The 55,491-nt window shown below is 65.7% G+C and carries 51 protein-coding genes and 4 pseudogenes (1 of these 55 cut by a window edge); 25 read left to right on the top strand and 30 right to left on the bottom strand.

Going from position 1 to position 55,491, the window contains the following annotated elements:
• Nucleotides 1-387: 387 nt before the first annotated feature.
• From UNPF46_RS23660 to UNPF46_RS23645, 4 genes are read right to left on the bottom strand one after another with little or no spacing between them, the layout of a single operon-like run.
• On the bottom strand, nucleotides 388-2,451 hold the full coding sequence (locus UNPF46_RS23660) for a hypothetical protein (RefSeq protein ID WP_100176327.1): 2,064 nt from the start codon (nucleotides 2,449-2,451) through the stop codon (nucleotides 388-390).
• Between the two features lie 7 nt (nucleotides 2,452-2,458).
• Nucleotides 2,459-5,275, bottom strand: a complete 2,817-nt coding sequence (locus UNPF46_RS23655; protein WP_142251616.1) for a DUF4159 domain-containing protein — start codon at nucleotides 5,273-5,275, stop codon at nucleotides 2,459-2,461.
• Nucleotides 5,272-6,216: a DUF58 domain-containing protein gene (locus UNPF46_RS23650; protein ID WP_142251615.1), complete on the bottom strand. Its 945-nt coding sequence runs from the start codon at nucleotides 6,214-6,216 to the stop codon at nucleotides 5,272-5,274. The genes UNPF46_RS23655 and UNPF46_RS23650 overlap by 4 nt, the downstream gene beginning before the upstream one ends.
• Nucleotides 6,216-7,214: an AAA family ATPase gene (locus tag UNPF46_RS23645; RefSeq protein ID WP_100176324.1), complete on the bottom strand. Its 999-nt coding sequence runs from the start codon at nucleotides 7,212-7,214 to the stop codon at nucleotides 6,216-6,218. Before UNPF46_RS23645 ends, UNPF46_RS23650 begins: the two co-directional genes overlap by 1 nt.
• Nucleotides 7,215-7,482: 268 nt before the next feature.
• Between UNPF46_RS23645 and UNPF46_RS23640 the strand changes: the two genes are divergently transcribed.
• From UNPF46_RS23640 to UNPF46_RS23625, 4 genes are read left to right on the top strand one after another with little or no spacing between them, the layout of a single operon-like run.
• Nucleotides 7,483-8,094 (top strand): DUF1285 domain-containing protein, encoded by a 612-nt coding sequence (locus UNPF46_RS23640; RefSeq protein ID WP_142251614.1) that lies wholly within the window; start codon nucleotides 7,483-7,485, stop codon nucleotides 8,092-8,094.
• Nucleotides 8,091-8,762: a CoA pyrophosphatase gene (locus tag UNPF46_RS23635; protein WP_097666124.1), complete on the top strand. Its 672-nt coding sequence runs from the start codon at nucleotides 8,091-8,093 to the stop codon at nucleotides 8,760-8,762. The genes UNPF46_RS23640 and UNPF46_RS23635 overlap by 4 nt, the downstream gene beginning before the upstream one ends.
• The gene (locus tag UNPF46_RS23630) at nucleotides 8,759-9,022 is read left to right on the top strand and encodes a DUF6111 family protein (RefSeq protein WP_097666125.1); all 264 of its coding nucleotides are present in this window, start codon (nucleotides 8,759-8,761) and stop codon (nucleotides 9,020-9,022) included. Before UNPF46_RS23635 ends, UNPF46_RS23630 begins: the two co-directional genes overlap by 4 nt.
• A gap of 10 nt (nucleotides 9,023-9,032) precedes the next feature.
• Nucleotides 9,033-10,301 (top strand): CCA tRNA nucleotidyltransferase, encoded by a 1,269-nt coding sequence (locus UNPF46_RS23625; RefSeq protein WP_142251613.1) that lies wholly within the window; start codon nucleotides 9,033-9,035, stop codon nucleotides 10,299-10,301.
• Between the two features lie 55 nt (nucleotides 10,302-10,356).
• Here the strand turns inward: UNPF46_RS23625 and UNPF46_RS23620 are convergent, their stop codons facing one another.
• A complete protein-coding gene (locus tag UNPF46_RS23620) occupies nucleotides 10,357-11,340 on the bottom strand; it encodes an AraC family transcriptional regulator (protein ID WP_181770080.1) in 984 nt (327 codons plus the stop codon).
• A gap of 290 nt (nucleotides 11,341-11,630) precedes the next feature.
• On the opposite strand from UNPF46_RS23620, the gene UNPF46_RS23615 reads away from it, so the two are divergent.
• From UNPF46_RS23615 to UNPF46_RS23610, 3 genes and pseudogenes are all read left to right on the top strand, one after another.
• Nucleotides 11,631-12,479, top strand: a complete 849-nt coding sequence (locus UNPF46_RS23615) for an outer membrane protein (protein WP_181770079.1) — start codon at nucleotides 11,631-11,633, stop codon at nucleotides 12,477-12,479.
• Between the two features lie 95 nt (nucleotides 12,480-12,574).
• A pseudogene (locus UNPF46_RS38750) lies at nucleotides 12,575-12,706 on the top strand (CCA tRNA nucleotidyltransferase); the annotation flags it as partial.
• Nucleotides 12,703-13,473 carry a sulfite exporter TauE/SafE family protein gene (locus tag UNPF46_RS23610; protein WP_100176321.1) on the top strand — a complete coding sequence of 257 codons (771 nt, stop codon included), beginning with the start codon at nucleotides 12,703-12,705 and terminating at the stop codon, nucleotides 13,471-13,473. The pseudogene UNPF46_RS38750 and the gene UNPF46_RS23610, both read left to right, overlap by 4 nt.
• An 11-nt stretch (nucleotides 13,474-13,484) precedes the next feature.
• Here the strand turns inward: UNPF46_RS23610 and UNPF46_RS23605 are convergent.
• The 8 genes and pseudogenes from UNPF46_RS23605 to UNPF46_RS23570 all read right to left on the bottom strand — a co-directional run.
• A pseudogene (locus UNPF46_RS23605) lies at nucleotides 13,485-13,643 on the bottom strand (winged helix-turn-helix transcriptional regulator); the annotation flags it as partial.
• Nucleotides 13,644-13,684: 41 nt separating this feature from the next.
• The gene (locus UNPF46_RS23600) at nucleotides 13,685-13,897 is read right to left on the bottom strand and encodes a YodC family protein (protein ID WP_142251609.1); all 213 of its coding nucleotides are present in this window, start codon (nucleotides 13,895-13,897) and stop codon (nucleotides 13,685-13,687) included.
• Between the two features lie 104 nt (nucleotides 13,898-14,001).
• Entirely contained in the window at nucleotides 14,002-14,454 is a 453-nt protein-coding gene (locus tag UNPF46_RS23595) for a GNAT family N-acetyltransferase (RefSeq protein WP_181770078.1), read from the bottom strand.
• Nucleotides 14,455-14,673: 219 nt separating this feature from the next.
• Complete coding sequence (locus UNPF46_RS23590) at nucleotides 14,674-15,720, bottom strand: hypothetical protein (RefSeq protein WP_142251607.1); 1,047 nt, start codon at nucleotides 15,718-15,720, stop codon at nucleotides 14,674-14,676.
• Between the two features lie 301 nt (nucleotides 15,721-16,021).
• A complete protein-coding gene (locus UNPF46_RS23585) occupies nucleotides 16,022-16,780 on the bottom strand; it encodes an HAD family hydrolase (RefSeq protein ID WP_142251606.1) in 759 nt (252 codons plus the stop codon).
• Nucleotides 16,771-17,568: pseudogene (gene hemF, locus UNPF46_RS23580) on the bottom strand (oxygen-dependent coproporphyrinogen oxidase); the annotation flags it as partial. The gene UNPF46_RS23585 and the pseudogene hemF, both read right to left, overlap by 10 nt.
• A gap of 110 nt (nucleotides 17,569-17,678) precedes the next feature.
• Complete coding sequence (queE, locus tag UNPF46_RS23575) at nucleotides 17,679-18,311, bottom strand: 7-carboxy-7-deazaguanine synthase (RefSeq protein ID WP_142251605.1); 633 nt, start codon at nucleotides 18,309-18,311, stop codon at nucleotides 17,679-17,681.
• A gap of 33 nt (nucleotides 18,312-18,344) precedes the next feature.
• Nucleotides 18,345-18,803, bottom strand: a complete 459-nt coding sequence (locus tag UNPF46_RS23570; RefSeq protein ID WP_100176310.1) for a tRNA (cytidine(34)-2'-O)-methyltransferase — start codon at nucleotides 18,801-18,803, stop codon at nucleotides 18,345-18,347.
• A 276-nt stretch (nucleotides 18,804-19,079) separates the two neighbouring features.
• Here UNPF46_RS23570 and petA point away from each other — a divergent pair, with 276 nt between their 5' ends.
• The 6 genes from petA to UNPF46_RS23540 all read left to right on the top strand — a co-directional run bounded on the left by petA (nucleotide 19,080) and on the right by UNPF46_RS23540 (nucleotide 26,275).
• Complete coding sequence (gene petA, locus UNPF46_RS23565; protein ID WP_100176309.1) at nucleotides 19,080-19,610, top strand: ubiquinol-cytochrome c reductase iron-sulfur subunit; 531 nt, start codon at nucleotides 19,080-19,082, stop codon at nucleotides 19,608-19,610.
• 62 nt (nucleotides 19,611-19,672) lie between these two features.
• The gene (gene fbcH / locus UNPF46_RS23560) at nucleotides 19,673-21,736 is read left to right on the top strand and encodes a cytochrome b/c1 (RefSeq protein ID WP_100176308.1); all 2,064 of its coding nucleotides are present in this window, start codon (nucleotides 19,673-19,675) and stop codon (nucleotides 21,734-21,736) included.
• A gap of 240 nt (nucleotides 21,737-21,976) precedes the next feature.
• Nucleotides 21,977-22,651 (top strand): dienelactone hydrolase family protein, encoded by a 675-nt coding sequence (locus UNPF46_RS23555; protein WP_100176307.1) that lies wholly within the window; start codon nucleotides 21,977-21,979, stop codon nucleotides 22,649-22,651.
• A 31-nt stretch (nucleotides 22,652-22,682) separates the two neighbouring features.
• The gene (locus tag UNPF46_RS23550) at nucleotides 22,683-23,297 is read left to right on the top strand and encodes a hypothetical protein (RefSeq protein ID WP_245448200.1); all 615 of its coding nucleotides are present in this window, start codon (nucleotides 22,683-22,685) and stop codon (nucleotides 23,295-23,297) included.
• A gap of 263 nt (nucleotides 23,298-23,560) precedes the next feature.
• Nucleotides 23,561-25,726, top strand: a complete 2,166-nt coding sequence (locus tag UNPF46_RS23545) for an anthranilate synthase component I (RefSeq protein ID WP_142251604.1) — start codon at nucleotides 23,561-23,563, stop codon at nucleotides 25,724-25,726.
• Nucleotides 25,727-25,735: 9 nt separating this feature from the next.
• Nucleotides 25,736-26,275 (top strand): adenine phosphoribosyltransferase, encoded by a 540-nt coding sequence (locus UNPF46_RS23540; RefSeq protein ID WP_142251603.1) that lies wholly within the window; start codon nucleotides 25,736-25,738, stop codon nucleotides 26,273-26,275.
• Between the two features lie 13 nt (nucleotides 26,276-26,288).
• Here the strand turns inward: UNPF46_RS23540 and UNPF46_RS23535 are convergent, their stop codons facing one another.
• From UNPF46_RS23535 to UNPF46_RS23495, 9 genes are all read right to left on the bottom strand, one after another.
• Nucleotides 26,289-26,621 carry a GIY-YIG nuclease family protein gene (locus UNPF46_RS23535; protein ID WP_142251602.1) on the bottom strand — a complete coding sequence of 111 codons (333 nt, stop codon included), beginning with the start codon at nucleotides 26,619-26,621 and terminating at the stop codon, nucleotides 26,289-26,291.
• 85 nt (nucleotides 26,622-26,706) lie between these two features.
• Complete coding sequence (locus UNPF46_RS23530; RefSeq protein WP_100176304.1) at nucleotides 26,707-27,375, bottom strand: hypothetical protein; 669 nt, start codon at nucleotides 27,373-27,375, stop codon at nucleotides 26,707-26,709.
• Nucleotides 27,376-27,435: 60 nt separating this feature from the next.
• Nucleotides 27,436-28,188, bottom strand: coding sequence for a P-loop NTPase family protein (locus tag UNPF46_RS23525; RefSeq protein WP_100176303.1), 753 nt, complete (start codon nucleotides 28,186-28,188; stop codon nucleotides 27,436-27,438).
• A gap of 207 nt (nucleotides 28,189-28,395) precedes the next feature.
• A complete protein-coding gene (locus tag UNPF46_RS23520) occupies nucleotides 28,396-29,658 on the bottom strand; it encodes a M48 family metallopeptidase (RefSeq protein ID WP_142251601.1) in 1,263 nt (420 codons plus the stop codon).
• 142 nt (nucleotides 29,659-29,800) lie between these two features.
• Complete coding sequence (locus UNPF46_RS23515; protein ID WP_142251600.1) at nucleotides 29,801-30,361, bottom strand: LemA family protein; 561 nt, start codon at nucleotides 30,359-30,361, stop codon at nucleotides 29,801-29,803.
• Nucleotides 30,362-30,499: 138 nt separating this feature from the next.
• Complete coding sequence (locus UNPF46_RS23510) at nucleotides 30,500-31,477, bottom strand: small ribosomal subunit Rsm22 family protein (RefSeq protein ID WP_142251599.1); 978 nt, start codon at nucleotides 31,475-31,477, stop codon at nucleotides 30,500-30,502.
• A gap of 32 nt (nucleotides 31,478-31,509) precedes the next feature.
• On the bottom strand, nucleotides 31,510-34,974 hold the full coding sequence (gene smc / locus UNPF46_RS23505; protein ID WP_142251598.1) for a chromosome segregation protein SMC: 3,465 nt from the start codon (nucleotides 34,972-34,974) through the stop codon (nucleotides 31,510-31,512).
• Between the two features lie 217 nt (nucleotides 34,975-35,191).
• Nucleotides 35,192-35,848 (bottom strand): DsbA family protein, encoded by a 657-nt coding sequence (locus UNPF46_RS23500; RefSeq protein WP_142251597.1) that lies wholly within the window; start codon nucleotides 35,846-35,848, stop codon nucleotides 35,192-35,194.
• A gap of 139 nt (nucleotides 35,849-35,987) precedes the next feature.
• A complete protein-coding gene (locus UNPF46_RS23495) occupies nucleotides 35,988-36,485 on the bottom strand; it encodes a DUF721 domain-containing protein (protein ID WP_100176296.1) in 498 nt (165 codons plus the stop codon).
• A 111-nt stretch (nucleotides 36,486-36,596) separates the two neighbouring features.
• Between UNPF46_RS23495 and mutY the strand changes: the two genes are divergently transcribed.
• The gene (gene mutY / locus UNPF46_RS23490; protein WP_142251596.1) at nucleotides 36,597-37,715 is read left to right on the top strand and encodes an A/G-specific adenine glycosylase; all 1,119 of its coding nucleotides are present in this window, start codon (nucleotides 36,597-36,599) and stop codon (nucleotides 37,713-37,715) included.
• Between the two features lie 53 nt (nucleotides 37,716-37,768).
• Nucleotides 37,769-38,191, top strand: a pseudogene (locus tag UNPF46_RS23485) (PaaI family thioesterase).
• Nucleotides 38,192-38,400: 209 nt separating this feature from the next.
• On the opposite strand, the gene UNPF46_RS23475 reads toward UNPF46_RS23485, so the two are convergent.
• Complete coding sequence (locus UNPF46_RS23475) at nucleotides 38,401-39,678, bottom strand: flavin-dependent oxidoreductase (RefSeq protein ID WP_142251594.1); 1,278 nt, start codon at nucleotides 39,676-39,678, stop codon at nucleotides 38,401-38,403.
• 126 nt (nucleotides 39,679-39,804) lie between these two features.
• On the opposite strand from UNPF46_RS23475, the gene UNPF46_RS23470 reads away from it, so the two are divergent.
• Entirely contained in the window at nucleotides 39,805-40,425 is a 621-nt protein-coding gene (locus tag UNPF46_RS23470; RefSeq protein ID WP_100176292.1) for a glutathione S-transferase family protein, read from the top strand.
• Nucleotides 40,426-40,517: 92 nt separating this feature from the next.
• Here the strand turns inward: UNPF46_RS23470 and UNPF46_RS23465 are convergent, their stop codons facing one another.
• Entirely contained in the window at nucleotides 40,518-41,441 is a 924-nt protein-coding gene (locus UNPF46_RS23465) for a LysR family transcriptional regulator (RefSeq protein ID WP_142251593.1), read from the bottom strand.
• Between the two features lie 91 nt (nucleotides 41,442-41,532).
• Here UNPF46_RS23465 and UNPF46_RS23460 point away from each other — a divergent pair, with 91 nt between their 5' ends.
• The 5 genes from UNPF46_RS23460 (at nucleotide 41,533) to UNPF46_RS23440 (ending at nucleotide 47,717) form a co-directional block, all read left to right on the top strand.
• Nucleotides 41,533-41,976: a nuclear transport factor 2 family protein gene (locus UNPF46_RS23460; RefSeq protein WP_142251592.1), complete on the top strand. Its 444-nt coding sequence runs from the start codon at nucleotides 41,533-41,535 to the stop codon at nucleotides 41,974-41,976.
• A gap of 83 nt (nucleotides 41,977-42,059) precedes the next feature.
• Nucleotides 42,060-42,194, top strand: a complete 135-nt coding sequence (locus UNPF46_RS38560; protein ID WP_142251625.1) for a YjiS-like domain-containing protein — start codon at nucleotides 42,060-42,062, stop codon at nucleotides 42,192-42,194.
• 193 nt (nucleotides 42,195-42,387) lie between these two features.
• Nucleotides 42,388-42,906, top strand: coding sequence for a biliverdin-producing heme oxygenase (locus UNPF46_RS23450; protein WP_349628178.1), 519 nt, complete (start codon nucleotides 42,388-42,390; stop codon nucleotides 42,904-42,906).
• Nucleotides 42,903-45,449 (top strand): HWE histidine kinase domain-containing protein, encoded by a 2,547-nt coding sequence (locus UNPF46_RS23445; protein ID WP_142251590.1) that lies wholly within the window; start codon nucleotides 42,903-42,905, stop codon nucleotides 45,447-45,449. The genes UNPF46_RS23450 and UNPF46_RS23445 overlap by 4 nt, the downstream gene beginning before the upstream one ends.
• 258 nt (nucleotides 45,450-45,707) lie before the next feature.
• Nucleotides 45,708-47,717, top strand: coding sequence for a HAMP domain-containing methyl-accepting chemotaxis protein (locus UNPF46_RS23440; protein ID WP_181770077.1), 2,010 nt, complete (start codon nucleotides 45,708-45,710; stop codon nucleotides 47,715-47,717).
• A gap of 53 nt (nucleotides 47,718-47,770) precedes the next feature.
• Here UNPF46_RS23440 and UNPF46_RS23435 read toward each other — a convergent pair whose 3' ends face one another.
• The 3 genes from UNPF46_RS23435 to UNPF46_RS23425 form a co-directional block, all read right to left on the bottom strand.
• On the bottom strand, nucleotides 47,771-48,457 hold the full coding sequence (locus UNPF46_RS23435) for a glutathione S-transferase family protein (protein ID WP_174718850.1): 687 nt from the start codon (nucleotides 48,455-48,457) through the stop codon (nucleotides 47,771-47,773).
• Nucleotides 48,458-48,602: 145 nt separating this feature from the next.
• Entirely contained in the window at nucleotides 48,603-48,929 is a 327-nt protein-coding gene (locus tag UNPF46_RS23430) for a hypothetical protein (RefSeq protein WP_100176286.1), read from the bottom strand.
• Nucleotides 48,930-49,117: 188 nt separating this feature from the next.
• Complete coding sequence (locus tag UNPF46_RS23425) at nucleotides 49,118-50,248, bottom strand: site-specific DNA-methyltransferase (protein WP_100176285.1); 1,131 nt, start codon at nucleotides 50,246-50,248, stop codon at nucleotides 49,118-49,120.
• Between the two features lie 413 nt (nucleotides 50,249-50,661).
• Here UNPF46_RS23425 and ypfJ point away from each other — a divergent pair, with 413 nt between their 5' ends.
• The 3 genes from ypfJ to UNPF46_RS23410 all read left to right on the top strand — a co-directional run bounded on the left by ypfJ (nucleotide 50,662) and on the right by UNPF46_RS23410 (nucleotide 52,733).
• Nucleotides 50,662-51,597 (top strand): KPN_02809 family neutral zinc metallopeptidase, encoded by a 936-nt coding sequence (gene ypfJ / locus UNPF46_RS23420; RefSeq protein WP_142251588.1) that lies wholly within the window; start codon nucleotides 50,662-50,664, stop codon nucleotides 51,595-51,597.
• A 221-nt stretch (nucleotides 51,598-51,818) separates the two neighbouring features.
• Complete coding sequence (gene moaB / locus UNPF46_RS23415) at nucleotides 51,819-52,382, top strand: molybdenum cofactor biosynthesis protein B (RefSeq protein ID WP_174718848.1); 564 nt, start codon at nucleotides 51,819-51,821, stop codon at nucleotides 52,380-52,382.
• A gap of 69 nt (nucleotides 52,383-52,451) precedes the next feature.
• Entirely contained in the window at nucleotides 52,452-52,733 is a 282-nt protein-coding gene (locus UNPF46_RS23410) for a hypothetical protein (protein WP_142251587.1), read from the top strand.
• Between the two features lie 17 nt (nucleotides 52,734-52,750).
• Here the strand turns inward: UNPF46_RS23410 and UNPF46_RS23405 are convergent, their stop codons facing one another.
• Together UNPF46_RS23405 and UNPF46_RS23400 are read right to left on the bottom strand one after the other, a co-directional pair.
• On the bottom strand, nucleotides 52,751-53,677 hold the full coding sequence (locus UNPF46_RS23405) for a bifunctional helix-turn-helix transcriptional regulator/GNAT family N-acetyltransferase (RefSeq protein WP_142251586.1): 927 nt from the start codon (nucleotides 53,675-53,677) through the stop codon (nucleotides 52,751-52,753).
• A 64-nt stretch (nucleotides 53,678-53,741) separates the two neighbouring features.
• The gene (locus UNPF46_RS23400) at nucleotides 53,742-54,317 is read right to left on the bottom strand and encodes a glycosyltransferase family protein (protein ID WP_100176281.1); all 576 of its coding nucleotides are present in this window, start codon (nucleotides 54,315-54,317) and stop codon (nucleotides 53,742-53,744) included.
• A gap of 231 nt (nucleotides 54,318-54,548) precedes the next feature.
• Between UNPF46_RS23400 and UNPF46_RS23395 the strand changes: the two genes are divergently transcribed.
• On the top strand, nucleotides 54,549-55,388 hold the full coding sequence (locus tag UNPF46_RS23395) for an RMD1 family protein (protein ID WP_100176280.1): 840 nt from the start codon (nucleotides 54,549-54,551) through the stop codon (nucleotides 55,386-55,388).
• Here UNPF46_RS23395 and UNPF46_RS23390 read toward each other — a convergent pair.
• Nucleotides 55,382-55,491: the final stretch of a PEP/pyruvate-binding domain-containing protein gene (locus UNPF46_RS23390; protein WP_142251585.1), read on the bottom strand. 1,501 nt of this gene lie beyond the right edge of the window; 110 of the gene's 1,611 nt are visible here — the last part of the coding sequence; its start codon lies off the right edge, out of view; its stop codon occupies nucleotides 55,382-55,384. The two genes, UNPF46_RS23395 and UNPF46_RS23390, sit on opposite strands and share 7 nt — an antisense overlap.

Raw genomic sequence — 55,491 nt, 5'->3', positions numbered from 1 at the left:
CGCGAGGCACCGATCCCCTCGGCATTCTGCGATGTTATAATGTAACATCGCAGGAACGGCCGGCTTATGTCAACGGCGGTCAGGCGATCTCGCGCGGGTGGCCGCGCGATGTGTCGTCCGGGCAACTCAAGCTTAATGAGCTGAAGTCGAACCGCCGAGTGCGGGCTACATCGGTGCTCTCTCCGTTCCCTCCCCCCTTGTGGGGGAGGGGCAGGGAGGGGGGCCCACACGGGGACTCTTTCCGTCGCGCACCTGCACGCGATGTATCGCTAACAATCGGCAGCTTTTCCTGGGCCACCCCTCTCCCTAGCCCTCCCCCACAAGGGGGAAGGGAACGCACCGCCGTCGCAGCGCTAGGCGAGTCTCATCTCGTTGCGCCCTAAGAGCTCACCGCCCTTCGCGCACCCACGTCGCGGCAAACGCCCCGAGCAGCAGCAGAAGGCCGATCAGGCCGGCAAAGATCGGCAGCACGCCGACGCCCTTGACGACGCTGGCATCGCGCATCCGCACGCCCATCCAGCCGTCGCCGGCGAAGACGCTGGCCGAACGCACCGGCAGGATGCGCGGCAGCTCGACGCTGGCACTGTTCGCCACGCGCACGGCGCTGCCGCCGGTTGCCTGCGTCAGCGGTTTCAAGGTCTCGACCGTGGAGGTGACCTCCGAAAACTCCTTCGGATTGGTCGGGCCGACATTGATCAGCGCCTTCAGCGTGCCGTCGGTGGCTTGCCACAGCCCGAGCTCGCTCGCCGGCAGGTTGGCGCGCCATTCGCCGGGCTCGCCGGGGCTCAGCGTCAAATCGCGCGACACGCCGGACGGCGAGGTCACGCTCACCGGCTGGACGCTGTCCGCCATGGTCTGGCGCACCACGACGAGATCCTTGCCTTGCACCTGGAGACGCAGCGCCTCCTCGTCGAGGTCGGGCTGCTTCATCAGCCAGTGCGACATCCGCCTGAGCAGGTCGAGATGCGGCCCGCCGCCCTCATAGCCGCGCGCCCACAGCCAGATGTGGTCGGAGAGCAGAAGCGCGACGCGGCCCTCGCCGAAGCGCGACAGGAACAGAAGCGGCTTGCCGTCCGCCCCCGTCATCACCGGCGGGTTGACGGAATTGCGGGTGTCGACGGTGCGGAAGAACCGGCTCCAGCGCGGCGGCTCGGAGGCCGAGCCCTCCAGGGCGCGCGTGACGGGATGGCGTTTGCCGATGTCCGACAGATGCGCATAGAACGGCTTCTCGGTCACGCCGACCGGCTCGGCCGGCAGCACCGAATCCAGGGGCGTGCGCCAGATGCTGGTGTTGGAGGCGTAGTCGGGGCCGGCCGAGACCAGCACGGCACCGCCCGAGCGCACATAGCGCGCGATGTTGTCGAAATAGGCGATCGGCAGCACGCCCTGGCGGGCATAGCGGTCGAAGATGATCAGCTGGAATTCGTTGATCTTCTGCTGGAACAATTCGCGGGTCGGAAACGCGATCAGCGACAATTCGTTGATCGGCGTGCCGTCCTGCTTTTCCGGCGGACGCAGAATGGTGAAATGCACGAGATCGACGCTGGCGTCGGACTTCAGCAGGTTGCGCCAGGTGCGCTCGCCGGAATGCGGCTCGCCCGAGACCAGCAGCACGCGCAGCTTGTCGCGCACGCCGTCGATGGCGACGACGGCGCGGTTGTTCACCGGCGTCAGCTCTCTCTCCAGCGGCGAGGCCTCGATCTCGACGATGTTCGGGCCGGCGTGCTTGATGTCGACGTCGACGCTCGCGCTCTGGCCGCTCGAGAGCGTGCGCTCGTTGATGACCTCGCCGTCCCTGCGGATCGTGACCTTGGCGCGCTCGCCCGTCACACCCTGGTCGTCGAGGCGGTAGGAGATGGTCTGGGTCTGGCCGACGATGCCGAAGCGCGGCGCGGCCGTGATCGCGATGCGCCGATCGCGCTCGTCCTTTTGGCCGGTGATCAGCGCATGCACCGGCGCCTGGAAGCCGAGCGCGGCGGCGTTCGCCGGAATGTCGTGGACCCGGCCGTCGGTGATCAGGAAGGCGCCGGCGACGCGGTCGACCGGCACGTCCGACAATGCCGAGGCGAGCGCGCCGAACAGTTTTGTGCCGTCGGTCTCGCCGTCGGCCTGCCCGGCATCGACGACACGCACCTCGAGCCCCTTGATCTTCTTCAGATTGTCGACCAGCGCTTCCTGCGCCTGCGCGGCCTCGCGGTTGCGGCTGCCGAAATTCTGGCTCGGGCTCTTGTCGACGACGATGGCTGCGACCGAGGTGAGGGGCTCGCGGTCCTCGCGGGTGAAGGAGGGGTTGGCGAGCGCGAGCAGGAAGAGCGCCAGCGCGGCCACGCGCACGGCGGCGCCGCGCGCACGTGCCACCAGCAGCACGATCGCAATGACGACGATCGCGGCGAGCGCGATCCACAGCACGATCGTGGGGACAAGCGGCGTGAATGCGATGCCGTAGTTCATCTCAATCCTATTGTCCCAGCCGTTCGATCAGGGCCGGTGCGTGCACCTGGTCGGCCTTGTAGTTGCCGGTCAGCGTGTACATCACGATGTTGGCGCCGGCGCGGTAGGCGAATTCGCGCTGGCGGGTGTCGCCGCCGGTCACCGGCAGCATGGCCTGGCCGTCGGGCCGTACGGCCCAGGCGCCGGCAAGATCGTTCGAGGTGATGATGATCGGCGAGACGCCGTCGCCGCCGCGCGCCGGCCGCTGCGCGTTGTCCTCGTCCTCGTCTTCGCGCGGCAGGGTCTCGACCCAGGTCTGTCCGGTGACGAAGCGGCCGGGGAAGTCGCGGAGCAGATAGAAGGTCTTGGTCAGCACGTGCTCGCGCGGCACCGGCTCGAGCTCGGGCACGTCGAGCGAGGACAGGATCTCGCGCAGCGTCTGCATGCCCGGGGTCTGCGCAGCGCCGTTGGCGCCGGGCGGCGCTTCGATCGCGTCGCGGGTGTCGAACAGCACGGTGCCGCCCTGCTTCATGTAGGCGTCGATCTTGTTGATGGCGTCCTGCGGCGGCTTGGGCGCGCCCGGCACGATCGGCCAGTAGATCAGCGGGAAGAAGGCGAGCTCGTCGCGCGCGGGATCGATCCCGACGGGGTCGCCGGCCTCGAGCGCGGTGCGCTGCACCAAGAACAGCGTCAGTCCGGACATGCCGGCCTTGACGATGGAATCGACGTCGGCATTGCCTGTCACGACATAGGCGAGGCGGGTCTGCGCCGTCGCTCTCATCGCGAAATCGTCCGCGGCGCTGTCGGCGCGTGACGGCGTCGGCGAGAGCGAGACGAGGCCCGCGAACACGAGGCCAAGGACGATCATGGCGGGCGCGGCGCGGCGGCGCAGCAGCGCGGCTAGTCCGCCGCCGAGCACCGCGACGATGATGGCGTCGATCAGGAACAGCGCGAGCGCCGTCGACAGCAGCCAGCCGCGCAGATCCCGCGGCTCGGCATTGGTGTAGGTGGCGTGCCGGGCGCGCAGGCTCGCGGTGTTGAGGGCCGCGATGCGGTCGGCGGCAGCAAGCGTGTTCACGGCGAGCGGTCCTTCGGCCGGCCCATAGAAGCCCGGCGGATGATCTGATGTGGCGCGGTCGCGGTAGTCCGCGGGCAGGGGCTTTGCAGTCACCGGCGGCGGGCCGAACGCACCAAAGCCGTCGAGGATGTGCAGCGGCGCCACCGTTTCAATGGTCGCTTCGCCGGCGACGCCTGCGCCGGGCTTGGACGTGTAGCCGGACATGTCGACCACCCGCCGCAGCATCTCGACGAAGGTGCCCGACATCGGCAGGTCAGACCAGCGCATGTCGGCGCTGACATGGAACAGGCTGACCAGCCCCTTGCCGCGATGCTCGCCGGTGACCAGCGGCGTGCCGTCTTCCAGCGAGGCCCAGCTCTTGGTGGCGAGCACCGCGTCGGGCTCGGCCAGCACTTGGCGGCTCACGGTGACGTCCTTGGGGACCGCGACGCCGGCGAACGGGCCATCGCCGGCGAAGGAAGCCAGATGCTGCGGCTTCTCCCAGGTCAGGCTGCCGCCGAGCGTGCGGCCGCCCTTGCGCAGCTTGACCGGCACGAGGTCGTCCTCGGCCTGCGCCAGGCGGGGCCCAGCGAACCGCACCAGCACGCCGCCCTGGTCGATCCAGGCATTGAGGCGCTCGCGCAGCTCCGGCGCGATGGTGCCGACATCGGCGAGGATGATCATCGGCAGCTTCTGATCGAGGAATTGCGTGATGCCCTGCTGCGGCGAGCCCTTGTCGGCGAGCCTGACGTCGGCGAACGGCGCCAGCGCGCGGGTGAGATAGAAGGTCGGCGCCAGCAGCGGCTGCGCGGTCTCGCTGGTCGAGCCCGAGACGATGCCGATGGCGCGGCGGCGCCAGCGCTTGTCGAGCAGCTGCACCGCGCCGGCGGAGCGCTCGCCCGAGATTTCGAGCCGGGTGATGTCGTTGCGCAGCTCGACCGGCAGATCGAACGCGGCGTCGGTCTCCTTGTCCTGCGGGCCGAACGAGAAGCGCGCCTCGCCGATCGGCGAGGCCTTCTGGTCCAGCGCGCGCACGGTGCCGACCGCGATGCCGCTGTCGGTGCGCAGCACCTTCACCGTCATCCTGGCGGCGGCGTTCTCGGCCGCAACCAGCGCCAGCGGCGCGGAGGTGCCGCCTTCGAAGATGGTCAGGCTGCGCTCGCCGATGGTCTTGCCGAGGCCGGCCACGAAGTCCTCGCCGCGGCCGGTATCGACGCCGTCGGACAGCCAGGCAATCTCGCAATCGCCGGTCGCTTTGAGGAAACGGTCGACCGCAGCCAGCGTCTCGACGCGGTCGATCGAATAGGGCTTTGGCGCGAGCTGGCGCAGCGCGACGCGGGCCGCACCCGCCGGCATCAGCGTGATGTCGCGGTTCGGCTCGGACAGCGGCACCAGCGCGATGGCGCGGCGGTCGTTGTCCGCATTGGCGATCAGCTCGTCGGCGGCCCTGATCCTGACGTCCCAGTGCGAGGCTGCGCTCCAGCCGTCGTCGAGCATGATCATGAGCGGCGCCTTGCTGCCGGCTGCGCCGACTTGCGGATTCCAGATCGGGCCGGCGGCGGCGAAGATGACGAGCGCTGCGGCGAGCAGGCGGAGCGCGGTCAGCCACCACGGCGTTCGCGACGGCGTCTCCTCGCGCGGGGCGATGTCGAACAACAGGCGCGTCGGCGGAAACTCGATGCGGCGCGGCCGCGGTGGCATCACGCGGAGCAGCCACCACAGCACCGGCAGGCTGACGAGGCCGATCAGGAGCAGCGGTTCGGTGAAGGCGAGCGGCAATCCCATCATGCGGCCGGCCCCGCCTTGATCGTGGTGGTGCGGGCGCCCGACTTGCTCACCTGCATGCCGGCATGCAGGAACAGTAGAAGCTCCGCCGCGGAGCGGTCGGTGGCGTGCATGGTGAACAGCCAGTCGAGCTTGCTCGTCTCGGCGCGGATCTGGTCGCGGTGCAGTGCGAGCCGCGCGGTGTAATCCTGCGCCCAGCTCTCGGCGCGGCCGGCGGTGATCACGCCGAAGCCCTCGGGCTCGACGAACTCGACGCGGCCGGAATAGGGGAACGATTCTTCGGCGGGATCGACGACCTGCACCAGCGTGCCGTGCGCGCCGGAGCCGGAGAGTCCCGCGAGCGTCGTCCTGATCTCGGAGATCGGCGACCAGAAATCCGACAGCACGATGATCTCGGCGAGCGCGGAAGGCACGAAGGACGGCGGCAGGCTCAATCGGTCGGCATCGTCATGCAGCATCGCCTGCGCCATCTTGTCGATGACGCTGCGGCTCGCCGTCGGCGCCATCAACCCGGGAATCCCGACGCGTTCGCCACCGGAGACCAGCAGCTCGGCCAGCGCAAAGGCGACGATCAGCGTGCGTTCCAGCTTGGACTCACGCGCGGTCTTCGAGGCGAATGCCATCGAGGGCGAGCGGTCCGGCCAGATCCAGACCGTGTGCGAGGCTTCCCATTCGAGCTCGCGGACATAGAGATGGTCGTCGCGCGCCGAACGGCGCCAGTCGACGTTCTGCGCCGGCTCACCGGAAACGAAGCGGCGGTATTGCCAGAAATTCTCGCCGGAGCCGGCGCGGCGCCGTCCATGCAGGCCGTGGATGACGTTGGCGGCGATGCGGCGGGCCTCGAGCACCAGGCGCGGCAAGGAGGCTGCGAGCGTACGGCTTTCGCCATCGGCACGTCGGATCGCGATGATCTCCTTCGCCGTGTGCCCGGTCTCTGCGGCCATCAACCGATCCGTGTCTTGAGCTGCTTGATCACGTCCGGAATCGTGCGCCCCTCGGCGCGGGCCTGGAACGTCAGCGCCATGCGGTGCTTCAGCACGGGCTCTGCGAGGTCGAGCACGTCGTCGATCGAGGGCGCGAGGCGCCCGTCGATCAGCGCACGCGCGCGCACCGCCAGCATGAGGGATTGGCTGGCGCGCGGGCCGGGGCCCCAGGCGATGAACTTGCCGGCTTCGCCGGCGTCCGGACCCGGGCGGGCCGAGCGCACCAGCGACAGGATGGCTTCGACCACGGAATCGCCGACCGGCAGGCGGCGGATCAGCCGCTGCGCGGTGATCAGCGCGTCCGCCGTCATCGCGCCCTTGGCGAGCGTCTCCTCCGCGCCGGTGGTCTCGAACAGGATACGGCGTTCGGCGTCGCGATCGGGATAGTCGACGTCGATTTCCATCAGGAAGCGGTCGAGCTGCGCTTCGGGCAGCGGGTAGGTGCCTTCCTGCTCCAGCGGGTTTTGCGTGGCCAGCACGTGGAAGGGCTTTGGCAGATCGTGGCGCGCGCCGGCGACGGTGATGTGCTGCTCCTGCATCGCCTGCAGCAGAGCCGATTGCGTGCGCGGTGAGGCGCGGTTGATCTCGTCGGCCATCAGCAGCTGGGCGAACACCGGACCCGAAATGAAGCGGAAGGCGCGCTTGCCCGCGGTGCTCTCGTCCAGCACCTCGGCGCCGAGAATGTCCGACGGCATCAGATCCGGCGTGAACTGGATGCGCTTGGCATCGAGGCCGAGCGTGACGCCGAGCGTCTCGACCAGCTTGGTCTTGGCAAGGCCGGGCACGCCGATCAGCAGCGCATGTCCGCCGGAGAGGATGGTGACCAGCGTATTCTCGATCACCCGATCCTGGCCGAAGATGATGGACGCGATCGCATCCTTCGCAGCGCGAACCTGGCTCGACACCTGCTCGGCCGAACGGACGATCCCGTCCTCGAGTTTCTCGACACTCTCCGCCATCCGTTCGCTCCTTAAAGCCCGCCATGCGGCCTGGGCCGTCATGTCACCACATCGCGCAGGTCATCATTTCAGCTCATGGGCCTTATGCTAGACTTGCAGGAAGGCCATGTATTCGTTGAATTAACCTATCCCCACCTTATCGGCTTCGGGTTATGTACGGCATCACGAAGTGGCGACTTCCACACCGGGCTAATCCGGGGTGGAACCGTTGACCCGATTACAACGTAGACCTGCACCAATCGTGCCAAGGACAAAGTCAGGGCAAACCATGGCGAACCAAGGGCAGAGCGCCGATCGCGGCCTCGAGGGGCTGACGGTCGCTGCCAAGAATGCTGCCAACGCCGAGGGCGGGAAGAAAGGCCTGCCGCCGGTACATCTGTGGAATCCGCCGTTTTGCGGCGATCTCGACATCCGAATCGCCTCCGATGGTACTTGGTTCTACTTGGGGACGCCAATCGGACGTCCGGCGCTGGTGCGGCTGTTCTCGACCATCCTCAAGCGCGAGGGCGACAAGCATTTCCTGGTCACGCCGGTGGAGAAGGTCGGCATCCGCGTCGATGACGCGCCCTTCATGGCGGTCGAGATGCAGAAGGACGGCGAGGGGAAGCATCGCGTGCTGCGCTTCCGCACCAATGTCGACGATTGGGTGACCTGCGATGCCGCGCACCGGCTGCGCTTCGAGCAGGCCGCGGACGGCGGGCTGACGCCGTACTTGCACGTCCGTGCCGATCTCTGGGCCAAGGTCACACGGGCGCTCTATTACGATCTGGTTGACATGGGCGAGGAGCGGATGGTCGATGGCCAGCCGATGTTCGGCGTCGAATCGTCAGGCGAATTCTTCGCCATGGCCGATGCGGAGCAGGTGAGGGCCGCGCTTTGAACAAGCCTATCCTGAAGAGTGATCCGGTTGCGCTCGGCGCGGCGGATTTCTTCGCCCGCTCGAAGGCGAAGCTCGGCTTCGACGTGCCGGCCGGCCTCTACGATCCCAACATCATTCCCGCCTCGGGCGATCCCGGCACCGACAAGATGCTCGAGATCGTCGCGCGCGAGCAGCCGGTGCGCCCGGCGGCTGTCCTGATCGCCGTGGTCGACCATCCCGAGCCCACGATTTTGCTGACGCAGCGTTCGGCGCATCTGAACGACCATGCCGGCCAAATCGCCTTTCCCGGCGGCAAGATCGACGCGACCGATTCCTCGCCGCTCGACGCGGCGCTGCGCGAGGCCGAGGAGGAGGTCGGGCTCTCCAGGGATTTCGTCGAGCCGATCGGTTATCTCGATCTCTACGGCACCGCGTTCGGCTTCCGCATCCTGCCGACGGTCGCGCGGGTGCGGCCGGGCTTTTCGCTCACCATCAACCAATCCGAGGTTGATGACGCCTTCGAGGTGCCGCTATCCTTCCTGATGAACCCGGTGAACCATCAGGTGCACAGCAAGGAATTCCGCGGCATGGAGCGGTTCTACTACGCCATGCCGTTTGCGGAACGTTACATCTGGGGCGCGACGGCCGGAATGCTGCGTGTGCTGTATGAGCGGATCTATTCATCATGATCCGGCCGGTTCTGACCGAGATCGGAATCTTCCTCATTCCCTTTGCCGTCTATGCGCTGTTCCTGGCCGCCACGCGGTCCGGCCTGTTCGCACGTTCGTCCTGGCCAGTCACCATCGTCGCGCGCCTTGTCCTGGCTGCGCTCGTGCTTGTCATCGCGGGGCTGATCGGCTTTGCGCATTTCTCCGGCGCCGCCCCGGATTCGACCTACGTTCCCGCCCATATCGAGAACGGCAGGCTGGTGCCGGGCGTGGAGAAATAGGGACAGCACGATGAGCGCGGAGCCGATACTTGCGCCGATTCTTGCCGATGCCCCCTGGCTGACCGCAGGCGGGACCGCGCGCGTCCTGGCGCTGCTCAATGCCGGCGGCGAGGAGGCGCGGGTGGTCGGCGGCGCCGTGCGCAACGCGCTGCTCGGTCTCAAACCCGGCGACATCGACATCGCAACCACGGCGCGGCCCGAGGAGGTGATCCGGCGCGCCAAGGCCGCCGGCATCAAGAGCGTGCCGACCGGCATCGATCACGGCACCGTCACGCTGGTCATCGACAGCCATCCCTATGAGGTCACGACGCTGCGCGAGGACACCGAAACCTTCGGCCGCAAGGCCAAGGTCGCGTTCGGCCGCGACTGGGTGAAGGATGCCGAGCGGCGCGACTTCACCATGAACGGCCTGTCGGTCGACGCGCGCGGCGTCGTCTACGATCATGTCGGCGGTATTGCCGATGCGAAAGCGCGCCGCGTGCGCTTCATCGGCGATCCCGACCAGCGCATCGCCGAGGATTATCTGCGCATCCTGCGCTTCTTCCGCATCCACGCCGCCTTCGGCGCCGGCGATCCCGACCGCGACGGCACTCTCGCCTGCATCCGCGGACGCGCCGGCCTTGCCAGCTTGTCGGCCGAGCGGGTGCGGATGGAGATGCTGAAGCTGCTGGTGACATCGGGCGCATCCGCGGCCGCGCTGGCCATGGCCGAGGGCGGCTTGCTGCAGGCGCTGGTCGGCGGCGTCGTCTACACCGGGCCGCTGACGACGATGATCGCGATCGAGCGCGAGCTCGGCCTCACCGCGAGCAGCACGCGGCGCCTCGCCGCGCTGACCGTCGCCGTAACTGAAGATGCCAAGCGCGTCGCCGCGCGCCTGCGGCTCTCAAATGCCGAGACCAAGGCGCTGGATTCGATGGGCCACCGCTGGTGGCGCCTCGCCGCCAAGGACGAGGCCAATGCGCGGCGGCTGCTCTACCGGCTCGGGCCTGAGCGCTATCACGATCGCGTGTTGCTTGGCTGGGCGAGGAGCGGCGGCGATGTCACTTCAACGCACTGGCGTGCGCTTGCCGAGCTGCCGCAGCGCTGGATTGCGCCGAAATTTCCGCTGAAGGCCGCCGACTTCATCGCGCGCGGCCTCGCCGAAGGGCCCGCGCTCGGACACGTGTTGACGCTCGCCGAGGACGCTTGGCTTGCGGCGGATTTTCCACTGGAGGAAGCCGCGCTCGCTGCCATCGCCGACCAAGCTGCGGCACGCGTCAGCCGCGACGGAAAATCGTGACCACCGCCTCAGGCTTCGCCGGCATCTCGATACTTCAGCTCCCGCCGTTCGCCAATCATGTACCGGCTTGGTTCGTTCCCATGCGATATTGCGTCGGTGAGCAGCCGAACTGGGCGCGGAAGCGGCGATTGAAGTAAGTCACTTCATTGAAGCCGCAGACGAAGGCGATGTCACTGACCTTGGTGCCATCGTAGCGAACGTCAGACAGCATCGCCCGTGCCTTCTGCAACCGCAGTTCAAGGACACGCTCGGAGAATGTCGAGCCGCTTTCAAGCAGTAGGTCGCTCACATAGCGACGGGACAGGTTGAGGGCGGCCGCGATGGTCGTGATCGACAGAGACGGCTCGGCGAAGCGCTTCTCGATGATCGCGATCAGCTCGCGCTGCCGCGCCGCGCGCAAGCCGCGTTCCGCGGCGACCTCCCCGACCTCACCACCCGCGCCGAGCGCCAGCGCGATCAAATCCCCGAGCATGGCCTGCGCGTGACGTGTCAACTCCTGGTCCTCGCAGACTTCATCGGCATCAAGGAGAAAATCGACGGTGCGATCGAGATGTCTAACCGCCCGATTGGCGGGGTCGAGCAACATCGCCGGACGACGATCGGCATGCGGAACGAGCTTCAGAATATGCGCACGAGGTATGGACGCCAGATTCCAGGCCGTAAGTCCGTTTGTGAAGCTCGAGACCGGTTGGGCGACGTTGAAGGCGACCACGCTTCCCTGTTTCAGCTCAAACCCTTGGTTTCCCACCGTCCAAAATTGCGGCTGGGGGCTGCGATAGAAGCCGACAAGAATGTCGTCGCGATCATTGGCCACGTGCTTGCGCGTGCGCACGTAATGCTCGGTCGTCGTGGCAAACCGGCTGACGCTCAGTTCGCCAAGAAGGACATTCTTCGACGCGGTATAGAATGGCTTATCGTCGGCGTGCTTCATCTCCGCCTTGCCGAGTTGCTCCATCCATATGTCGTGCCAGAGGCGGAATCGGGCCTTGTCGTTCAGGTGGGATGGAAGCTGGTCCGACGAAAATTCAATCTTCGGCATATCCGTCCAAAATCCTCGCGTGCCGGTTCCCATTGCTATCATGAGGCTGCGCGAATGGCATCCACCGCCAGTCCACCGACGTGATGCAAAAGCGGACCGCCGTGCATTCCAGGCCAAGTTCTGTGCCGGATAGGTCAAGTCTGCTGCTGTCGAGCGTTGCGCCGAAACCACATTCGCCAGCGATCCCGGTGCCTTACCGTTTCGATCAACCCCAGCGCCTTCGCGGACAAGACGACGTGGGCGCCACCCGGTAGTGATTCCGGACGAGGAACTTTCTGGGAATGCCAAACATGAGAAAATTGATCGCGGCCGGACTTGCCGTCTCAGCCATGATGCTGTCGCCGGCATCGGCTGCCGACCTGACGGTGAAGGCAAAGCCCGTCCCGGTCTATGACTGGACGGGATTTTACGCCGGTGTGAACGTCGGCTATGGCTGGGCCGATCGCGACCTGAGTTTTGCCCCGAACGACGACGCCACCCGTCTCTGGTCTCTTTTTGACGGCATCCCGCCACCCGCGTCGTTCAAGACCTCGGGTGCGCTCGGCGGATTGCAGTTCGGCTACAACCGACAGCTCGACAAGGGCTGGCTCGTCGGCCTCGAGGCCGATTTCAACTGGTCCGGTATCAAAGGCTCAGGCATCAGTTCCGGTGTCATGCCCCCCGTGCCGATTCCAGGTCCATACTCGGCACCCTTTGACGAGCGTATCGACTGGTTCGGCACTGTGCGAGCTCGCCTCGGCTACCTGCCGACCAGCACGCTGTTGACCTATGTCACCGGTGGTCTGGCCTACGGTCAGGTCACGCGCAGCGGACGTTACATCAACAACAGCACAGTTGGTTTCACAGGCAATGGACTGCCCGACAACACCGGCTTCACCTGCGCGAGCGGGGCCACCTGCTTTTCCGGAATGTCGCGCGGCGTAACTGCGGGTTGGACGCTGGGCGGTGGATTTGAATACGCTCTCGGAGAGCGCGTCACCCTCAAGGCCGAATATCTCTACGTAAGCCTTGTTGGGAAGAAGATCACCGAAACGGCTCTGGCGGTCTTCATTCCCGGCGAAACGCCGGCCTCGATCAGCGCCAATGCCGGCCACGCCACCTTCAACACCGCGCGCGTCGGTATCAATTATCACTTCTAGAGCCGGTTCTGATTGAATCAGGACCCGGCTCCTTGCGGTCTCCCCGTCGTCCCGAAGCAAAGAGGTGATCGCAGGCGCTGGTCCGCCAGTGATCACCAACCGCTCAACATGTGTTGACATCGCCCGAGGACGCTTGGCTTGCGGCGAATTTTCCCTTAGAGGAAGCCGCGCTCGCTTCCATCGCCGATCAAGCTGCGGCCCGCATCAGCCGCGACGAGAGAACGTGACCATCGTCTCAGCCTTCGCCGACATCTCGATCTTTCAGCTTCTGCTGGTCGCGTTGATGGCGTTGTTTGCTTCGATCATCGGTGGTCTCGCCGGCTACGGCACCGGCGCGCTGATGCCGCTGGTGCTGGTGCCGCTGGTCGGCGCCGAGCCGGTGGTGCCGATCATCGCGATCTCGGCCATCTTCACCAATTGCAGCCGCGCGGTTGCCTACCTGCGCTACGCCGACCGCCGCCGCGCGCTGATCGTGCTCGCCTGTGCCGCGCTGACGACCGCACTCGGCGCCTACGGCTACACGCGGCTGACCAATGCCGGCGCCGCCCTCGTGATCGGCACCATGCTGATCCTGAGCGTGCCGTTGCGCCGCGTGCTCCGCCGCCGAAGCGTGCGGATCGGCGATGGCGGCCTTGCCGCCGGGTCCGTCGGCTACGGCGTGCTGGTCGGCGGCACCTCCGGCTCCGGCGTCATCCTGCTCTCGCTGTTGATGGCCGCGGGCCTCGAGGGCGCCGCCGTGATCGCGACCGACGCCATGATCTCGCTCGGCACCGGCCTCATCAAGATCTCGGTGTTCGGGCTCGCCGGTGCCGTCACGGCGCAGGTGCTTGCCTTCGCGCTGCTGATCGGAGGGATCGCGATCCCCGGCGCCTTCCTCGCAAAGGCTTTCGTCGAGCGGATGCCGGTGCACATCCACACCGCGATCCTGGATGTCGCGGTGATCACGGGCGGGCTGGTGATGATCTCGGCGGCGGCGAGGCAGCTCCTCGGGTAGGTGCTTCCGGCCTACTCCGCCTTGTTTGCACCCACGGGCTCCGCGGCGACCGGAGCACTGCTTGCCCAGGTGAGCAGCGCGTCGATCGCAGGGAATGGAGCCTGGCTCCACTCCGTCAGAGCATACTCGACCTTCGGGGGCACCTGATGATGTACGATAAGTCGGACGATCATGCTCGAGCAAGGCTCGTGCGCAGGCGCTTTAGCCGTGCCTACTCTTCGTCATCGTCGTCGTCGTCCTCGTCTTCATCCTCTTCCTCTTCCTCTTCCACTTGCACAAGCACGGCAAGCGGCAGCGTCTCGCGGAACAGGTCGCCTTCCATACCCATCCAGAGGCAGAGCGCCTCGTCCTGCTTGACTTCCGCAACCGTCAGCGGCTGGCCGCCCGATTTCAACATCACGACGTCGCCGGCTTTCAATTCCATGGAGTGCTCCTCTCGAATGATCGACCCGGAGGAACCTAGCAAGCGGTCATGACATCCCGATCACGCCGCCGGCCGCGTCGGGCTCCGCCGCCAGCATGCCGCAGCTAGCTGTTCGTCAGCAGCAGAAGATGCGGCACCGCCTCGGTGTCGGGGGCCGCGCCCAGGCGTTGGTAGAATTGCATGGCCGACGCGTTGTGCTTCCAGACATCCCAGCCGAGTTTCGTGACACCTTGGCCGGAGGCCCACTCCTTCGCCTTCATCATCAAGGCCTTGCCGACGCCTTTCCTGCGCGCGTCGGCATGCACTGCGATGTCGCTGATGTAGAGGCCTGCCTGAGCGCTGTAGAGCTCGTGGGTCAGGATCCAGGCGATCATGCCCACGACGCGATCTTCGAGCAGCGCGACAAAGAGGTGCATCGGCGCGTGCTCGCGGACATAGAAGGCGACATAGCGGTCGAGCGTCAGGGGTGGCGGCGGCTCTTCGATATGGGCCGCCAATGTCTCCGCGAGGCTACGGACGGTGGCATAATCGCTCGCCTGAGCTCTCCGGATGCTCAATGCTTCCCTCACGATACCGTGCCCTCCCTTGCGCCTTGCTTGAATCTTCCGCGGGTGCTGAAAGCATCCGCAGGGTCATCTACGTGCAAGGTCGAGCGGTCGTTACGTCAGCAGGTGGAATAATTTGTGACGCTCGATGCCGCACCCGCTGTCCTGATCCCGGGCCTGCCAAAGCGGGCATCAGGAAGTAGGGACGACGGTGCGGACTTGCGTGCCGTTCTAGGTGCGCTCGCTCATGATCGGCTGGTTCGGCAGGCATTGGTTGCTGAAGTAGCCGACGGCGCCACGAACGAGCGGAACATGGCAGACGAACCCGGTCGGCCGGTAACGCACCCTGATCCGGTCCAGCTGTGACATGGTCAGCGTCATGAACGCGTCGAGCCGGCGGGCCTGAAGCTGCAACCTGTGCTCGGTGCTGTCCCGCGGCTTCATGCTGTCGGGCTTGCGGTCATCGCCAACCATCACCTGGGCCTGCAGCGGGTTCAACTCGCCCCGGAGCACCTCGAAGCAATGGTGCATCACCAGGACGTGGTGCTTGGCGCTCCACCAGTTGATGGTCACGACCTTCTGCAACGGATCGATCGCGCCGTCGGCGCGCCGCGCACAGAGTTCGACATAGGATTTCAGCCCATTGGCCGTCGGGTCGTTGCAGAGTTCCTCGCTTGGGCGCTTCGCCTCGCCGCCGTTGTAGACGGCTCCCTTGAACTGCGGGAGATTGGCTTCGGCGTCGCAATCGAAATTGTACTTGGTGAGCAGCGTCGCCGTCAGGGGATCCTGGTCGAGGGTGCGCTCCGAGGCCGCGTCGCGTCCGAGATCGCTCGGCCAATCGATGTAGATCTCCGCCTTGCGTGCGAAGATGGCGCCGTTGCGCCGCAGGGCGGTGCGTGCCTTCCAATAATCCGGGAACGTCTCGAACGCCTTCGTGTCTACCGGGATGAAGGCTGGACCGGCCTGCGCCTTCAGCGAACCGAACTGTTCGGGCAGCATGGTCTCCTGCTGCGTCTGCACCTCGGCGAAAGCGTCCGAAATCTCGAGGAAGGTTCGCGTCGCCATGTCCATGTCGGACTTGGCCTGGTCACCCATCTTCTGGTCGTAGGAGCTCATGTACTGGAAGTATCCGCCGACCAGCCCGGTCAAAAGGGTGACGGCCGTCAGGCCCTTGGTGACCGACAGGCGGCTGTCCCAGAATTGAATCCTTTGCCATACGCCCGGGGCGTCGGCCGTCGGCTGTGTGCGCGCTGCTTGCTTCGGAAGGTCGTGCTCCATTGTCGCCTCCAACTCACCACGCCCCATGGCGGAAAGGCTACCGCAATCCCGGATTGCGGCTTGTGAAGCATTTCACGTCAAGTGAGGCAGGCGGGCTGCCGGAAATCGCGCAGGCCGAGCCGTGAGCGGCTGGCTATGGCTCAGGCAAAAATCCGTCCATCGCGGCTTTCGACGATGACATCATACCCCCGTTTTGCCCGACGGATCAAAGCCCGTTTCGTAAAATCAGCAAGCCCTTGATTCTGCTGGGGCCGTCTACTGTGCATGGGGTTGTTTTCGCGTTTTTTGTTTTGGACCCTGCTCAGGACCGGCCCGGCACCAGCTCGGTCAGCGAGCGGATGATGCGGTCGGGCTTGATCGTCGAGCCTTCCGGCAGGCCCTCGCCATGCACGTCGATCCAGATCGAGTAGATGCCGAGGCGCTGGGGCGTCACGACTTCCCATTCCAGATTGTCGCCGATCATCCAGGTGTCCGCAGGCGTGACGCCGAGCGCCTCCATCGCATGCAGATAGGCGCGCTCCTCGGGCTTGCCGAAACCGTGCTCGCCTTCGATCTGGATGTGGTGGAAGCGATGCGCCAGCTCGAAGCGCTCGACCTTGGCGCGCTGCATGTCGGCGGCGCCGTTGGTGACCAGCGCCAGCTTGATGCCGAGTGCCTTCAACTGGTCGATCGCTTCATGCGCGCCTGGGAAGACGAACATCTCCTCCTCGCGATAGGCGGTGAAGCGGTCGGCGAGGCGGATGGCGAGATCGTCCGGCAGGGCGCGATGGCCGGCGGCGGCGAGCGCGGCAAAGCCGCCCTTGACCGTGAGGTGCCGCGCCTCGGCAAGCCTCATCCGCCATGCAGCTTCCGCGTTCGCCCAGAAGTTTCGCGCGAAAGCGAGGACCGTGGTTGCGACCAGCTCGGGCGGCAGCGGCGCAAGCTCGTCGGCGAATTCCTTCGCAATCGTGTTCCAGGCGATCTCGGGCCGGCCATAGGCCGACAGGATGGTGTCGTCCATGTCGATCAGCATGGCGCGGGGGAGGGGCTTCGGGGCAGGCTTCATCGTCGTCACGGCCATTTCACCTCGGGCGGCATCGACGACAGGATCGAATCGACATTGCCGCCGGTCTTGAGCCCGAAGATGGTGCCGCGATCATAGAGCAGGTTGAACTCGACGTAGCGCCCGCGCCGGATCAACTGCTCCTCGCGGTCGGCCGCGGTCCAGGGGCTGGCGAAATTGCGCCTGACGATCTCGGGATAGATCTTCAGGAAGGCGCGGCCGACGTCCTTGGTGAAGGCGAGATCGGCCTCCCAGTCGCCACTGTCGTGCCAGTCGTAGAAGATGCCGCCGATGCCGCGCGCCTCTTTCCGGTGCGGCAGGTAGAAATACTCGTCGCACCACTTCTTGTACTTGTCGTAGTCGGCAACGCCGTTCGGACCGGTGCAGGCCTCCTTCATCGCGGCGTGGAAGGCGATGCTGTCGGCATCCTCCTGCGTGCGCCGTCGGTCGAGCACCGGCGTCAGATCGGCGCCGCCGCCGAACCAGGCTTTCGTGGTGACGACGAAGCGCGTGTTCATGTGCACGGCGGGTACGTTCGGATTGCGCATATGCGCGATCAGCGAGATGCCGGAGGCCCAGAATTTCGGATCGTCCGCGGCACCGGGAATCTGAGCCCGAAATTCGGGCGCGAACTCGCCGTGCACCGTCGAGCAATGCACGCCGACCTTCTCGAACAGCCGGCCGTGCATCATTGACATCACCCCGCCGCCGCCGGGCGCGCCGGTATGATCGGTGCGCTGCCAGGGCGTGCGCTTGAAGCGGCCGGCCTCGCCGGGATAGAGACTCTGCGGGGCGTCGTCCTCGAGCTTCTCGAAGCTCGCGCAGATGTCGTCGCGCAAGGCCTCGAACCAGGTGCGGGCGCGGGCCTTGCGGTCTTCGATCATCGACATGTCCATCTGCATTCGAGGGTCGCGTCCTATCTGATGCCGAGCGATTTATGCGTCTGCACGCTGAGCCGCCATTGCGGATGGCGCAGACAATAGTCGATCGCGCGCGCGGTATTCTCGATCACCCCGGGGCCGTCCATCGGCTGCAGCGAGAAGCGCTCGAAGGCGAGGTTTTCGAACGTCTCGGGCGCGGCGAGGGCCTGTGGATACACCAGCTTCAGCTCGTGGCCCTGACGCAGCACCAGCTCGCTGCCGCCCTTGGGGCTGACACAGATCCAGTCGAGCCCCTCGGGAGCTGCCATGGTGCCGTTGGTCTCGACGCCGATCTCGAAGCCGCGGGCATGGAGCGCCTCGATCAGCGCAGTGTCGACCTGGAGCAGCGGCTCGCCGCCGGTGAGCACCACGTAGCGGTTGGCGTCCGAGGCCGTCCACTGCGCGGCGATGGTATCGGCGAGCTCCGCGGCGGAGCCGTAGCGGCCGCCGAGGGTGCCGTCGGTTCCGACGAAATCCGTGTCGCAGAACTTGCAGGTGGCCTCGAGGCGGTCGGCCTCGCGCCCGCTCCAGAGGTTGCAGCCGGCAAAGCGGCAGAACACGGAGGCGCGCCCGGCATGGGCGCCTTCGCCTTGCAGGGTCAGGAAGATCTCCTTGACCGCGTAACTCAATGGTCTCTCCTCAACCTGTCAGCCTTGAACCTGTCAAACGTGCGGGTTCCGGGTCTGCCGCAGCGCCTCGCCCGCGGCCATCGCCGCCGACATGGCGACATTGAGCGACCGCAGCCCGGCCTTGATCGGGATCACCAGCCGCGCATCCGCGGCCTCGACCACCGCGTCGGTGACGCCGGCGCTCTCGCGCCCGAATAGCAGGATGTCCGACGTCTGGTAACGGAAATCGCGATAGTCGGTGGCGGCCTTGGTAGTGAACAGCAGCAGGCGGTAGCCATGGCCTGTGCGCCACTCCTCGAATTTCAGCCAAGAGTCATGCCTGACGATGCTGACATGGTCGAGGTAATCCATTCCCGCCCGGCGGAACGCGCGGTCGGAGACCGGGAACCCTGCCGGTTCGATGATATGGGCGGCCAATCCCAGGCAGGCGCAGAGCCTGAGAATCGTGCCGGTGTTCTGAGGGATGTCGGGCTGGAAAAGCGCTATCTGCATCGAGGCTGGCGGGTTGGTTGCTGGGCGGAAATGTCTCAATAAAACATCGCCTGCCCGGGAATTCGTGCATGGCACGCTCCCGCGCCGATAGCGGGCTTGCGCTCGCCCGGCAAGGGTGCCAATAGAACGATTCTGGACTGCTGTTTCGCCTGTTTAGAGGCGAATGAGCGAAGTTCTGCCGCCGCGGGGGGCCGCGGGCGCCGGCAGACTGTTCCGGGGACCTTGGGGGCTCCTGGAGCGGTTCCACCGGTGGCATAAGAAGAAAGGGTTGGAATCGTGACGACAGCGTCTTCGGCGGACCATCCGACACGCCGTGATTTCTTATTCGTTGCAACCGGGGCAGCTGCAGCAGTAGGGGGCGCAGCTGCGCTCTGGCCCTTCATCTCCCAAATGAATCCTGACGCCTCGACCATCGCCGCCGGTGCGCCGATCGAGGTCGATCTCAGCCCGGTCGCCGAAGGCCAGGACATCAAGGTGTTCTGGCGCGGCAAGCCGATCTACATCAGCCACCGCACCAAGAAGCAGATCGACGAGGCGCGCGCCGTCAACGTGGCGAGCCTGCCCGATCCTGAGACCGACGAGGCTCGGGTCAAGTCCGGCCACGAGCAATGGCTGGTCGTGATCGGCATCTGCACCCATCTCGGCTGCATCCCGATCGCCCATGAAGGCAATTACGACGGGTTCTTCTGCCCCTGCCATGGTTCGCAGTACGATTCGTCCGGCCGCATCCGCCAGGGGCCCGCGCCCGCGAACCTGCCTGTGCCGCCGTACCAGTTCGTTTCCGACACCAAAATCCAGATCGGCTGAGCCTCGGACCTTCATCCGAAGCTTCGCGCCGTCTCGTCGTATTATTTCCTCAGGATCGCATCATGAGCGGACCATCCGACTACCAGCCGAGCAATCCGGCCCTGCAATGGCTCGAGCGGCGCCTGCCGATCCTCGGCCTCATGCACTCTTCCTTCGTCGTCTATCCCACCCCGCGTAACCTGAATTATTGGTGGACCTTCGGCGCCATCCTCTCCTTCATGCTGGGGATGCAGATCCTGACCGGCGTGATCCTGGCGATGCACTACACGCCGCATGCCGACCTCGCCTTCAAGTCGGTCGAGCTGATCGTCCGTGACGTGAACTACGGCTGGCTGCTGCGCAACATGCACGCCTGCGGCGCGTCGATGTTCTTCTTCGCGGTCTACGTCCACATGCTGCGCGGCCTCTATTACGGCTCCTACAAGGAGCCGCGCGAGGTGCTGTGGATCCTCGGCGTCATCATCTACCTCCTGATGATGGCGACCGGCTTCATGGGCTACGTGCTCCCCTGGGGCCAGATGAGCTTCTGGGGCGCCACCGTCATCACCAATCTGTTCTCCGCCATTCCCTATTTCGGCGAGAGCATCGTGACGCTGCTCTGGGGCGGCTATTCGGTCGGCAACCCGACGCTGAACCGCTTCTTCTCGCTGCACTATCTGCTGCCGTTCCTGATCGCGGGCGTCGTCGTGCTCCACGTCTGGGCGCTGCACGTCGCCGGCCAGAACAATCCTGATGGTGTCGAGCCGAAGACGGAAAAGGACACGGTGCCGTTCACGCCGCACGCGACCATCAAGGATGGCTTCGGCGTTGCCTGCTTCCTGCTGCTCTACGCCTGGTTCATCTTCTACATGCCGAACTATCTCGGCGACGCCGACAACTACATTCCGGCGAACCCGGGCGTGACGCCGCCGCACATCGTGCCGGAATGGTATTACCTGCCGTTCTACGCGATCCTGCGCTCGATCCCGAACAAGCTCGCAGGCGTCATCGGGATGTTCTCGGCGATCATCATCCTGTGCTTCCTGCCCTGGCTCGACGCCGCGAAGACGAGGTCGTCGAAGTACCGCCCGCTGGCCAAGCAGTTCTTCTGGATCTTCGTCGTGGTCTGCATCCTGCTCGGCTATCTCGGCGCGCAACCGCCGGAAGGCATCTACGTGATCGCCGGCCGCGTCCTGACGGTCTGCTACTTCGCCTACTTCCTGATCGTGCTGCCGCTGCTCGCGCGGATCGAGAGGCCGCGACCGGTGCCGAACTCGATCTCGGAGGCGATTCTCGCCAAGGGCGGCAAGGCTGTTGCTTCCGTTGCGGTCATGCTCGTCGCCGCCGGCGCGCTGTTCCTCGGCAGCATGCAGGATGCCCGCGCCTCCGAAGGCAGCGACAAGCCGCCGGGGAACAAATGGTCGTTCTCGGGCCCGTTCGGCAAGTACGATCGCGGCGCGCTCCAGCGCGGCCTGAAGGTGTACAAAGAGGTCTGCGCCAGCTGCCACGGCCTGTCCTACATCGCCTTCCGCAACCTCGCCGAAGCCGGCGGACCCGGCTATTCCGTGGCCCAGGCGGCAGCGTTCGCCTCCGAGTACAAGGTCAAGGACGGCCCGAACGATGCGGGTGACATGTTCGAGCGTCCCGGCCGGCCGGCGGACTATTTCCCCTCGCCATTCCCGAACGAGCAGGCCGCTCGCGCGGCGAACGGCGGTGCGGCGCCGCCCGACCTGTCGCTGATCACCAAGGCGCGCTCCTACGGCCGCGGCTTCCCCTGGTTCATCTTCGACTTCTTCACCCAGTACCAGGAGCAGGGTCCGGATTACGTCTCGGCAGTGCTTCAGGGCTTTGACGATCACGTCCCCGAGGGCGTCACCATCCCGGAAGGCTCGTACTACAACAAGTACTTCCCGGGCCACGCCATCAAGATGCCGAAGCCGCTCAGCGACGGGCAGGTGACCTATGACGACGGCTCGCCGACCACGGTCGCGCAGTACGCCAAGGACGTCACCACGTTCCTGATGTGGACTGCCGAGCCGCACATGGAAGCGCGCAAGCGCCTCGGCTTCCAGGTCTTCGTGTTCCTGATCCTGTTCGCGGGCCTGATGTACTTCACCAAGAAGAAGGTCTGGGCCGACTCGCACTGAGCGGCGCTTGCCGAGACTAGAAATGGAAAAGCCCCCGCAAGGGGGCTTTTTTGTCGCCGTCATTCCGGGGCGATGCGCAGCATCGAGCCCGGAATCCATTCAGCGACCGACTCTGCCGCCCGATGGATTCCGGGTTCGCGCTATCGCGCGCCCCGGAATGACGACAGTGTGGATTGCGCCGCGTGCCCGCACCGGCGAAGATACCACCAACCGCTCCCCAGAAACTCATCGGAGGACACCATGGGAACCGCCATCACCTTCAAGCGTCCGGACGGCAAGGACGCCTCGGGCTATCTCGCCAATGCCGCGCGCGGCAACGCACCGGGCGTCGTCGTGATCCAGGAATGGTGGGGGCTGTCGGACCAGATCAAGGGCCTGTGCGACCGCTTTGCGCTGGCCGGCTTCGATGCGCTGGCGCCCGATCTCTACAAGGGCAAGGTGGTGCCGTATCACGACACGGACAGCGCCAACAAGGAGATGAACTCGCTCGACTTCATGGACGCCACCACGCAGACCGTGCGCGGCGCCGCGCAATATCTGTCGCGCAACGGTGCCAAGGTCGGGCTGACAGGCTTCTGCCTCGGCGGCGCCGTCACCATCATCGGCGCGACCAAGATCCCGGAGCTCGCGGCCGGCGTCGTGTTCTACGGCATCCCCCCGGAGCAGGCGGCCAAGCCAGCCGACGTCAAGATCCCGCTTCAGGCCCATTTCGCCAACAAGGACGATTGGTGCACGCCGGAGCTGGTGGGCGGCTTCGAGACGGCCATGAAGGCCGCCGGCAAGTCGCTGGAGCTGTTCCGCTATGACGCCGAGCACGCCTTCGTCAACGAGCAGCGCCAGGCCGTGCACGACCGCGAAGCCGCCGAGCTCGCCTGGGGCCGGGCGACGGAGTTCTTCAGGAAGCATCTGGGTTGAGACGGGACAATCGACCAGGGGCAGCGAACGAATGTCGACATCGTCTCTCACGCGCCGCGTGCTCGGCTCGATCGTCCGACCGGTGATCGTCCTTGGCGCCCTGCTGCTGACGGCAGCTCAGGCGCCGGGACAACAAGCCTTCGTCACGCTGAACGGTAATCTCAAGACCGAGGCCTGGTGGGTCATCGCGGACTTCCAACCGTTCACGACGGAGGTTCGCGGCATCCCCGCAAGCCAGATCCGCAAGAGCTGGTGCAAGGCGACTGAATTCCGCAAGGACCTGATCCCCAAAGAGCTGATGTTCGAGAACGGCGCCGACGCGATGAAGGGCGCCGGCATGTCCTTTGCCATCGAGGGGCGCTTCGACGGCGGCGCCACGAAGCAGATCGCCGTGGTCGGCGTGTTTCAGGAATGTGCGGGTCAAAAAGGCAGGTTCATGCTGGTCCTCGATCAGCCCGACGGCGAGAAGCCGAGGATCCGCTTTGTCGACGCCGTACGCACGAACCGCCAGTTCGCCGCTCTCTCGAAGGGCAAGGGCGGCAAGCTCGTCCTCTGGGGATGCATGGAATGTGACGGCTATTCCGTCCTCAAATGGGATCGGAAGAAGAACAGGTTCGGCTGGGAGCCGCAGGCCGAGGAGCCTTGAACCAGGCAGAGGCGGCAGCCGGACGCTGTGCGTCCCGGCCGCGAGGAGCGGGTTTTCTCACCTTGACGCCGCCCCCGCGCCATGGTGAGTATCCGCCCCATGAGCATCGCAGCCCGCCCAGCCCGTCTTTGGTGGCGCACCTCCTAAAGAGGTGGCCGGTGCGATTTTCCTTTCCCAAATCGTCTGAGGTCGCCTGCACAGTGCGGCGGCCTTCTCGTTTGTCCTGTGTGGCGTTCCCTCGGCAAGTTTCGTAAGAGGACCACATGAACAGGACAGTCTTTGCCCTCCCGGCCAGAAGCGACTACGCGACCCGCGCGGGTCTGGCGATTACGCGCGTCGCGGAGCAGTTCACCGGCGGCGCCAACAGGCTCGACGACCTGATCAACCTGCTCGACCGCCGCCGCGGCGTTGTGTTGTCCTCGGGCACGACCGTGCCCGGCCGCTACGAGAGTTTTGACCTTGGTTTCTCAGATCCGCCGCTCAAGCTCGAGACATCAGGCGTCAACTTCAAGCTCGAAGCACTGAACGAACGTGGAGAGGTGCTGATCGCCTTCCTCGGCGATGTCCTGCGCGAGCCCTGTGTCGTGATCTCCGAGAAGACGACGACCAGGCTTGCCGGCCACATCGTCCGCGGCGATGCGCCGGTCGAGGAGGATCAGCGCACGCGGCGCGCCAGCGTGATGTCGCTGGTGCGCGACATCATCGCCGCCTTCTCCGCCAATGACGACGGGCTGCTCGGCCTGTTCGGCGCCTTCGCCTATGACCTCGTGTTCCAGATCGAGGACCTCGTGCAGAAGCGCCCGCGCGAGCAGGACCAGCGCGACATCGTGCTGTACGTGCCTGATCGCCTGCTGGCCTATGACCGCGCCACCGGCCGCGGCGTGGTGCTCTCGTACGACTTTGCCTGGAAGGGCAAGTCCACCGCTGGCCTGCCGCGCGAGACCGCCGAGAGCCCGTATCTGAAGACGCCGCGCCAGGGCTTTGCCGATCACGCGCCCGGCGAATATCAGGCGACGGTCGAGACCGCCCGCGCGGCCTTCGCCCGCGGCGATCTGTTCGAGGCGGTGCCCGGCCAGCTGTTCGCCGAGCCCTGTGATCGCTCGCCGGCCGAAGTGTTCCAGCGCCTCTGCGTCATCAACCCATCGCCCTATGGCGCGCTGATGAATCTCGGCGAGGGCGAATTCCTCGTCTCGGCTTCGCCGGAGATGTTCGTGCGCTCCGACGGTCGCCGGGTCGAGACCTGCCCGATCTCGGGCACGATCGCGCGCGGCACCGATGCGATCGGCGATGCCGAGCAGATCCGCCAGCTCCTGAACTCTGAGAAGGACGAGTTCGAGCTCAACATGTGCACCGACGTCGACCGCAACGACAAGGCGCGCGTCTGCGTCCCCGGCACCATCAAGGTTCTGGCGCGGCGGCAGATCGAGACCTACTCAAAACTGTTTCACACTGTCGACCACGTCGAAGGCATGCTGCGTCCCGGCTTCGACGCGCTCGATGCCTTCCTCACCCATGCCTGGGCAGTCACCGTCACCGGCGCGCCAAAGCTCTGGGCGATGCAGTTCGTCGAGGATCACGAGCGCTCGCCGCGACGCTGGTATGCCGGCGCGATCGGCGCGGTGAACTTCGACGGCAGCATCAACACCGGCCTCACCATCCGCACCATCCGCATGAAGGATGGCCTTGCTGAAGTGCGCGTCGGCGCCACCTGCCTGTTCGATTCCGATCCGGCCGCGGAAGATCGCGAGTGCCAGGTCAAGGCCGCAGCCCTGTTCCAGGCGTTGCGCGGCGATCCGCCGAAGCCGCTGTCGACCTTCGCGCCGGACGCGACCGGCAGCGGCAAACGCGTGCTGCTGATCGATCATGACGACAGCTTCGTGCACATGCTCGCCGACTATTTCCGTCAGGTCGGCGCCGAGGTCACCGTGGTCCGCTATGTGCATGCGCTCGCCATGCTCAAGCAGAGGACATGGGATTTGCTCGTGCTGTCGCCCGGACCAGGCAGGCCCGAAGATTTCGGAATCAAGACGACGATCGACGCGGCGCTGGAGAAGAAGCTGCCGGTGTTCGGCGTCTGCCTCGGCGTGCAGGCTATCGGCGAGTATTTCGGCGGTGAGCTCGGCCAGCTCACCCATCCCGCACACGGCCGCCCCTCGCGGGTGCAGGTGCGCGGCGGGCGCTTGATGCGCAACCTGCCGAACGAGATCGTCATCGGCCGCTATCACTCGCTCTTCGTCGAGCGCGACAGCATGCCGGAGGTTCTATCCGTCACCGCCAGCACCGAGGACGGCGTCGCCATGGCGCTGGAGCACAAGACCCTGCCTGTCGCCGGCGTGCAATTCCACCCGGAATCGCTGATGTCGCTCGGCAACGAGGTGGGATTGCGAATTGTTGAAAACGCGTTCCGGCTGGATGCGCGTGTCGATTGAGAGGTACCAATGACCTTTGACCACGACATCAAGGCGAGCGTCCGCACCATCCCCGATTATCCCAAGCCGGGGATCATGTTCCGCGACATCACGACCTTGCTTGCAGACGCGCGCGCGTTTCGCCGCGCGGTCGACGAGCTCGTCAATCCCTGGGCCGGCAACAAGATCGACAAGGTCGCAGGCATGGAGGCGAGGGGCTTCATCATCGGCGGCGCGGTGGCGCACCAGCTCTCGGCCGGCTTCGTGCCGATCCGCAAGAAGGGCAAGCTGCCGCACACCACCGTGCGCATCGCCTACTCGCTCGAATACGGCATCGACGAGATGGAGATGCATGTCGACGCCATCTCGCCCGGCGAGCGCGTCATCCTGGTCGACGACCTCATCGCCACCGGCGGCACCGCGGAAGGTGCAGTGAAGCTGCTGCGCCAGATCGGCGCCAACGTGGTCGCCGCCTGCTTCATCATCGACCTGCCCGAGCTCGGCGGCGCCGCCAAGCTGCGCGCCATGGACGTGCCGGTGCGCACGCTGATGACGTTCGAAGGGCATTGAGCCACCGCGGCAGTCAGATCGCCTCGGCCTTCAGCTCGTCCCGCCAATGCAGCAGGCGCTCCTTCAGGAGCGCGTTCCTGACATAGGCGCTCTCCTCGTCCTCCAGCCGTTCGCATTCGCCAAAGCTCAGGCCGGCCTCGCCATGCGCGTTCCAGGCCGCCTGGAGGCTTCGACAAGTGTGGGCGCCCTGGCGCAGCGAGAACCAAATGCGGTTCCGGATGGTTTCCAGGTTCGGCGCCTGGCCGACCCAGGCCTGCCCCGACGCCGCGCAGCGGACGACGTAGATGCCCGCAATGGTCTTGCGCTCCTTGTAGGCGGAGATTGCTGCTTTCCTGTCGATGCTCATTTGATTGGACCTTGCCGCGGGACGCCGTTGCGCATGCTCAATAACGGCGGGTCCGCGGCCAGTCAATAATACCCGGATAAAATAATCAGGATCGCTGCAGGATCAGGCTGAGCTCGAGCTCGCGGAAGGCGAGGTAATTCCGTCGGGTCCATTGGTGCAGCTCGGTGGACGAGTCCTTCTCCTGGCGCAGATAGCGGGTGAAGGAGAAGTTCAGGCGGTCGACATAGGTCTTCAGGAAGCCGGGTAGCGCGGGCAGGCGGAACAGTCGGCCGCCGGCCATCGCGGCCGGCAGCTCGCCGCGCACGACATATTCGTTGTCCACCGTGATCAGGTTCATGCGGGGGATCTGTCCGCGCAGCATCTCATGGGCGCGCGCCGAGACGCGGTCGGTATCGGCGATGAACAGGATCTGGGGCGCGACATGGCGGCGCGCGGCCTCCTTCAACAGGCCGATCTCGTCGGTCATCTTGAAGAACTCGTCGAAGGCGTGGAAGCCGAGGTCGATCACCTTGGCAACCCCGTCGTCGACGATGACGCGGTCCATCAGCTGCATCTTGCCGAAGGTGTCGATCACGTCGGCGGTCTCGGTGACCCCGGGCAGATAGTCGAGCAGCGACGGCTCCTTCAGATTGACGTCGAAGGCCGCGACATTGCCGTTCTTGAGCAGCAGGAATTCGCTCAGAAGCCGCGCCAGCAGGGTCTTGCCGACCTGCGGGCGGGGCGAGCAGATGATGTAGACGGGCGTTGCGGGCATCGACAGCCATATCAGTCGAACTTCGCGACCAATCCAGCCGTATCAGCCCGGCTTGCGCAACTATTTTTCGCTGTTGCGGGTGACCGGCTTCGAGCCGACGATGTCGGTCAGCCGGATGCGGTCGAACTCGCTCCAGACATTGGCCAGCCAGTGCCGGACATAGCCGCGCAGCACGAAGGAGTAATTGGCGGCCTCGTCGTTGATGCCCTTGTTGGCGACGAATTTCAGGAACGGAACGGAGGAGACTTCGACCTGCTCATAGGCCATTTCGTTGAGCTTGGGGATGGTCAGCTCGGTGGCGTCCTTGATGCGGTGGAAATAGGAATTGTAGGTCGCCTGGTCCCACTGGAAGAACTGGGTGTCGTTGATGAAGTTCTTCACCAGGAAATATTTCGCACCGGTCATGAAGCCCGCGGTCTCGGCGATTTCGTCCAGCGAGGCGATCGAGGGGCCGAGGATGTGGAACACCGCGAAGGTGATCTGGCCGGCCTTGGCGGCGTCGAGGAAGCCGATGTCGCGCAGCGAGGCGAGCGCAGGCGAGAGCAGGCCGGCGCGGACGTCGATCACGGTCACCGACGGGCTTGTCGCGTTGAGCGTATCGAAGATCTTCATCTGGTCGGCCGTCGTCGTCATGTCGACGATCTCGGTGATATCAGGGTGGAAACGCTTCAGGGTTCCGCGCGGCGACTCGGTGTCGAAGGCGCGCGTCGGCACGTTGTTGGCTGAGAAATAATCGAGCAGGGTGCGCGATACCGTGGTCTTGCCGACCCCGCCCTTGTCCGCGCCCACCACAACCACTGCCGGCTTTGCCATTGCTGTCCCCTAACGCGCCCTCCGATCGCGAGGTCGCAATCGGCCGGGCCCCAAATCGATGTCCCAAAGGACGTCCCGAGTCTGCTGTTGGGCGCGAACATGGCAGAAACAAGGGAGAATTCAATTCCTCGACATGTCGATACGGCAATTCCCGAAGTTTTTCCCAAGCGCGGCAAAACCGGCCGCGATTGGCGGGACATCGCGCGCTCAATGGCGGCCCCAAGGACCCATCGGATTGCCCATGGGATTGCCAATGGGATTTCCTGTGGGATTTCCCAGGGGATTGCCCACTGGATTGCTGTCCGCGGTTCCGGAGGGGCCGGGTACCGGCGGCGGAGTGGCCGGGCCGCTGGCATCGTCCCAGGGGCCGTGACGTAGCGGCGGTGGGCCGTCCTGCTGGTCGGCTTGGGCCTCGGGCTCGTCCGCTTCCTCAGTCGGCGGCAGCGGACCCGGATCATGGCCGCCGGCAAACTTGACCAGCGCGTCGACCCGGGACTGCACCGAGGGGTGGGTGGCGAACAGGTCGGCAAAGCCCTCGCGGGGATTGTCGACGCAGAGCTCCATCACCGCCGAGGTCGCGCCGGGCAGCTCGCCGCGATTCTCGATCTTGCGCAGCGCCGAGATCATGGCGTCAGGATCTTTCGTCAGCTCCACGGAGCCGGCGTCAGCGAGATATTCGCGCGAGCGGGACAAAGCGAGCTTGACCACCTGGGACAGCAGCCAGGCCACCACGATCAGTACGATCGCGATGATGATCACGATCACCGCGCCGCCGCCGGAATTCTTGCTGTCGCTCGACGACGAGGACGATCGCGACGACGAGGAGGAGCCCGAGGACCACGAGCCGCCGGAGCCGGAGCTCCAATTGAAATTCGTGAACAGGCGGAAGAACAATTCGCCGAAAAAGCCGACCACGCCCGCGATGATGACGGCGACCACCATCAGCTGCACGTCGCCGTTCTTGATGTGGGTCAGCTCGTGGCCGAGTACCGCCTCGATCTCCTTGTCGTTGAGCGCATCGAGGAGACCCGTGGTGACGGTGATGGAATATTGCCGGGGATTGAGGCCGGTCGCGAACGCGTTCAGCGCCGGGCTCTCCATGATCTTCAGCTTCGGCATGGTGATGCCGCGCGAGATGCAGAGGTTTTCGAGCAGATTGTAGAGCCGCGGTTCCTCCTGCCTCGTGACGTCGTGGCCGCCGGTCACCGCGTCGATCATCGATTGATGGAAGAAATAGGCGATCACGATCCAGACCGCCGCCACGACCGTCGCAACGGGCGCGGCGACCTTCAGGTCCTGGAAGGCATGGCTCAGGTAATAGGCGACCGTGCCGTTGCCGTTGATGATGACCTCGGCGACCAGCGCGCCGGCATAGACCAGCACGTAGACCAGTGCGAACAGGCCGGCGAGCAGCAGCATCGAACGAAACTTGTTCGAGGCGATGTGCGTGTAGAGACCATACGCGGCCATGGCTGCTTCCGTTTAATCACCGTCATTCCGGGGCGGGCCGGAGGCCCGAACCCGGAATCCAGAGATTGGTGATCTCGATGAGATTCCGGGTTCGATGCTGCGCATCGCCCCGGAATGACAGCATCTGTTGTGCAAGCTCAGATCAGAACTTCACCTGCGGCGCTGCCTCGACCTCGGTACGGCTGGCGCCGAGATCGAAGAAGTCCTTTTTGGTGAAGCCGAACATGCCGGCGAACAGGGCCGCAGGCAGCTGCTGGATGCCGGTGTTGTATTCCTGGACCGCGCTGTTGAAGAAGCGGCGGCTCGCCGCGATCTTGTTCTCGAGGTCGGAGAGCTCGGATGCGAGCTGCTGGAAATTGGCATTGGCCTTGAGGTCGGGATAGGCCTCCGACAGCGCGATCAGCCGGCCGAGCGCGCCGGACAGCTGGTTCTCGGCCGCGGACACCTGCGCCGGACCCTGTGCCGACATTGCCGAATTGCGCGCCTTGATGACGTCGTCGAGCGTGCCGCGCTCATGCGAGGCATAACCCTTCACGGTCTCGACGAGGTTCGGAACGAGGTCGTGACGCTGCTTGAGCTGCACGTCGATATCGGCAAAGGCCTGGCCGACGCGCTGGCTGAGCGCCACCAGGCGGTTGTAGGCGCTGAACGCCAGGAATGCGAGGACGACGATGACGCCGAGAACGATCCAGCCGGTCGACATGGAGAACTCCTGAAGGGGGAAGAAGGCGGGCGCTAGCCTAGACCAAATTGAAGCGGGATGAGAGCCCGGCGCAGAGGGAAGGTAAGACTTGGTCGAATGGGGAGGCGCCCGAGTTCAAGGCAAAAGCGGGTCGCGAGGTTAACTTTCGGCAATGACGGCGTCGCCCCAGCGCCAGCGCCGGGCGCCGGCGTATGCCGCCTTGTCGCGCCGCGGGACCTTTGCGAGCTCGACGCTCTGCTCGGTGCAGAGCTTCGCGGTGATCTCGGCCTTGCCGACATCAGGTGGCGCCAGCACGCGCGCGGCGCGCGTTGCCGGGGGCGTGCGGGTCAGCGCGACGTAGATGAAGCGCTCGTCCTCGAACGGCACCTCGGCGCCCTTGATCTGGCGATGCGCCTGCGAGCGCGGCAGGCGCTGGTTGAAATGGCACCAGTCGGGCGCGACGAGCGGGCAGGGCTTTTCGTGCGGGCAGGGCGCGGCGACAAAGGCACCCAGCGCGATCAGTTGCTGGCGCAGCGCGAGGATGCGGGCGTAGCCGGCCGGCGTGCCGGGCTCGATCACGACCAGCGCGTGGCGCGCTTTGGCCCACATCGCCGCGGCGAGCGCGCGCTGATCGCCCTCGGTGAGCTCGCCGACGACGTAGCTGGCGACGACGAGATCAGCTGGCGAGACCTCCGAGAGGTTGCCGCCGGCATCGCCGGGCAGATAGCGGCACTCCGCCAGACGCGTACTGTTGCGCGCCAGCTCGAGCGCGAGCCGGCTCAGCGTGGCGTTGGCGTCGAGCAGGGTAAAATCCTGCAGCGAGGGAAAGGCCTCCGCGGCGGCCCAGCTTGCGGTGCCCGGGCCGGCGCCAACGTCCAGCAGAGTTTCCGGAGTCAGATCCGGTGCGATCTCGGTCAGCGCATTCAGGCTTGCGGCGATGGCCGCATAGGTCGCCGGCATGCGCGCCAGCGCATAGGCTAGCGCATCGGCGTCCGACTTGATCGCGCCGGAGCCGCCGCCGGCGCGATAGGTGGTCGAGATCTTCTGCGAACGCTGTGCCGCGTCAGTGCGCGAAAAGCCCTGCAGCTTGCCGTCGAGGGCGGCCTTGAGTTCAGGAGGGAGCGTGGGCGAGATCATGTCCGCCCACCGTCATTCCTGGGCCAACCATATCACGCCACGTTCTGGTCGAGAATGTCCACAGCCTCTGACAGGCTGACCGACACCAGCTGCGACACGCCGCGCTCGGCCATGGTGACGCCGAACAGCCGGTTCATGCGCGCCATGGTGATCGGATTGTGCGTGATGATGATGAAGCGCGTGTCGGTCGAGCCGGTCATTTCGTGCAGCAGGTTGCAGTACCGTTCGACGTTGTGGTCGTCGAGCGGCGCGTCGACTTCGTCCAGCACGCAGATCGGCGACGGGTTGGTCAGGAACACCGCGAAGATCAGCGCCATCGCGGTCAGGGCCTGCTCGCCGCCCGAGAGCAGCGACAGCGTCTGCGGCTTCTTGCCCGGCGGCTTGGCGATGATTTCGAGACCGGCTTCGAGCGGGTCGTCGCTCTCGATCAGGTGCAGCGCGGCTTCGCCGCCGCCGAACAGCTCGACGAACAGGCGCTTGAAGTGGTTGTTGACGACCTCGAACGAGGTCAGCAGCCGCTCGCGCGCTTCCTTGTTGAGGCTCTGGATGCCCTGGCGCAGCCGCTTGATGGCTTCCACGAGGTCGTCGCGTTCGGTGACGAGACCGTTGTGCTGGGCCTCGACCTCGCGCAGCTCTTCCTCGGCGCGCAGATTGACGGCGCCGAGACGCTCGCGGTCGCGGCGCATCTTTTCGAGGTCCTCCTCGATGTCGTGCAGCGGCGGCAGCTCGGCGCCGGGCTCGATCTCGGCGAGGCCGGCGACGGCCTGCGGCTCGACTTCCAGCATGTCGCGGATCTCGCGCTCGATGTCTTCGAGACGGCGGCGGGCGCTTTCCATGCGTTCCTCGGCGCGGGCGGTGGCCTCGCGTGAGCTGGAGAGGGCCTCCAGCGTCAGCTTGGCGACGCGGTCGGTCTCGGCCATCGCGCTTTCGGCGGTGGCGAGCGCGTCGGCGGCCATGCGGCGGTCGTTCTCGGCGTATTCGATCTCGGTGATCAGCGCGCTGCGCTTCTCGGCGAACACGGCCGGTGCGTTCTCGAGCTCGCTGCGCTCGATCGTGAGCTCGGCGATACGGGCCTGGATGGTGTCGATGTGGGAGGCCGCGCTCTCCTTGCGGTTCGCCCACTCGGTGCGCTCGGCCAGGATCGCCTGCACGCGGCGGTCGGCGAGCTCAGCCTCGCGCGCCAGCGCCTGCGCCTCGGCGCGGACCTGGGCGGCCATGCGGCGGTGGGCTTCGATGTCGCTGCGGACAGCGGCGAGACGGGTCTCGGTGTCCTCGCTCGACGGCAGCTCACTGATGCCGGCTTCGGCATATTCATAGGCAGCTTCGGCTTCGGCGCGGTCGGCGGCGAGGCGGCTGTGCGCTTCGGACAGCGTCGCCTTGCGCGCGGCATGGCGGCTGATCTCGCGCTCGGCATTGGCGTGGCGCTCGCGCGCGACGTTCAGCTCGCGCTGCGCGGCACGCCAGGCCTCGCGGCTGGCCCCTTCGGTGCTCGCCGCCATCTGCAATTCGGACTCGGCGTTCTCCAGCGCCTGACGCTTGATCTGCGCGTCGATGCGGGCCTGCTCCAGCTCGTTCTCGATATCGACGAGGCGGGCGCGCTCGGCGAGGCGGCGGGCAGCGCCGGTCGGAGCGTGGGCCGCGGCGACGAAACCGTCCCAGCGCCAGACGTCGCCCTCGGGCGAGACCAGCCGCTGGCCGGTCTTGAGCTGCGAGACCAGCTCGGCACCGCGCTCGCGCGGCACCACGCCGATCTGGGCCAGGCGGCGGGCCAGCTCGGCCGGCGCCTGCACGTGATTGGCGAGCGGCACGGCGCCTTCGGGCAGCTCCGGATCGCCTTCGGTGTGGCCGACATTGGTCCAGCGCATCGGCGCCGACGGATCGATCGGGGCGTCGAGGTCGTCGCCGAGGGCGGCGCCGATCGCCTTTTCGAAGCCCTTGTCGACCGTGATGCCGTCGATGATCGGCGGCCACAGATTCTTGGTCTCGCCGTTGAGGATCTTGGAGATCGTACGTGCTTCGGTTTCGAGCCGCTGCGCGCGCTTGTCGGCCTCGACCAGCGGCGAGCGCGACGATTCCAGCGTCTGGCGCGCCGCGACGTGGGCGGCTTCGCTGGCCTGTGCTGCGGCTTCCGAGGCTGCCAGCGTCTCTTCCGCGGTTTCGACCAGCGCCGTCAATTCGTCGAGATCGCCGAAGCCGCCGGTCGCCTCGGTGAGCTTCTGCTCTTCCGCGGCGACGTTCGCGATCTCCTGATCGAGCCGGGCGAGCTTGTCGCGATGGGTGCGGACGTTGGCTTCCAGCTGGTTGCGCTTGGCGGTGAGGTCGGCGAGGGCGGTGGTGAGCTCGGCGAATTGCTGCTCGGTCTCGGTCAGCACCGCCTCGGCTTCGGCGACGCGCTCGTCGACGCCGGAGCGCTTCTCGACGCGCGACTTGATCTCTTCCTTCAGCTCGGCATCTTCGGCGTCGAGCCGCTGCAGCGCGACGTCGGCGTCCATGGTTTGCTGCTGGGCACGGGAGATGTCACCCTCGAACTGGGCGAGGCGACGCTCGAGCTCGGCGACGCGCTCCTTGGCGCGCTCTTCCTCGCGGTCGAGCAGCTCGCGGGCATTGGTCAGGCGCTGCAGGCCTGCCGCGGCGCGTGCTTCGGCGTCGCGCAGCGCCGGCATCTCCGCGGCACGGATCGCCTGGATGCGGGCAGCCTCGGCCTGATGCTGGGTGCGCTCGGCCATCTCGCGCACGGCGAGGTCATGGGTCTGGCCGGACTCGTTGACGTCGGCATGGGCGCCGATCCAGCGCAGGTGGAACAGGGTGGCTTCGGCTTTACGGACTTTGGCGGCAACCTCGCGATAACGCACGGCTTGGCGGGCCTGCTTCTTCAGGCCTTCCATCTGGCCTGAGAGCTGGCCGATCACGTCCTCGACGCGGGTGAGGTTGGTTTCCGCCGCCTTCAGCCGCAGCTCGGCCTCGTGGCGGCGGGCATGCAAGCCCGCAACGCCCGCGGCGTCTTCCAGCACGCGGCGGCGCTGCTCGGGCTTGGCCTGGATGATCTCGCCGATCTTGCCCTGGTGGACGAGGGCGGGCGAGCGCGCGCCGGTGGCGGCGTCGGCGAACAGGATCTGCACGTCGCGGGCGCGTACGTCGCGGCCGTTGATGCGATAGACCGAGCCGGCCTCTCGCTCGATGCGGCGGGAGACCTCCAGAAGCTGGCTGTCGTTCATCGCCGCCGGCGCGGTGCGATCGGCATTGTCGATCGTCATCGTCACTTCGGCGTGGTTGCGCGCGGGGCGGTTGCCGGAGCCGGCGAAGATCACCGCGTCCATGTCGGCGGCGCGCAACGACTTGTACGAGGTTTCACCCATCGCCCAGCGCAGCGCTTCGACGAGATTCGACTTGCCGCAACCGTTGGGGCCGACCACGCCGGTCAAGCCGGGCTCGATGACGAAGTCCGTGGGCTCAACGAAGGACTTGAAGCCGTGAAGTCGCAGGCGGGTGATTTTCATAAGCACGCATCTCTGTTGGCAGGCGCGAATCCCCTGCCGGGACAATACCATGGAAGGCAGTGTCGCTATCCGGGGCGAGTCGCGCGAGGCGCCTCATGCGGCTGGACAATGGCCGCGGTGCGCCGCGAGGGCAACCGGCGAAAGCCGCTTTTCCCAAGGGATTTATGCCGGGAAAGATACGGCTTTCGAGATGCGAATCAGGATCTTGACGAGCGAATCAGCTCTTCAGCAGCGGATTGATCTTCTTGGCGAACTCCTCGAACGAGGCCTCGCCCTTGATCTTCTCGCCGTTGATGAAGAAGGTCGGCGTCGAATCGACCTTGAGCACGTCGCTGGCATATTTCTGGTCGGCGGCGATCTTGTCGAGCAGCGCCTGGTCCTTCAGGCAGGCCTCGACCTGCTGCTGGGTGAGGCCGGCCTGCTTGCCAATCCGCGTCAGCGTCTCGGTGGTGTTCTTCACCACCCAGTCGTTCTGCTGGCGGAACAGCATGTCGGTGACCGCGAAGTATTTCGGCGCGTCGTCCTTGGCGATGCAGCGCGACAGCATCGAGCCGGCGGCGGCTTTGATGTCGAGCGGGAACTCGCGGAAGATGTAACGCACCTTGCCGGCGTCGATGTATTCCTTCTTGATCTTGGGAAACACCTGCTCGTTGAAGGCCGCGCAGTGCGGGCAGGTCATCGAGGCATATTCGGTGATGGTGACGGCGGCATCTTTCGGGCCGAGAGCCATGTCGGGCAGCGACACCGGCTTGGCGACGTCGGCGGCCGACTGGGCCATGGCGTCGGAGATGAACCGCAGCGGCGAGAGCCCGGCAAACGCGGCAAGCCCGGTCAGCGACAGCATCGTGGTGAAGGCGCGGCGGGTGATGATCAAGGTCGGCTCCCGGATTGGTGTGGTCTTGCCCCAAGGACTTATGGCGGGTTTCCGTTCGGGCGGCCTGTCGCTAGCTCGAAACGTCGATTGAGGCAATGGCGCGCGGCGGGACAGGTCCAGATTGGCCGCGAAATAAGGCTCAATTTCGCTTGATGGCGGCCCCAAGTCGGGCCAGCGCCGTCTTCAGTTCTTCATCTTCGATGGCCCCCAGGCTCTCCGCCACCTTGGCGACGCTCTTGGGGTCAGGCGGGCTGGGGCGCTTCCGGGCCTGGGGCCGTGACAGCGGGGCTTGGCGGAAGGCGAGCTTGCCGACCGCGCTCCAGCCGAAGAAGCGGTTGACCCGCTCCAGGATCACGTCGGCGGAGTGCTGGATTTCCAACGCCATCGGCCCCTCGACCCGCAGCACCAGGGTCGCCGGCTCCTGCGGCTGCCCCTCCACGGGCCGCGGCCATTGCATTTTCAGGGGCTCGGCATGGGCCGCGATCTCCGGTCCGGCAATCTGCGCCCACCGCGTCACCAGTTCGCGCGCCGCAAAGCCCTGCTTGGCATAGGCCTCGGCAAAGACGTCGTTGAGCAGGATCCCGAGCGGCTTGGCGCTGATGGGGCCGGGTTTGAAAATGGGGCCGGATTTGGACATGGTCGGCTTTATAGCACTTCGGGCGAACCGCCACGAAGAAAGACGTGGATGCCCCGCGACGCGCGCGGGCATGACATGGAGAGATCGGCGCGACGTCGTTAGGGTGACGACATGAGCCCCAGATCTGCCCGCAAGGCCAGGCCGGAACCCGCGCCGTCGACAGCCTCATCGCGCCCAACAGCCCTGCTCGCCTGGTACGACCGCCATCGCCGGCGGCTGCCCTGGCGCGCGATGCCCGGAGAGGCGTCGGACCCCTACCGGGTCTGGCTGTCCGAGATCATGCTCCAGCAGACCACGGTGAAGGCGGTCGGCCCCTACTTCGAGAAATTCGTCGCGCGCTGGCCTGACGTCACGGCGTTGGGAAGCGCCTCGCAGGACGACGTGCTGCGGATGTGGGCCGGGCTCGGCTATTACTCGCGTGCGCGCAATCTCTACGCCTGCGCGGTCGCGGTGACGCGGGACCATGGCGGCGTGTTTCCGGACACGGAGGAGGGGCTGCGCGCGCTGCCGGGTATCGGGCCGTACACGGCGGCGGCGATCGCAGCGATCGCCTTCGACCGTCACACCATGCCGGTCGACGGCAATATCGAGCGCGTGGTGTCGCGTTTGTTTGCGGTCGAAGAGGAGCTGCCGGCGGCAAAGCCGTTGATCCAGCAATTGGCAACGACGCTGCTGGCGAACGCGCGCGCCGGCGATAGCGCGCAGGCGCTGATGGATCTCGGCTCTTCGATCTGCACGCCGAAGAAGCCGGCCTGCTCGCTCTGCCCGCTCACCGAGGATTGCGCGGCGCGTGCGCAAGGCACGCAGGAGACGTTCCCGCGCAAGGCGCCGAAGAAGAGCGGAACGCTGCGGCGGGGCGCCGCTTTCGTGGTGACGCGCGGGGACGAGCTGCTCGTCCGCAGCCGGCCCGAAAAGGGGCTGCTCGGCGGCATGACCGAGGTGCCCGGTTCGGACTGGCTCGCCGGCCAGGACGACGACGAGGCGAAACGGCAGGCGCCCGCGCTGAAGGGACTGTCGCGCTGGCAGCGCAGGGTGGGCGTCGTCACCCACGTCTTCACGCATTTTCCGCTGGAACTGGTGGTCTACACGGCGAAAGCGGAGGCCCGCACGCGCGCGCCCGCAGGCATGCGCTGGGTGCCGATCGCGACGTTGGCCGGGGAAGCACTGCCGAACGTCATGCGCAAGGTGATCGCGCACGGATTGGGTCTCCCGCCGGCGGCATCCTCCTGACACCATGCTGGCAGCAGGCCCGCGCTAACAGAGGCGACACGGAGGCTTCCCGGATGGTCAAGACAGCGCTCGACAACTTCAAGAGGCCGCCTTGTGCCGAACTGCTGGGCTGGCGTCTGCTCGATGCCCGTCCCGAGGAGGGCTGGATCAAGCTCGGCTTCGAGGGCAAGCCCGAATTCTGCAATCCGGCGGGCTTTATCTAGGGCGGCATGCTCTCGGCCATGCTCGACGATACCATGGGCCCCGCGGTGCTGGTGATGAGTGAGGGGCGGCTCTACACCACGACCATCAGCATGACCGTGAATTTCCTCAGCCCCGCCAGGCCCGGCCCGATCATCGGCGAGGCCCGGGTGACGCAGCTCGGCAAGACCATTGCCTTCGTCGAGGCCAAGCTGATGACGGAAGACGGCACGGTGCTCGCGACGGCAAGCGCGAGCGAGAGGTTGTTGGAGGCGGCGAGGGTGGTGGGGAAATAAGCCGGGCGTCACACTCCTCTTCCCTTCCCTCCCCTTGTGGGGGAAGGTGGCGCGAAGCGCCGGATGAGGGGTTGTCTCAGCGAATTCAAATGAGAGTTGGTCTCGCGGTGAGAACCCCTCACCCAAGTGAGCCCGCGTCTACCGGTGTCGCTGCCCTCTCCCACAAGGGGCGAGGGCGCATCAATATGCATCTCGTTTCGAGTGCAAGCTCACGCCTTCGCCCGCGCATCCTTGCTCACGATCGGCGGCTTCGCATTCAGCGCTTCCACCTGGAAACCGGCCACGCGCTTGTAGTTTGCGGCGATGTCTTCCAGCTCCTTTTGCGACAGCACGTCGGTGACGACCTTGTACCCGTCGGGCGCGCGCTCCTCGACCAGCTGCATCACCTGCTCGGGGCCGTTCTTGCGGTTGAGCAGGACGAGGTCGGTGGTCGCGGGCCGGCGCTCGGCCTCATAGGCGAGCAGCGCGGCCGTGGTCGGGCCATGCGCGAGAATCTCGCGGGTGATGGTGCGGGCATCGAGGATCGCCTGCGAGGCGCCGTTCGAGCCGATCGGGTACATCGGATGCGCGGCATCGCCCATCAGCGTGACCTTGCCGAAGGTCCATTGCGAGACCGGGTCGCGGTCGACCAGCGGATATTCATAGGCGTGCGGGCAGTTCCGGATCAGGCCGGGCACGTCGAGCCAGTCGAACTGCCAGCTCTCGAACCAGGGCAGAAACTCCTCCAGCCGCGCGGTGCGGTTATAGTCCTCGCGCCGCCACTGATAGGTCGGCGGCATATGCCGCTCGGCGACCCAGTTGATCAGATGGTTGCCGGCCGCGTCCGGCTCTTTGCTGATCGGATAGCAGACGAATTTCAGGATCTCGTGGCCGGCCATGATCATGGTGCGGCCGGTGAGGAAGGCTTTCGCCGGCGTGACGCCGCGCCAGAGGATGCGGCCGTTCCAGATCGGCGGCCCTTCGTTGGGATAGAGCTTTTCTCGCGCGGCGGAATGAATGCCGTCGGCGGCGATCAGGATGGCGCCTTCGTAAGTGCCGGCGGCCTTGCCGGTCGCCCGGTCGATGAAATCGGCGCGCACGCCGTTCGCGGTCTCGTTCCAGCCGGTCAGATGACGGCTGGTGAGGATGTTGTCACGGCCGAGCCGCTCGATCGCGGTGTCGAGCAGGATCTGTTGCAGCGTGCCGCGATGGATCGAGAATTGCGGCCATTTGTAGCCGGCCTCCAGCCCGCGCGGCTCGCTCCAGATCGGCTTGCCGTGCTTGGAGAAATAGGCGAGCTCGCGCGTCCGCACGCCGCTGGCGTCCAGCTTGTCGAGCAGCCCGAGCTCGATCAGCTCGCGGACCGCATGCGGCAGCACGTTGATGCCGACGCCGAGCGGCTTCAGTTCGGCGACGCTCTCGAACACTTTTACGGGAACGCCGATTTCGTGCAGGCTGAGCGCAAGCGTCAGCCCGCCGATGCCGCCACCGGCGATGAGTACCGTCATGACCAATCCCCCTCCGATTGACGGCGTCTTCGCACAGCCGGGCGGCGGTGGGCAACTGCGAAGAGGTCCCTATGGACGGCGCGGCGGAGGACCGTTAACCTCGGGTTTTCCCCCATGAGGTCCGACATGCTCAAGCTCTACTACGCAACCGGCACCTGCGCGCTCGCCACCTACATCACCCTGGAGGAGGCCGGCGCCGACTACACCGCCGAACGGCTGAGCTTCAAGGACAACCAGCAGAACAGCCCCGACTATCTCAAGATCAATCCGAAGGGCCGCGTGCCGGCGCTGGTGACCGATCGCGGCATCCTGACCGAGACGCCGGCGATGCTGGCTTACGTCGCCCAGACGTTCCCCAAGGCGAAGCTCGCGCCGCTCGACGATCCCTTCGACTTCGCCCAGGTGCAGTCGTTCAATTCGTATCTCTGCTCGACGGTGCATATCAACCACGCCCACAAGATGCGGGGCGCGCGCTGGGCGACGCAGGAGAGCTCGTTCGCCGACATGAAGGCGATGGTGCCGAAGACCATGGCTGCCTGCTTCGCGCTGATGGAGCAGAAGATGTTCAGGGGCCCCTGGGTGATGGGCGAGCAGTACACGATCTGCGATCCCTATCTCTTCACGCTCTCCACATGGCTCGAAGGCGACAGCGTCGACATCAACGCCACGCCGAAGATCGCCGACCATTTCAAGCGCATGTCGGACCGGCCCGCCGTAGCCAAGGTGATGGCCGCGCAGAAGGCGTAAGGCCGCTGCGACTTATTCCCCTGTCGTGCCGGATCGGCGCTCCGCTTTGCTGCGCTTGTCCGGGACGACACCGGGTTTGTTGAAGCCGCATCCTACTCAACGCGCCGTTTCTTCTTCTCCAACTCCCGCCCCGTCTGAAGCATCAGCCGCCGCAGCCAGATCGAGCCGGGGTCCATCTGCGCCCGCGTCGGATGGAACATGAATTGCTCGTCGATGCCGGGGTCCAGCGGCGGCGTCACCGCGACGAGACCGAGCCGTTTCGAAAGGGCCGCGATCAGCCGGCGCGGCACGAAGGCGACGAGGTCGGTGCGGGCGGCGACGTGCAGCGCTTCGAGATAGCCTGAGACCACCAGCGAGACGTGCCGCTCGATGCCCTCGGTGCGCAGCCAGGTGTCGATGAGATCCTCGGCGTTGCCGCGGATGATCACGCCGACATGGCGCGCCGCCAGGAACGTTTCGCGCCGCTTCAGCTTCGTCGACTGCGGATGGCCGCGCCGCACCGCCAGGGCGTCGCGGTCGGTGTAGAGCAATTGGCGGTGGAAGCCCTTGAAGGCATTGCCGATCGAGATCACGAGGTCGATGGTGCGGGCGAACTCGGCGTGGAAGATCGCAGGCCCTCGCCACGGCACGACGTCGACGCGGACGTTGGGCGCAAGGCGCGTCACCTTCTCCATCAGCGGCGGCATCAACAGCTCGACGGCGAGATCGGGCATCATCAGGCGAAACTGCCGCTCGCTGCGTGCCGCGTCGAACTCATCCGGCACGAACAGCCCGCGCACCTGGTCCAGTGCCTGCGCCAGCGGCGCGCGCAGGGCCTGGGCCCGCGGCGTCAACTCCATCCGGGCGCCGGTGCGCACCAGCAGCGGATCGCCGAAGATGTCGCGCAGCCGTTGCAGCGCGTGGCTGGTCGCGGGCTGTGACAGGCCGATCCGCATGGCCGCGCGGCTGACATTGGCCTCGCGCAACAGCGCATCGAGCGCGGTCAGAAGATTGAGGTCGAGCGAATTCAAATTCATGAGGCGAATAGATATCATACCAGTTATCGATTTGAAGAATTATCCGGGCGCGGCGATGATCCCTGACGTTCTCACCAAAGGAGATGCCGCCATGAGCGCTGCCGCCAACAAGAAACTGATGCAGGACATTTTCGCCGCCGCCGCCAATCCCGATCCGGCCGCGCGCGATCGCACCCTGTTCACCACAAGCCTTGCCGATGATGCCAAATGGATCGTGACCGGTCAGTATTCCTGGTCACGCACCTTTTCGGGCAAGGAGGCGATCCTCAACGATCTGCACGGCTATGTGCGCACCCGCCTGCGCGACCGCACGCGCACGGTCGCGCATCGCTTCATCGCCGACGGCGATGTGGTCGTCGTGGAAGCCAAGGGCGACAACGTCACGCCTGAGGGCGTGCGTTACGACAACGATTATTGCCTGGTGTTTCGTCTGGAGGACGGCAGGATCAAGGAGATCCGGGAATATTGCGACTCGGTCTTGACCGAAAAGGCGCTCGGACCTTTTCCGCAGGCACCGGTGAAGGCCGCGAGCTGAGGGGAGTGAGCGCCATCTCCGCCGGCCGATGTCATCAGGCCGAGCCGGCGAGGATCGTGCGGGGGTGGCAGGCCCTGATCGAGATGGTCCGTGTCAGGCGCGAACGGTCCCGGGCCCGGGATCAACTCGCCGCCATGACCGAACGGGAGCTTCTGGACTGCGGGATGACCAGGGCGGAGATCATGTACGAGTTGCGCAAGCCCCGCCGACGGAAATAGGAGGCCGACGGTCCCGGCCCGCCGCTTCCCCGGATTTTCCAGTGCCGGCGGAACCTTTTCGGTTCCGCCGGCGTTTCCTTCGCTCCCGGGGCAATTGCGCCTCCGGCATCGCGCGTTTGGGAATTTCATGCTGGCTGGGGTTTCGGACGTTTCGACACAGGTTGGCTGCAGCTTTCCCGGACTCCGTGAACGATTGAGAGATGCGACCGCGGCTGTGCACCGGGAGCTCGATGCGCAACTATCGTCATTCGATCTCACCGTCGTGGCGGGCTATCGCCGTTTTCTCCAAGCCAGCGCCGGCGCGCTTCTTCCGCTCGAAGCCGCCCTTGTCGAAGCGGGTGTCGCCGGCATGTTTCCGGACTGGCCGGAGCGGTCGCGCGGTGCCGCGATCGCGGCTGATCTCGGACGGCTCGGCAGCGCCGCGCAATCCACCGTATCGGTACCGCCGCTGACGCCCAGCGGAATGCTCGGTACGATGTACGTGCTGGAGGGCTCCCGGCTCGGGGCCAAGCTCCTGCTGAAGGAGGTCGTCGAGGCCGGCGACCCGCGCATGACGGAGGCCACCTGCTATCTTCGCCACGGGGCAGGCAAGCGGCTCTGGCAAAGCTTCCTGTCAAAGCTCGAAAGCGAAGAGGTCTGCGACGAGGATGAGGTGATCGCGGCGGCGCGCGTTGCGTTCGCTGCGTTCGAGCGTGCGGCGGACCGCGCATGAACGAGGCGGTCAATCTCACCAATTGCGATCGCGAGCCGATCCACGTTCCCGGCAGCGTGCAGCCGTTCGGCTTCCTGCTCGCCGTGCTCTCGGACTTCACGATCTGCATGGCCTCGGACAATGTCGGCAGCTTTCTCGGAAGCGACGTTGCTGACCTGCTCCAGCAGCCGTTGTCGTCCGTCATGTCCGAAGCCGCCGTCCAGGTCATCCGCAGCCGCGTCGACCATTTGAGCGGGCCGGACGCGACCGAGCGCCTGTTCGAAGTCGAGCTCCAACCCGGCAAGCCGCTTTACGATCTCTCGATCCATTTCTCCGGCGTCTACCTCATCATCGAGGCCGAGCCGAGCGCCCACCAGCCGGGCATCAATTCAGGCGAGCTCGTCCGCCTGATGCTCGACCGAATCCGCAAGACGCGGGGCATGACCGATCTCGCGCGCGAGGCGGCGCGCCAGCTCAAGGTGCTGACCGGCTTCGACCGGGTCATGGTCTACCAGTTTCATCCGGACGGATCGGGCGAGGTCATCGCGGAGACCGCGGAAGCCGGGCTCGAATCCTTCCTCGGCCTGCATTATCCGGCCTCCGACATCCCCCGCCAGGCCCGCATCCTCTATCAGCGCAACTGGCTGCGCATCATCGCCGACATCAACGCCGTGCCGGCTGCGCTGACGTCCACCCCCACGCACAATGCCGGGCTGCTCGATCTTTCGATGAGCGTGCTGCGCTCGGTCTCGCCGATTCACATCGAATATCTGCGCAACATGGGCGTCGCCGCCTCGATGTCGGTGTCGATCCTGCGCGATGGCAAGCTGTGGGGGCTGTTCGCCTGCCATCATTATTCGCCGCGTTACATCTCGTTCGACAGACGCACGGCCTCGGAGCTGTTCGGGCAGATGTTCTCCTGGATCGTCGAGGGGCGCGAGCGCGAGGGCGACGTCGCCTATGAGGCCCGCGCCCATCAGGTTCAGGAGCGGTTGATCGAGATGGCGGCCGCGCACGAGCACAGTCGCCGCGCGATCATCGACTTCCTCGGCGACTATCGCAGGATGATCGACTGCGACGGCGTCGCGGTGTGGTCCGACAACAAGATCGCGCTCCAAGGTGAGACGCCGACCGAGGACGAGGTGAAGGACCTCGTCGCCTTCATCAACCGGACCTCGCCGGGACGGATTTCCGCCAGCGCCGAGATCGCCAAGGTTTATGCCGCCGGCCAGTCCTTCCGCGACCGTGCGGCCGGTTTTCTCGCCATTCCGATCTCACGGACCCCGCGCGACTGTCTGATCTTCTTCCGGCGCGAGGTGACGCGTTCGGTGAACTGGGCCGGCGCTCCCGACAAGGTCTACGACGAGGGCCCGAACGGGTCACGGCTGACGCCGCGCAAGAGCTTCGAGGTCTGGCAAGAGACGGTGGCGGGTCAGTCGAAACCGTGGTCGGCCGCCGATATCCGCATCGCCGAGAGCCTGCGCGTCACACTGCTGGAAGTGATCCTGCAATTGTCCGACCTTGCCGCGCGTGAGCGCCGCGGTGCCCAGGAGCGGCAGGAGCTGATGATCGCCGAGCTCAATCACCGCGTCCGCAACATCCTGAGCCTGGTCCGGGCGCTGGTGGCGCAGAGCAAGGACACCGCGACGAGCGTGGAGGAGTTTGCCGGCGTTCTCGGCGGTCGCATCCAGGCTCTGGCCCGCGCCCACGACCAGATCACCAATCTGAACTGGGCGCCGGTGGCGCTGCGGACCCTCGTCGAATCGGAGGCCGGCGCCTATCTCGGGGCGCGTGCCGGCCGCGTGAAGATGGGCGGGCCGGACGTCGCGCTCGATCCCAAGGCGTTTGCCACGCTGGCCCTCGTCGTCCACGAGATGATGACGAACTCCGCCAAATATGGCGCGCTCGCCGATTCCACGGGCAGCGTCGAGGTGGTTTGGCGCCTCGATCCTTCGTCGAGCCTCGTGATCGAATGGAAGGAAAGCGGCGGCCCGCCGGTGCAGCCACCGACGCGGCGCGGCTTCGGCACCACGATCATCGAGCGCTCGGTGCCGTTCGATCTCAAGGGCGATGCCGAAATCCGTTTCGATCTTCTGGGCGTGCAGGCGAAGTTCGTCATTCCCCCCAATTTCGTCGAGCTGGTGCCGTCAATAGCAGGAGCCGCCATGCGTATCGAGGAGCAACAGTCCAGCCGTCCCCGGATCTCCGAGACCGCGCTGATCGTCGAGGACAACCTGATCATCGCAATGGCGGCGGAGGTCATCCTGCTCGATCTCGGCGCCCGCCACGTCGACACCGCCGCAACCGTCGACCAGGCGCTGCGCTCGATCGAACGCACGCGGCCGAGCTTTGCCCTGCTCGATCTCAACCTCGGCAACGAGAGCAGCATCAAGGTGGCGCAGAAGCTCAAGGAGATCGGCGTGCCCTTCATCTTCGCAACCGGCTATGGCGAACGCGCCCCAATCCCGGAGCAACTGGCATCGGCTCCGGTCGTCCAGAAGCCGTATACGCTCGAAGTGGTCGAGAACGCGCTCGGCAAATTGCAGCAGGCCGGCGCCCAGTGAGGGGTCGCATGCGACGCTATGCATGTCGCTGCGGATTCTTGCATGACTTCGCATGGCTGCCGATAAAATCAGCAGCTCTCGCGTGCGCCGATGCGCGCGAGCGCGAGAATTTGAAGGTTCAATTAACGAGTGTCCTCCATTGTGTCGCAGTGCAGCGTGGGTCGCAAGGACGCGAGCCGCGGCTGCCGGGGTGGCCGGTGACGATCGCCGGAATCGTTCGGCCGCTCGAAGTGGAATGCATCTGGGTGGACAGTGGGAATGCCGAACTTTCGTTTGCGGATCAGGGGACGCCTGTACGCAGGCTTCATGGCCCTGGTGGCGGTCGGTCTCGTGATGGCGGTCGTTGCCGTCTGGAATTTGCGCTCGGTGCAGGATCAGGTCGCACGACAATCCGCACTTTCGGACAGCACGGCGCGGGTGCTGGAGATATCGACCCATCTGCAGGCGATCCAGCGCGCCAATCTGCGCTACGTCTACGATGCCAACGAGCCCGCGATGAAGGAGGCGCAAGAGCGCGAGGCCGCCGCGATCGAGCTGCTGCGGGTCGGCGCCAAGGGGACGCTCTCGGACGAGCGGCGTGCGCTCTACAACAGCCTGATCGACGACATCGGCAAGATGCGAAGCCTGCGTGACAACCTCGGTGACGCCGTCAACGAGGCGCGAACGGGCAAGGCGACCTTGCTGCCGGGCGGCGAGGACCTCGCCGTCAAGACGGCCAAGCTGGTCGATGTGGCGCGCGCGGCCGTCGACGAGGACACCGCAGCCCTGGTCGCCGACCTCGAATCCAGGATCCTGCTCGTTCGAATCGCAAACTGGCGTTTCCTGGCCTTGCGCGACGTGCAGGGGCCGGCGAATTTCCGGGCCAGCGTCGACCGGGCCGCACAACGGCTCGCGGCGCTCGAAAAGAGCCCGCAGGCGACGGAACTGCGCTCGACACTGGCGCCGGTGAAGACCGCGCTCGGCGTCTACAAATCCGCCTTCGAGACGACGTCCGCCGCGATGCTTCAGGCCGACGAGATCTATCACAAGAACCTCGCGCCGCTCATCGTCGACACTATCGGCCGGCTCAAGGCCGCGGAAACGACCCTGAAGAAGGACTACCAGGACTCGCGCAGCCAGGCCGAAGCTGTGATCGCCGGCACGACGACCGTTCAGGAGATTGCAGGCGGTCTGGCCATCCTGTTCGGCGCCATCGTCGCCTTCCTGATCGCGCGCAGCATCGTCGGCCCCCTGGCTTCGATGACGCGTGCGATGGGGCTGCTCGCCGGCGGCAATCTCGCGGTCGAGATTCCCGGCCGCGGCAAGACCGACGAGATCGGTGACATGGCCAAGGCGATCCAGGTGTTCAAGGACAACATGATCGACACCGAGCGGATGCGCGCCGAGCAGACCGAGCTCGAAGCCCGGCAGGCCGAAAGCCGCAAGCAGGACATGGTCAGGCTGGCCGACCAGTTCGAGCAGGCGGTCGGCGAGATCGTCAACACGGTGTCGTCGGCGTCGAACGAGCTCGAAGCCTCCGCCGGCACGCTGACTACGACCGCCTCGCGGGCGCAGGATTTGTCGACGGAGGTCGCCAGCGCCTCGCAGGAGGCCTCGGCCAATGTCCAGGCGGTGGCCTCGGCGACCGAGGAGCTCTCCTCCTCGGTGTCCGAGATCGCGCGCCAGGTGCAGGAATCCGCGCGGATCGCCCGCGACGCCGTCGGTCAGGCGAGCCGGACCAACGAGCGGGTCGGCGAGCTCTCCAAGGCCGCCGCACGGATCGGCGACGTGGTCGAGCTGATCAGCACGATCGCCGGCCAGACCAACCTGTTGGCGCTGAACGCCACCATCGAGGCGGCGCGTGCCGGCGACGCCGGCCGCGGCTTTGCCGTGGTCGCCTCCGAGGTCAAGGCCCTCGCCGAGCAGACCGCGAAGGCGACCGGTGAGATCGGCCAGCAGATCTCCAACATCCAGGCCGCCACCGAGCAGTCCGTCGGCGCCATCAGGGAAATCAGCGGCACCATCGAGCGGCTGTCGGAGATTTCCTCGACGGTCGCGGCCGCGGTGGAGCAGCAGGGCGCGGCGACGCAGGAGATTTCGCGCAACGTCCAGCAGGCTGCCGATGGCACGCAGCGGGTGTCGTCCAATATCGGCGACGTGCAGCGCGGCGCTTCCGACACCGGATCGGCTTCATCGCAGGTGTTGTCTGCGGCACGCTCGCTGTCGGCCGACAGCAACCGCCTGAAGCTGGAAGTCGCCAAGTTCCTGAGCTCGGTTCACGCCGCCTGAGGCGTGAAAAGGGCCACGCGCATGCGCGTGGCCCGACAAGCGGCGTGGTGCGATCAGGCGACCTTGGTCGTCATGTGCTTGAACATGTTGGCGCGCGCCTCGTCGTCCATCTCGGCCTTGAAGGTGAACTTGTCCTTCAGCGCGATCGCCCGGGCTGCCGCGGGCCGTCCCGAGATCTCGTCCACCAGCCGCTTCACGTTGGGATAGCGCGCGAAGGCGTCGTCGCCGAGCTTGAACGGCAACATCCGCGCCCAGCCCCACAGCGCCATGTCGACGATGGAATAATCGTCGCCGACCATGGTGTCGCGGCCGTTGAGGTGAGCGTCGAGAATCCGGTAGTGGCGATCGGTCTCGTACTGATAGCGATTATGGGCGTAGTCGTGGTTCTGGTCCTTCGGCGCGAAGTGCTTGAAGTGCACGGCCTGGCCCGAATAGGGGCCGACGCCGGTCGCGATGAACATCAGCCATGACAGCGTCTCGCCGCGCACGCTGGCGGCGGGCAGGAATTTGCCGGTCTTCTCGGCGAGATAAAGCAGGATGGCGTTCGAGTCGAACACGATGGTCCCGTTGTCGTCGATCGCCGGCACCTTGCCGTTCGGATTGACCTTCAGATAGTCGGGCGTGAACTGCTCGCCCTTGCGGGTGTCGATCTTCACCGGCTCGAAGGGAAGGCCGGCCTCTTCCAGGTAAAGCGCGACCTTGGTCGGGTTTGGCGAGCCGTTGAAATAGAATTTGAGCATCACACATCTCCCCAGGGTTTCTTGCCAATATCTCGTGCCGAGAGCGAACGCAGCATCATTGCCGCGGGGCCGCCTTCTCTTGCCTGAACCTCGTCGGAGAGGGCAACCGGCGAGTTTGCCGGGCGGTATCTGCGCTGTGCGCAGATCAGGCGGCGTAACAAAGGCCGATCGCCGCCGTAAGGACCATCGCCGCGCCGACCGCCTCCAGGCGCAGACCGAGCCGCGCAGCAAGATGCATGTCGGAGGCCCGCGCAGCGCGCTCCGAGCCGCGGGCATAGCCGTGCACGATGACGTCGTGATTGAAATTGTCGTGCGCCTCGTTGCTGCTGGCGAGCCCGACGCAAATCACGAGCACGCCGAACAGCGCGAGGCCGAAGAAGCCGAGCAGGGCGATCAGGAACATCGGAAACATGCCGAGCAGGAAGATCGGCAGCAGCGGCACCAGCAGCAATGTCTCGGACTGTCGTCGCATGGGAGCAGGCCGGTCAGGACGGGGCTGATCAGGCGAATGTAGTCCTGGCTGCCGCCTCATTCAAGGCGCCGTCGCCGTTATGCCGGGGCGCGCCTCTTGGCGCGAGCCTGGAATCCATTGGGCTGCATGTGCGGTGGTTGGATGGATTCCGGGTTCTCGCTTCGCGAGCCCCGGAATGACAGCGCAGCTTACTCGGTCGCCATTCCCGCGCGGATCTCGGCGCGCAGCTCGTCGATCAGCTTGAGACCCTTCTTGGTCTCGATGTGCCAGAAGGTCCAGCCGTTGCAGGCCTGGGCGCCTTGCGCCACCGCGCCGATGCGGTGGATCGAGCCGACCTTGTCGCCGAACATGATGGCGCCGTCGGCACGGACCAGCGCGCCGAGCTTCTTCTTGGCGTCGAACAGTTTCGTGCCGGGCATGATCATGCCGCGCTCGATCAGCTCGGAGAACGCCACGCGTGGTGCTTCGCGCGCGGTCATGAACGGGGCGAGGCTCTCCTCCGGCAGCGGCTCGACCTTGGCGATGCGCGCCTCGGCGGCTTTCGCATAGGTCTTGTCGCGCTCGAAGCCGATATAGGAGCGGCCGAGGCGTTTGGCGACGGCGCCGGTGGTGCCGGTGCCGTTGAAGGGATCGATCACGAGATCGCCGGGCTTCGACGAGGACAGCAGCACGCGCGCCAGCAGGCCTTCCGGCTTCTGGGTCGGATGCACTTTCTTGCCGTCGGCGCCCTTCAGGCGCTCCTCGCCGGTGCAGAGCGGGATCAGCCAGTCGGAGCGTGCCTGCACGTCCTCGTTGGCGGCCTTCAGCGCCTCGTAGTTGAACGTGTAGCCCTTGGCCTTCTCGTCACGCGCGGCCCAGATCATGGTCTCGTGCGCGTTGGTGAAGCGGCGGCCGCGGAAATTCGGCATCGGGTTCGACTTGCGCCAGACGATGTCGTTCAGGAGCCAGAAGCCGAGGTCCTGCATGATCGCGCCGACGCGGAAGATGTTGTGATAGGAGCCGATCACCCAGATCGTCGCCGACGGCTTCATCGCGCGGCGTGCGGCAAGCAGCCAGGCGCGGGTGAAATCGTCATAGGCGGAGAATGAATCGAACTTGTCCCAGTCGTCGTCGACGGCGTCGACGTGGGACTCGTCGGGGCGCTTGAGATCGCCCTTGAGCTGGAGATTGTAGGGCGGATCTGCGAACACCAGATCGACGCTACCTGCCTGAAGCTTCGACATCTCGGCGACGCAATCACCGAGGATGATTCGATGCGACGGAGACTCGAAATTTGTGCGGGGCGCCCTTGCAGACGCCCCGCGACGCGACTCTACCATGACTCAAGAACTCTGACTCAGGCGACGCTGTCGGCGACGCGGGACCAAACAACCGACTGACCGTTACAATGAAGCGGCAAAGTAAAAATCGACTTAACCCGCCGTTTTGTTGAGCAGACCGCGCGTCGCGTTCCGCGTGCATGTCGTCGTGCGCATTCGCTGTTTTTTACAGGGGATTTCGCGCTCGCTTGGGTTGGGGGAGCAATCGTGGCTTCAAAAAGGCTGCAAATTTCCCTCGGAAAAAATTGCTCGACCCTCGGAAAAAATTGCTGGCATCGGCATGCTGTCGCACTAGGCAATAATTGCCGAGCGGGATATTGATGAAGGCAACGGAAATTTTACGTGTGTGGCGCGTTGAGCTTTCGCGCTTCTGCGCCCAGATGATGCCAATCGAGGACTGAGGGAAACCCGCCATGCGCTACGATGATTTCCGCCGCAGCGACGACATCGAGGATCGTCGCGACGATGGTGGAGGCGGCGGTGGCGGAGGCGGGTTCGGCCTGCCCATGGGTGGCGGTGGCCTCGGCATCGGCACGATCATCATCCTTGGCCTGGTCGGCTATGCTTTCGGCATCGACCCGCGCATCCTGATCGGCGGTGCCGAGATCCTCACCGGCGGCGGCGAGGCGCCGAGCTACCAGACCGATCGCCAGTCGTCTTCGACCGCCAAGCGCGGCGCGCCGACCGACGAGATGGGCAGCATGATCGCCGGCATTCTCGGCGAGATCGACGACCGTTGGAGCGAGATCTTCCAGGCCTCGGGCCAGTCCTACACCGGCCCGAAGGTCGTGCTGTTCCGCAACGTCACCAATGGCGGTCGCTGCGGCCGGGCAGAGTCGGCGATGGGCCCGTTCTATTGTCCGCCGGACCGCACCATCTTCCTCGACACCAGCTTCTTCCGCGAGGTCGAGACGCGCTTCCGCGGCTGCTCCGGCAAGTCGGCCTGCAATTTCACCACGGCCTACATCATCGCGCACGAAGCCGGCCATCACATCCAGAACCTGCTCGGCATCATTCCGCGCGTGACGCGGCTGCAGCAGCAGGCCGGCAGCAAGGCGGAGGCCAACGCACTCCAGGTCAAGGTCGAGTTGCAGGCCGATTGCCTGTCCGGCGTCTGGGTCAACCGCGAGGCGAAGAAACGTCCGAACTTCCTCGAGGCCGGCGACATCGACGCCGCGCTGACGACGGCGAGCGCGATTGGCGACGACACGCTGCAGCGGCAGGCCACGGGACGCGTCGTGCCCGACTCCTTCACCCACGGCTCGGCCGCGCAACGCAAGCAGTGGTTCATGACCGGCTACCAGCAGGGCACGGTCCAGGCCTGCAACACGTTCGGCGGTGGGACGTAGGAACGAAGGTTTCAGGGACGCCGCGCGAATTATGATGCGCGATTGCGCATCTTGGAATCCGGGAGTAGTGCCGTCATCCTGAGGTGCTCGCCTCTTCGGCGAGCCCTAGAGGATGGCGGAGCCCGCGGCCCATCCTTCGGGGCTCACCCTGCGGTGCGCATGCACCTCAGGGCGCGCACCGCAGGATGACGGCGGTGGGCGTTGAAAGAAGGTACAGCGCTATGGCCTCCATCGACGAAACCAAGCAGTTCATCCCGCTCAACATCGCGGTGCTCACCGTGTCGGACACGCGCGCGCTTAGCGACGACAAGTCCGGCCAGACGCTCGCTGATCGTCTCACCGCTGCCGGCCATCGTCTCGCCGCGCGCGAGATCGTCACGGACGACGTCGAGGCGATCCGTGCCGTCGTCCGCCGCTGGATCGCCGATAGCGGCGTCGACGTCGTCATCACCACCGGCGGCACCGGCTTTACGGGGCGCGACGTCACGCCGGAGGCGATCGAGCCGCTGTTCGAGAAGCGCATGGACGGTTTCTCGATTGCCTTCCACATGCTGAGCCACGCCAAGATCGGGACCTCGACGATCCAGAGCCGCGCCACCGCGGGCGTTGCCGGCGCCACCTACATCTTCTGTCTGCCCGGCTCGCCCGGCGCCTGCCGCGACGGCTGGGACGGCATCCTGGCTGCCCAGCTCGACTACCGCACGCGCCCCTGCAATTTCGTCGAGATCATGCCGCGCCTGGATGAGCATCTGCGAAGACCGAAGGCGCAAGGCGCGACGGCGTAGGCGGGTTTGTCGACTGCTTCGTTGTCTTGCGAGGGAACGCATCTCCCAGACCACCTCTGTGAGTCCCAAATGAAATCTGGCGCGCTCGCGTTGATTTGGATTCTCGTAGCGTTCTGGGGCCTCGGGCTTTTCGCAATGATTGCCCGTCTTTGGTATTTTCAGATCGTGATGCTGAACAATCCGGCTCCGGACAGAACTTCGGGCTGGCAAGGTGGCTTCTTTGATGCCAGCCGTTACAATGCCGCCGGGCAGGAAGCTCATCGCAAGATGCTGAGCTTTTATTGGAAGGTGGTCGCGTTTGGCTTGGGCGGCCTGCTCGTAATCGCGATCATAGGCGTGCTGCTGAGCTGATCCACGCAGCAATACCGCTACAAATCCCGCTCCCAGGTCTCGCCCACCAGATCCTGCCCGAAACTGTGATGCGGCTCGGTCGCGACCAGCTCAAAGCCGGCGCTCTTGTAGATTCCGCGCGCGGCCACCAGGATGCTCTGCGTCCACAGTGTCATCCTCTTGTAACCGCGCTCGCGCGCGCCCTGGAGGCATTGCTCCACCAGCGCGCGACCGACGCCGAGGCCTCGCGCTTTCTTCTCCACCTGCAGCAGGCGCAGCTTGGCGATCTCGTCCGTGGCCTTGACCAGGAAGATCGAGCCGACCGGCTCGCCTCCTGATTCCGCGATCCAGCAGTGCTCGCGCGCGGGGTCGTAGTTCTTGATGAACTGCGCGCAGATCTCCGCGACCAGCGCCTCGTAGCTGATATCCCAGCCGTAGTCGGCGGCGTAGGCGGCGGCCTGTCGGGAAATGACCCAGCCCATGTCACCGACGCGATGGCTGCGCAGCACGAAAGCCGCAGGCTGGCTGCGACGTTGCTCCAGCACGGCCTCGATGGTCGCCATGGCCTGCGTGAGGCGCGTTGCGTCGCTGGCCGACAGCTGAGCCAGCATTGCGGCGACTTCGTTTTGCGAGCTGAGGTTCAGCTTGGCGAAGGTCTGGCGCCCCTTGGCGGTGAGGCTGAGCTGGTATTGCCTGCGATCTGCGGGCAGTGGCTTTCGCGTGATCAGGCCCTTTTCGTCGAAGCTCTGGATGATGCGGCTGAGATAGCCGGGGTCGAGACCAAGCTCGATTCCGATCTCTTTTGCCGCCAGGTCGTCGCGGTGAGCGAGTTCATAGAGCACCCGGGCTTCGCTGAGCGAAAAAGGGCTCTTTCCAAGGTGCTGGTCGAGCACCCCGAGCTTGCGGGTATAGAAGCGGTTGAAGGCGCGGACCGCGGTGATCGGGTCGGTAGCTTCGAATGACATGGGGGGCACCTCGATATTTGCCATTGTCAATTAATTGTTTGACTTTGGCAAGTATCTGGCAGCCTCAGGCGACCATGACGATCCGGCTGCGCAGCATGGTCCGGGACGAGCGGCCGAGCCGCCGGAGCAGCCGTGTTTCGGAATGGCGGGCCTGCGGCGGGTAGCCGCCGATCCGGTCGTAATGATCACGCGCGATCAAAAGTCCCTGGTCGCCGAGCGGGCCGACAAGCTTGCGCGCCATGGCACGGAGGATATCCCGCAAGCCGGTATCGGCGTAAGGTGAGCGCGCATAACGGAAGACGGCAGCCCGATCCCGGCCGCTGGTCGCGACGGCCTGGATGAACTGGGTGGTTTCCTCGATCCAGCCGGTTTCCAGCACCGCGCCCGCGGGCAGGAACATCAGCCAAGGCGAGCGGGCCTGGAGTGCGCCGGCCGCGAGCGCGGCGCCTTGCGAGGATCCCTCGAAGCCGACGAAACGGCAGCCTGCGACGTCGGCAACGCGCTCGATGACGCCGTTGCGGGTGCCGTCGACCAGGAGCACCTCCCGGATGATTCCGGCGGCGGCGCCGGGAACCAGCGCGGCCAGCGTGGCGACCGCCGTCTGCTCGACGCCTTCGGTCGGAATGATGACGCTCAACATGATCGAGGCTTCAATGTCTGCACTTCGGAAAGAAGCGGAGCTCGTTATGATGTTGTCATAAACACGCGGCGTTGCCGAGTGCAACTTTCCGTCCGCGCTTCGGCATGCGATGGTAAACCGCCTCCCGTCATCGCAGCCGAATGTGTCACGGGCGGGCCCGCAATATTGCCGAATGTTTCGGCACGATCCCGATTGCGTTAACCCGTGGCTGCGCCGCGACGGAGGCCTTGCATGAACGCCGATCAACTCGCCGTTGGTATGGCGCCAACACCGCCGAAGCAGGGGACTGCGCCGACGCTGCGGATCCGGGCGCTGATGCTGGGAGACCGCATCAATGCCTCCGGCCTGGAGATCGGGACGCTGGTCTCGTCCACTCCGGCCGCCTTCCGCGTCCACGCCGGCCTTGTCGTGATCTTCCGTTACGGCGTCGTGGTGCTGATCGGCCTGCTGCCTTCGGAGGAGAAAGTCCTCATCGACAATTTGAAGTCTCGCGTGACCGGCGAGCTCAGCCCGTACGAGGAGGAGATCGCGCAGGCGCAGCTCTGCAACGACGAGGCCGCCGAGGCGATCCAGCCGGGGGGGCCGATCTGCCTCGCCAAATTCTCCGACGACCGGCTGCTGCTGGTTGCGGATGCTCTCGCCAAGAGCACGTCGCTGGCGCGCGACGAGCGGCGCGTCGCTGCGGTCTTCGATGTGATCGAACCGTTTGCACGGGAGCTCGCCGAACACGGCCGCACGCCACGCCGGCGAAAGGGCATCCTGCAATTGATCGGCAGTGCGCTGCTGGTGCAGCAGCGCGTCGCCGGCCGCGTCGCGATCGCCGAGAAGCCCGACGTGCTCTGGGAGAAGCCCGAGCTCGACCGGCTCTATTCCCGCCTCGAGGACGAGTACGAGCTGAAGGAACGCCTCGACACGCTCGAGCGCAAGCTCACCGCGGTGTCGGAGACCGCCAACGCACTGACCGACATCATCGACACCCAGCGCTCGCTCCGGCTGGAGATCGCGGTCGTGGTGCTGATCGTGATCGAGGTCGCGATCGGGTGTTTTCAGATTTTTACCGGCATTCACTGAGCCGCTGCGGCGAGCCTGCCAGGTCGGCCGGATTGCGCCTTCCACGCGGCGATCTCGGCAAGCTCGGCTTCGGGCTGTGTCCGCATCGTCTCGCAGCGCCCGA

The organism is Bradyrhizobium sp. UNPF46 (assembly GCF_006658625.1).
Taxonomy (GTDB): Bacteria; Pseudomonadota; Alphaproteobacteria; order Rhizobiales; family Xanthobacteraceae; genus Bradyrhizobium; species Bradyrhizobium nitroreducens.
This window is presented reverse-complemented; position numbering and strand designations above follow the sequence as displayed.

Bases quoted from the DNA above. Each gene is read 5' to 3' on its own strand.
- UNPF46_RS23660 (WP_100176327.1), bottom strand. From the start codon at position 2,451: ATGAACTACGGCATCGCATTCACGCCGCTTGTCCCCACGATCGTGCTG.
- UNPF46_RS23655 (WP_142251616.1), bottom strand. From the start codon at position 5,275: ATGATGGGATTGCCGCTCGCCTTCACCGAACCGCTGCTCCTGATCGGC.
- UNPF46_RS23650 (WP_142251615.1), bottom strand. From the start codon at position 6,216: ATGGCCGCAGAGACCGGGCACACGGCGAAGGAGATCATCGCGATCCGA.
- UNPF46_RS23645 (WP_100176324.1), bottom strand. From the start codon at position 7,214: ATGGCGGAGAGTGTCGAGAAACTCGAGGACGGGATCGTCCGTTCGGCC.
- UNPF46_RS23640 (WP_142251614.1), top strand. From the start codon at position 7,483: ATGGCGAACCAAGGGCAGAGCGCCGATCGCGGCCTCGAGGGGCTGACG.
- UNPF46_RS23630 (WP_097666125.1), top strand. From the start codon at position 8,759: ATGATCCGGCCGGTTCTGACCGAGATCGGAATCTTCCTCATTCCCTTT.
- UNPF46_RS23625 (WP_142251613.1), top strand. From the start codon at position 9,033: ATGAGCGCGGAGCCGATACTTGCGCCGATTCTTGCCGATGCCCCCTGG.
- UNPF46_RS23620 (WP_181770080.1), bottom strand. From the start codon at position 11,340: ATGCCGAAGATTGAATTTTCGTCGGACCAGCTTCCATCCCACCTGAAC.
- UNPF46_RS23615 (WP_181770079.1), top strand. From the start codon at position 11,631: ATGAGAAAATTGATCGCGGCCGGACTTGCCGTCTCAGCCATGATGCTG.
- UNPF46_RS23600 (WP_142251609.1), bottom strand. From the start codon at position 13,897: ATGGAATTGAAAGCCGGCGACGTCGTGATGTTGAAATCGGGCGGCCAG.
- UNPF46_RS23590 (WP_142251607.1), bottom strand. From the start codon at position 15,720: ATGGAGCACGACCTTCCGAAGCAAGCAGCGCGCACACAGCCGACGGCC.
- UNPF46_RS23585 (WP_142251606.1), bottom strand. From the start codon at position 16,780: ATGGCCGTGACGACGATGAAGCCTGCCCCGAAGCCCCTCCCCCGCGCC.
- UNPF46_RS23570 (WP_100176310.1), bottom strand. From the start codon at position 18,803: ATGCAGATAGCGCTTTTCCAGCCCGACATCCCTCAGAACACCGGCACG.
- fbcH (WP_100176308.1), top strand. From the start codon at position 19,673: ATGAGCGGACCATCCGACTACCAGCCGAGCAATCCGGCCCTGCAATGG.
- UNPF46_RS23555 (WP_100176307.1), top strand. From the start codon at position 21,977: ATGGGAACCGCCATCACCTTCAAGCGTCCGGACGGCAAGGACGCCTCG.
- UNPF46_RS23550 (WP_245448200.1), top strand. From the start codon at position 22,683: ATGTCGACATCGTCTCTCACGCGCCGCGTGCTCGGCTCGATCGTCCGA.
- UNPF46_RS23545 (WP_142251604.1), top strand. From the start codon at position 23,561: ATGAACAGGACAGTCTTTGCCCTCCCGGCCAGAAGCGACTACGCGACC.
- UNPF46_RS23540 (WP_142251603.1), top strand. From the start codon at position 25,736: ATGACCTTTGACCACGACATCAAGGCGAGCGTCCGCACCATCCCCGAT.
- UNPF46_RS23535 (WP_142251602.1), bottom strand. From the start codon at position 26,621: ATGAGCATCGACAGGAAAGCAGCAATCTCCGCCTACAAGGAGCGCAAG.
- UNPF46_RS23530 (WP_100176304.1), bottom strand. From the start codon at position 27,375: ATGCCCGCAACGCCCGTCTACATCATCTGCTCGCCCCGCCCGCAGGTC.
- UNPF46_RS23525 (WP_100176303.1), bottom strand. From the start codon at position 28,188: ATGGCAAAGCCGGCAGTGGTTGTGGTGGGCGCGGACAAGGGCGGGGTC.
- UNPF46_RS23520 (WP_142251601.1), bottom strand. From the start codon at position 29,658: ATGGCCGCGTATGGTCTCTACACGCACATCGCCTCGAACAAGTTTCGT.
- UNPF46_RS23515 (WP_142251600.1), bottom strand. From the start codon at position 30,361: ATGTCGACCGGCTGGATCGTTCTCGGCGTCATCGTCGTCCTCGCATTC.
- UNPF46_RS23510 (WP_142251599.1), bottom strand. From the start codon at position 31,477: ATGATCTCGCCCACGCTCCCTCCTGAACTCAAGGCCGCCCTCGACGGC.
- smc (WP_142251598.1), bottom strand. From the start codon at position 34,974: ATGAAAATCACCCGCCTGCGACTTCACGGCTTCAAGTCCTTCGTTGAG.
- UNPF46_RS23495 (WP_100176296.1), bottom strand. From the start codon at position 36,485: ATGTCCAAATCCGGCCCCATTTTCAAACCCGGCCCCATCAGCGCCAAG.
- mutY (WP_142251596.1), top strand. From the start codon at position 36,597: ATGAGCCCCAGATCTGCCCGCAAGGCCAGGCCGGAACCCGCGCCGTCG.
- UNPF46_RS23475 (WP_142251594.1), bottom strand. From the start codon at position 39,678: ATGACGGTACTCATCGCCGGTGGCGGCATCGGCGGGCTGACGCTTGCG.
- UNPF46_RS23470 (WP_100176292.1), top strand. From the start codon at position 39,805: ATGCTCAAGCTCTACTACGCAACCGGCACCTGCGCGCTCGCCACCTAC.
- UNPF46_RS23465 (WP_142251593.1), bottom strand. From the start codon at position 41,441: ATGAATTTGAATTCGCTCGACCTCAATCTTCTGACCGCGCTCGATGCG.
- UNPF46_RS23460 (WP_142251592.1), top strand. From the start codon at position 41,533: ATGAGCGCTGCCGCCAACAAGAAACTGATGCAGGACATTTTCGCCGCC.
- UNPF46_RS38560 (WP_142251625.1), top strand. From the start codon at position 42,060: ATGGTCCGTGTCAGGCGCGAACGGTCCCGGGCCCGGGATCAACTCGCC.
- UNPF46_RS23445 (WP_142251590.1), top strand. From the start codon at position 42,903: ATGAACGAGGCGGTCAATCTCACCAATTGCGATCGCGAGCCGATCCAC.
- UNPF46_RS23440 (WP_181770077.1), top strand. From the start codon at position 45,708: ATGCCGAACTTTCGTTTGCGGATCAGGGGACGCCTGTACGCAGGCTTC.
- UNPF46_RS23435 (WP_174718850.1), bottom strand. From the start codon at position 48,457: ATGCTCAAATTCTATTTCAACGGCTCGCCAAACCCGACCAAGGTCGCG.
- UNPF46_RS23430 (WP_100176286.1), bottom strand. From the start codon at position 48,929: ATGCGACGACAGTCCGAGACATTGCTGCTGGTGCCGCTGCTGCCGATC.
- UNPF46_RS23425 (WP_100176285.1), bottom strand. From the start codon at position 50,248: ATGGTAGAGTCGCGTCGCGGGGCGTCTGCAAGGGCGCCCCGCACAAAT.
- ypfJ (WP_142251588.1), top strand. From the start codon at position 50,662: ATGCGCTACGATGATTTCCGCCGCAGCGACGACATCGAGGATCGTCGC.
- moaB (WP_174718848.1), top strand. From the start codon at position 51,819: ATGGCCTCCATCGACGAAACCAAGCAGTTCATCCCGCTCAACATCGCG.
- UNPF46_RS23410 (WP_142251587.1), top strand. From the start codon at position 52,452: ATGAAATCTGGCGCGCTCGCGTTGATTTGGATTCTCGTAGCGTTCTGG.
- UNPF46_RS23405 (WP_142251586.1), bottom strand. From the start codon at position 53,677: ATGTCATTCGAAGCTACCGACCCGATCACCGCGGTCCGCGCCTTCAAC.
- UNPF46_RS23400 (WP_100176281.1), bottom strand. From the start codon at position 54,317: ATGTTGAGCGTCATCATTCCGACCGAAGGCGTCGAGCAGACGGCGGTC.
- UNPF46_RS23395 (WP_100176280.1), top strand. From the start codon at position 54,549: ATGAACGCCGATCAACTCGCCGTTGGTATGGCGCCAACACCGCCGAAG.